This is a genomic window from Streptomyces sp. NPDC057623 (genome assembly GCF_042800355.1).
GTDB lineage: Bacteria > Actinomycetota > Actinomycetes > Streptomycetales > Streptomycetaceae > Streptomyces.
In genome coordinates this window covers 111,819-168,996 of the sequence record NZ_JBHVGZ010000010.1, presented here as the reverse complement: position 1 = coordinate 168,996, position 57,178 = coordinate 111,819, and the positions used below count along the sequence as shown (strand labels likewise).

Annotated in this window: 45 protein-coding genes, 1 pseudogene and 1 riboswitch; of the genes and pseudogenes, 24 read left to right on the top strand and 22 right to left on the bottom strand. The window is 71.6% G+C overall.

The genetic code is table 11. The annotated features are described in order from the left end of the window. Positions 1–9: 9 nt before the first annotated feature. The gene (locus ACFU95_RS13845; RefSeq protein ID WP_383826428.1) at positions 10–195 is read right to left on the bottom strand and encodes a hypothetical protein; all 186 of its coding nucleotides are present in this window, start codon (positions 193–195) and stop codon (positions 10–12) included. A 100-nt stretch (positions 196–295) separates the two neighbouring features. Continuing rightward, a complete protein-coding gene (locus tag ACFU95_RS13840) occupies positions 296–1,456 on the bottom strand; it encodes an ROK family protein (RefSeq protein WP_383826425.1) in 1,161 nt (386 codons plus the stop codon). Positions 1,457–1,625: 169 nt separating this feature from the next. Between ACFU95_RS13840 and ACFU95_RS13835 the strand changes: the two genes are divergently transcribed. The 4 genes from ACFU95_RS13835 to ACFU95_RS13820 are packed head-to-tail and all read left to right on the top strand — an operon-like array spanning position 1,626 to position 6,104. Continuing rightward, positions 1,626–2,591 carry a carbohydrate ABC transporter permease gene (locus tag ACFU95_RS13835; protein ID WP_383826422.1) on the top strand — a complete coding sequence of 322 codons (966 nt, stop codon included), beginning with the start codon at positions 1,626–1,628 and terminating at the stop codon, positions 2,589–2,591. Between the two features lie 18 nt (positions 2,592–2,609). Further along, positions 2,610–3,527 (top strand): carbohydrate ABC transporter permease, encoded by a 918-nt coding sequence (locus ACFU95_RS13830; RefSeq protein WP_383826419.1) that lies wholly within the window; start codon positions 2,610–2,612, stop codon positions 3,525–3,527. A 10-nt stretch (positions 3,528–3,537) separates the two neighbouring features. Beyond that, entirely contained in the window at positions 3,538–4,887 is a 1,350-nt protein-coding gene (locus ACFU95_RS13825; RefSeq protein WP_383826417.1) for an ABC transporter substrate-binding protein, read from the top strand. Positions 4,888–4,901: 14 nt separating this feature from the next. Then, on the top strand, positions 4,902–6,104 hold the full coding sequence (locus tag ACFU95_RS13820; protein ID WP_383826560.1) for a Gfo/Idh/MocA family protein: 1,203 nt from the start codon (positions 4,902–4,904) through the stop codon (positions 6,102–6,104). 43 nt (positions 6,105–6,147) lie between these two features. Here the strand turns inward: ACFU95_RS13820 and ACFU95_RS13815 are convergent, their stop codons facing one another. From ACFU95_RS13815 to ACFU95_RS13785, 7 genes are all read right to left on the bottom strand, one after another. Then, a complete protein-coding gene (locus ACFU95_RS13815; RefSeq protein WP_383826414.1) occupies positions 6,148–6,849 on the bottom strand; it encodes a L,D-transpeptidase family protein in 702 nt (233 codons plus the stop codon). Between the two features lie 117 nt (positions 6,850–6,966). Next, complete coding sequence (locus ACFU95_RS13810; RefSeq protein ID WP_383826412.1) at positions 6,967–7,764, bottom strand: SDR family NAD(P)-dependent oxidoreductase; 798 nt, start codon at positions 7,762–7,764, stop codon at positions 6,967–6,969. Between the two features lie 122 nt (positions 7,765–7,886). After that, positions 7,887–8,801 (bottom strand): SDR family oxidoreductase, encoded by a 915-nt coding sequence (locus tag ACFU95_RS13805; protein WP_383826409.1) that lies wholly within the window; start codon positions 8,799–8,801, stop codon positions 7,887–7,889. 105 nt (positions 8,802–8,906) lie between these two features. After that, the gene (locus ACFU95_RS13800) at positions 8,907–9,281 is read right to left on the bottom strand and encodes a DUF4180 domain-containing protein (protein ID WP_383826406.1); all 375 of its coding nucleotides are present in this window, start codon (positions 9,279–9,281) and stop codon (positions 8,907–8,909) included. Between the two features lie 93 nt (positions 9,282–9,374). Further along, the gene (locus ACFU95_RS13795) at positions 9,375–10,004 is read right to left on the bottom strand and encodes an MBL fold metallo-hydrolase (RefSeq protein WP_383826403.1); all 630 of its coding nucleotides are present in this window, start codon (positions 10,002–10,004) and stop codon (positions 9,375–9,377) included. Beyond that, positions 10,004–11,092, bottom strand: a complete 1,089-nt coding sequence (locus ACFU95_RS13790; protein ID WP_383826399.1) for an S-(hydroxymethyl)mycothiol dehydrogenase — start codon at positions 11,090–11,092, stop codon at positions 10,004–10,006. Before ACFU95_RS13790 ends, ACFU95_RS13795 begins: the two co-directional genes overlap by 1 nt. A 128-nt stretch (positions 11,093–11,220) precedes the next feature. Continuing rightward, positions 11,221–11,817: a transketolase gene (locus tag ACFU95_RS13785; protein WP_383826396.1), complete on the bottom strand. Its 597-nt coding sequence runs from the start codon at positions 11,815–11,817 to the stop codon at positions 11,221–11,223. Positions 11,818–12,075: 258 nt separating this feature from the next. On the opposite strand from ACFU95_RS13785, the gene ACFU95_RS13780 reads away from it, so the two are divergent. From ACFU95_RS13780 to ACFU95_RS13765, 4 genes are read left to right on the top strand one after another with little or no spacing between them, the layout of a single operon-like run. Continuing rightward, positions 12,076–12,846 carry an isopentenyl transferase family protein gene (locus ACFU95_RS13780; protein WP_383826393.1) on the top strand — a complete coding sequence of 257 codons (771 nt, stop codon included), beginning with the start codon at positions 12,076–12,078 and terminating at the stop codon, positions 12,844–12,846. Then, complete coding sequence (locus ACFU95_RS13775) at positions 12,843–14,156, top strand: FAD-binding protein (RefSeq protein ID WP_383826390.1); 1,314 nt, start codon at positions 12,843–12,845, stop codon at positions 14,154–14,156. The genes ACFU95_RS13780 and ACFU95_RS13775 overlap by 4 nt, the downstream gene beginning before the upstream one ends. After that, the gene (locus ACFU95_RS13770) at positions 14,153–15,676 is read left to right on the top strand and encodes a TIGR00730 family Rossman fold protein (protein WP_383826388.1); all 1,524 of its coding nucleotides are present in this window, start codon (positions 14,153–14,155) and stop codon (positions 15,674–15,676) included. The genes ACFU95_RS13775 and ACFU95_RS13770 overlap by 4 nt, the downstream gene beginning before the upstream one ends. A 28-nt stretch (positions 15,677–15,704) precedes the next feature. Further along, positions 15,705–17,459 carry an ABC transporter ATP-binding protein gene (locus tag ACFU95_RS13765; RefSeq protein WP_383826386.1) on the top strand — a complete coding sequence of 585 codons (1,755 nt, stop codon included), beginning with the start codon at positions 15,705–15,707 and terminating at the stop codon, positions 17,457–17,459. Between the two features lie 25 nt (positions 17,460–17,484). On the opposite strand, the gene ACFU95_RS13760 is transcribed toward ACFU95_RS13765, so the two are convergent. Further along, positions 17,485–18,330: a (2Fe-2S)-binding protein gene (locus ACFU95_RS13760; RefSeq protein ID WP_383826383.1), complete on the bottom strand. Its 846-nt coding sequence runs from the start codon at positions 18,328–18,330 to the stop codon at positions 17,485–17,487. 205 nt (positions 18,331–18,535) lie between these two features. Between ACFU95_RS13760 and ACFU95_RS13755 the strand changes: the two genes are divergently transcribed. The 9 genes from ACFU95_RS13755 to ACFU95_RS13715 all read left to right on the top strand — a co-directional run bounded on the left by ACFU95_RS13755 (position 18,536) and on the right by ACFU95_RS13715 (position 29,677). Next, positions 18,536–19,528, top strand: a complete 993-nt coding sequence (locus ACFU95_RS13755) for a FecCD family ABC transporter permease (RefSeq protein ID WP_383826557.1) — start codon at positions 18,536–18,538, stop codon at positions 19,526–19,528. Beyond that, positions 19,525–20,574 (top strand): FecCD family ABC transporter permease, encoded by a 1,050-nt coding sequence (locus ACFU95_RS13750; RefSeq protein WP_383826380.1) that lies wholly within the window; start codon positions 19,525–19,527, stop codon positions 20,572–20,574. The genes ACFU95_RS13755 and ACFU95_RS13750 overlap by 4 nt, the downstream gene beginning before the upstream one ends. 184 nt (positions 20,575–20,758) lie before the next feature. Beyond that, on the top strand, positions 20,759–21,580 hold the full coding sequence (locus tag ACFU95_RS13745) for an ABC transporter ATP-binding protein (protein WP_383826377.1): 822 nt from the start codon (positions 20,759–20,761) through the stop codon (positions 21,578–21,580). A gap of 28 nt (positions 21,581–21,608) precedes the next feature. Beyond that, entirely contained in the window at positions 21,609–22,631 is a 1,023-nt protein-coding gene (locus ACFU95_RS13740) for an ABC transporter substrate-binding protein (RefSeq protein WP_383826374.1), read from the top strand. Positions 22,632–22,721: 90 nt separating this feature from the next. After that, entirely contained in the window at positions 22,722–23,897 is a 1,176-nt protein-coding gene (locus tag ACFU95_RS13735) for an acetyl-CoA carboxylase biotin carboxylase subunit family protein (RefSeq protein WP_383826372.1), read from the top strand. After that, the gene (locus tag ACFU95_RS13730) at positions 23,894–25,546 is read left to right on the top strand and encodes an IucA/IucC family protein (protein ID WP_383826369.1); all 1,653 of its coding nucleotides are present in this window, start codon (positions 23,894–23,896) and stop codon (positions 25,544–25,546) included. Before ACFU95_RS13735 ends, ACFU95_RS13730 begins: the two co-directional genes overlap by 4 nt. Beyond that, positions 25,543–26,736: an MFS transporter gene (locus ACFU95_RS13725; protein ID WP_383826366.1), complete on the top strand. Its 1,194-nt coding sequence runs from the start codon at positions 25,543–25,545 to the stop codon at positions 26,734–26,736. The genes ACFU95_RS13730 and ACFU95_RS13725 overlap by 4 nt, the downstream gene beginning before the upstream one ends. After that, the gene (locus ACFU95_RS13720) at positions 26,736–28,481 is read left to right on the top strand and encodes an IucA/IucC family protein (protein ID WP_383826364.1); all 1,746 of its coding nucleotides are present in this window, start codon (positions 26,736–26,738) and stop codon (positions 28,479–28,481) included. The genes ACFU95_RS13725 and ACFU95_RS13720 overlap by 1 nt, the downstream gene beginning before the upstream one ends. Then, positions 28,478–29,677: a type III PLP-dependent enzyme gene (locus tag ACFU95_RS13715; protein ID WP_383826362.1), complete on the top strand. Its 1,200-nt coding sequence runs from the start codon at positions 28,478–28,480 to the stop codon at positions 29,675–29,677. The genes ACFU95_RS13720 and ACFU95_RS13715 overlap by 4 nt, the downstream gene beginning before the upstream one ends. Before the next feature lie 89 nt (positions 29,678–29,766). Here ACFU95_RS13715 and ACFU95_RS13710 read toward each other — a convergent pair whose 3' ends face one another. After that, positions 29,767–30,009: a hypothetical protein gene (locus tag ACFU95_RS13710; protein WP_383826359.1), complete on the bottom strand. Its 243-nt coding sequence runs from the start codon at positions 30,007–30,009 to the stop codon at positions 29,767–29,769. A gap of 168 nt (positions 30,010–30,177) precedes the next feature. On the opposite strand from ACFU95_RS13710, the gene ACFU95_RS13705 reads away from it, so the two are divergent. Further along, positions 30,178–30,543 carry a nuclear transport factor 2 family protein gene (locus tag ACFU95_RS13705; protein WP_383826357.1) on the top strand — a complete coding sequence of 122 codons (366 nt, stop codon included), beginning with the start codon at positions 30,178–30,180 and terminating at the stop codon, positions 30,541–30,543. 70 nt (positions 30,544–30,613) lie between these two features. On the opposite strand, the gene ACFU95_RS13700 is transcribed toward ACFU95_RS13705, so the two are convergent. Next, positions 30,614–31,786 carry an alanine--tRNA ligase-related protein gene (locus ACFU95_RS13700; RefSeq protein WP_383826354.1) on the bottom strand — a complete coding sequence of 391 codons (1,173 nt, stop codon included), beginning with the start codon at positions 31,784–31,786 and terminating at the stop codon, positions 30,614–30,616. Positions 31,787–32,086: 300 nt separating this feature from the next. Here ACFU95_RS13700 and ACFU95_RS13695 point away from each other — a divergent pair, with 300 nt between their 5' ends. Both ACFU95_RS13695 and ACFU95_RS13690 read left to right on the top strand, forming a co-directional pair. Then, positions 32,087–33,130, top strand: a complete 1,044-nt coding sequence (locus tag ACFU95_RS13695; RefSeq protein WP_383826352.1) for a YihY/virulence factor BrkB family protein — start codon at positions 32,087–32,089, stop codon at positions 33,128–33,130. A 53-nt stretch (positions 33,131–33,183) separates the two neighbouring features. Beyond that, positions 33,184–33,280: riboswitch (ZMP/ZTP riboswitch) on the top strand. 28 nt (positions 33,281–33,308) lie between these two features. Continuing rightward, entirely contained in the window at positions 33,309–34,157 is an 849-nt protein-coding gene (locus ACFU95_RS13690; RefSeq protein WP_383826349.1) for a bifunctional 5,10-methylenetetrahydrofolate dehydrogenase/5,10-methenyltetrahydrofolate cyclohydrolase, read from the top strand. 12 nt (positions 34,158–34,169) lie between these two features. Here ACFU95_RS13690 and ACFU95_RS13685 read toward each other — a convergent pair whose 3' ends face one another. Further along, complete coding sequence (locus ACFU95_RS13685) at positions 34,170–35,144, bottom strand: CU044_5270 family protein (protein WP_383826346.1); 975 nt, start codon at positions 35,142–35,144, stop codon at positions 34,170–34,172. Next, positions 35,137–35,670 (bottom strand): RNA polymerase sigma factor, encoded by a 534-nt coding sequence (locus ACFU95_RS13680; RefSeq protein WP_383826344.1) that lies wholly within the window; start codon positions 35,668–35,670, stop codon positions 35,137–35,139. Before ACFU95_RS13680 ends, ACFU95_RS13685 begins: the two co-directional genes overlap by 8 nt. 81 nt (positions 35,671–35,751) lie before the next feature. Between ACFU95_RS13680 and ctaD the strand changes: the two genes are divergently transcribed. Continuing rightward, entirely contained in the window at positions 35,752–37,404 is a 1,653-nt protein-coding gene (ctaD, locus tag ACFU95_RS13675) for a cytochrome c oxidase subunit I (protein WP_383826554.1), read from the top strand. Beyond that, positions 37,401–37,733, top strand: a complete 333-nt coding sequence (locus ACFU95_RS13670) for a hypothetical protein (protein ID WP_383826341.1) — start codon at positions 37,401–37,403, stop codon at positions 37,731–37,733. Before ctaD ends, ACFU95_RS13670 begins: the two co-directional genes overlap by 4 nt. Here ACFU95_RS13670 and ACFU95_RS13665 read toward each other — a convergent pair. Beyond that, positions 37,730–39,691 (bottom strand): ricin-type beta-trefoil lectin domain protein, encoded by a 1,962-nt coding sequence (locus tag ACFU95_RS13665; RefSeq protein ID WP_383826338.1) that lies wholly within the window; start codon positions 39,689–39,691, stop codon positions 37,730–37,732. The genes ACFU95_RS13670 and ACFU95_RS13665 overlap by 4 nt on opposite strands. Before the next feature lie 202 nt (positions 39,692–39,893). Here ACFU95_RS13665 and ACFU95_RS13660 point away from each other — a divergent pair, with 202 nt between their 5' ends. Continuing rightward, positions 39,894–41,105, top strand: a complete 1,212-nt coding sequence (locus tag ACFU95_RS13660; RefSeq protein ID WP_383826551.1) for a glycosyltransferase — start codon at positions 39,894–39,896, stop codon at positions 41,103–41,105. A 33-nt stretch (positions 41,106–41,138) separates the two neighbouring features. Here ACFU95_RS13660 and ACFU95_RS13655 read toward each other — a convergent pair whose 3' ends face one another. Further along, positions 41,139–41,801, bottom strand: coding sequence for a TetR/AcrR family transcriptional regulator (locus tag ACFU95_RS13655; protein WP_383826336.1), 663 nt, complete (start codon positions 41,799–41,801; stop codon positions 41,139–41,141). A 156-nt stretch (positions 41,802–41,957) separates the two neighbouring features. Here ACFU95_RS13655 and ACFU95_RS13650 point away from each other — a divergent pair, with 156 nt between their 5' ends. Beyond that, positions 41,958–43,211 carry a YncE family protein gene (locus tag ACFU95_RS13650; RefSeq protein WP_383826333.1) on the top strand — a complete coding sequence of 418 codons (1,254 nt, stop codon included), beginning with the start codon at positions 41,958–41,960 and terminating at the stop codon, positions 43,209–43,211. 14 nt (positions 43,212–43,225) lie between these two features. On the opposite strand, the pseudogene ACFU95_RS13645 reads toward ACFU95_RS13650, so the two are convergent. The 6 genes and pseudogenes from ACFU95_RS13645 to ACFU95_RS13620 all read right to left on the bottom strand — a co-directional run. Beyond that, a pseudogene (locus tag ACFU95_RS13645) lies at positions 43,226–43,330 on the bottom strand (MerR family transcriptional regulator); the annotation flags it as partial. 96 nt (positions 43,331–43,426) lie between these two features. Further along, the gene (locus ACFU95_RS13640; RefSeq protein WP_383826331.1) at positions 43,427–45,286 is read right to left on the bottom strand and encodes a cellulase family glycosylhydrolase; all 1,860 of its coding nucleotides are present in this window, start codon (positions 45,284–45,286) and stop codon (positions 43,427–43,429) included. A gap of 81 nt (positions 45,287–45,367) precedes the next feature. Further along, positions 45,368–46,027: a tetratricopeptide repeat protein gene (locus tag ACFU95_RS13635; RefSeq protein ID WP_383826328.1), complete on the bottom strand. Its 660-nt coding sequence runs from the start codon at positions 46,025–46,027 to the stop codon at positions 45,368–45,370. 44 nt (positions 46,028–46,071) lie between these two features. Continuing rightward, entirely contained in the window at positions 46,072–48,081 is a 2,010-nt protein-coding gene (locus tag ACFU95_RS13630) for a GTP-binding protein (protein ID WP_383826326.1), read from the bottom strand. Positions 48,082–48,235: 154 nt separating this feature from the next. Then, positions 48,236–56,359: an SDR family NAD(P)-dependent oxidoreductase gene (locus ACFU95_RS13625; protein WP_383826323.1), complete on the bottom strand. Its 8,124-nt coding sequence runs from the start codon at positions 56,357–56,359 to the stop codon at positions 48,236–48,238. A gap of 86 nt (positions 56,360–56,445) precedes the next feature. Further along, positions 56,446–57,057: a nucleoside deaminase gene (locus ACFU95_RS13620; protein WP_383826320.1), complete on the bottom strand. Its 612-nt coding sequence runs from the start codon at positions 57,055–57,057 to the stop codon at positions 56,446–56,448. Positions 57,058–57,178 lie beyond the last annotated feature (121 nt).

The window sequence follows — 57,178 nt, the reverse complement described above, 5'->3', positions numbered from 1 at the left end:
GGCGCGTACTCAGGCCGCCTTCACCGGCTGGGGGGCCGCGGCGGCCCACTCCAGGACCAGGCGCTGGTATTCCTCGCGCTGCTCGCCGCTCAGTGTCCCGCCCGCCCGGCGCCACAGCGCCCGGATCTCCTCGTTGACCTCGTCAGCCGATCGCTCGGAGGCGAATTCAACAGTGATGGACATGCTGTGAAGCATACGGCTCCGAAGGTGAAGGCCACGTGAGTAAGCACGAATAATACGGACATATCGGACCGTGTTGCTGATCACGTCCATCTGGCGGAAGGGACCGCGGAGTTCAGGCGTCCGCCGCCCCCAGGACCAGCACCTGGATCGCGAGAACGGCGGCGCCACGTGCCCAGTCGTGAAAGTCGGACACCTTGGTCTCGAGATCGATCGGGGCGGCCAGCGGATGCCGCAGGGCGCCGATGGTGTCCGCCACGGTCCGGCCGGCGATGCCCATGAGGCCCACTCCCTCACCGGCGAGCAGGATCTTCTGCGGCAGCACGAAGTTGGCGATCTGGGCGACCAGGGTGCCCAGGGCCCGGGCCGCCTCCCCGATGACACGGGCGGGCATCGACTCGCCCGCCGCGGCGAGCTCCAGGATCTCCTCGTACGTCCGGTCATGGCCGGTGGCCGCCTGGACCTGGTAGCGGATGTTGGGGATGGTCAGCAGCGAGACGGCGCTGCCGCGTTCCCCGTCGGGGGTGAGCGGACCGTTGGGGTCGATGATCCAGTGGCGGCCGAAGCCGCGGTCCTCCTCGGCATAGGGCACCCGCCTGCCGCCCAGGACCAGCCCGTAGCCGATGCCGGCGCCGATGGTGAGGACGACGAAGCGGTCGAGGCCGCGGCCGGCGCCGAACCAGGTCTCCGCCTCGACGAGGGCGGCGACGTCGTTCTCCACGACGACCGGCAGCCCCGTGCGCTCCTCGACCAGTTCGGCGAGCGGGACGTCACGCCAGTTCAGGAACGGTGACTCCCCGACCACGGCCCGGTCCTCGACGAGGCCGCCGACGCCGATGCCGATGCCCGCGAGCCGGGGATGGCCGACGGTGAGCGCGTCGGTCATCTTTCCCAGCACCTCCACCACTTCGGCGGGTTCGCGACTGGTGAGCGGATGGTCGTAGCGGGCGACGATCTCGCTTCTGAGGGTGGTCACGACGCCGTAGACCATGTCATCGGTGATCTTGAAGCCGACGAAGGAGCGGGATTCGGCGACCACGTCCAGCGGCTGCGACGGGCGACCCTGCCGCACCTCCGCCGTGGCCCCGGCCTCGGGGACCTCGACGAGGAGGCCCGACTCGATCAGCGGCTTGGTCAGCCGGGTGAGGCTGCCCGCGGACAGGTCGAGCCGCCGGGCGAGTTCGGTGCGGGACAGGGGGCCACCGAGGAGCACCTCGATCGCCACCGAGCGCTCACCGGGGCTGAGTGGAAGCCAGCTGGCGGCTACTGGGGTCATGGTCGTCAGACTCCCACATGATTTTTTTCTCCATGAAACCAACACCACCATCATAGAGCCCTCAGGTCGGCTTGAAGAAGGTTTCGGCCCACCCCTTGACGGCTGGATTCTTCCACGACAAAAGTAAGTGGCGCCGAGGACGAGCAGCCGCAGACGAGGGAGTCTCCTGATGACCATCGCCTCCAGCAGCCCTCCGTCGCGTCTGCCCCTGGGCGGCGCGCAGGGGGCGGGGACCAAGTCGAGGACACGGCGGGCACGCTCCCGCGAGAACCAGGGGGACGGGCGGCTCGCCGCGGTGTTCATCGCTCCGGCGCTGCTGGGCTTCCTGGTCTTCCTGCTCTGGCCGACGCTGCGGGGCGTCTATCTGAGCTTCACCCGGTTCAACCTGCTCACGCCGCCGGAGTGGGTCGGGCTGGACAACTACGTGCGGATGGTCAACGACCCGATCTTCTGGGACTCGCTCTCGGTCACCGTCGAGTACGTCTTCATCAACATCGGCGTCCAGACGGTGGCGGCGCTCGCCGTCGCCGTACTGCTGCAGCGGCTGACCCAGTCCGCGGTGCTGCGCGGGATCGTGCTCACGCCCTATCTCATGTCGAACGTCGTCGCGGGCATCGTCTGGCTCTGGATCCTGGACACCCAGCTCGGCATAGGCAACGAGATCATCGCGGGGATCGGCGCGGACCGCGTCCCGTTCCTGGCGGACGAGACCTGGGCGGTCCCGACGATCGCTCTGATCAATGTGTGGCGCCACGTCGGATACACCGCACTGCTGCTGTTCGCCGGCCTGATGGCGATACCGAACGACATGTACGAGGCCGCGAAGGTGGACGGCGCGAGCGAGTGGCGGATGTTCTGGCGGATCACGATGCCGCTGCTCCGGCCGGTCCTGGCGGTCGTTCTGATCATGACGGTGATCGGTTCGTTCCAGGTGTTCGACACGGTCGCCGTCACGACCGCCGGCGGACCGGCGAACGCCACGAACGTCCTTCAGTACTACATCTACGGCGCAGCCTTCGGCCGCTTCCAGTTCGGGTACGCCTCGGCGATGTCGGTGGCCCTGCTGGTCGTGCTGAGCGCGATCACCGTCCTGCAGTACCGGCTCACCCGGGCCGGCCAGAGCGACCTCGGCTGAGGGAAGGGAGACACCGACATGGCTGCCGTGGCAGACACCGCGACCGTACGGCGCGTCAGGCGCAGGCCCTCCTTCGGGCGGGTCACCGCCTGGGCGGTGATGACCGTCATCGTGCTCATCACGCTGCTGCCGTTCTACTGGATCCTGCGCACCGCGCTGTCCACCAACACCGCCCTCGCCGCACACCCCGGCGATCCGCTGCCGGTGGATCTGACGACCGGAGGCTTCGAGCGGGCTCTCGGCCTTCAGTCGGCCGAGGAGGCGATCGCTCAGGGCGGCTCGGGCGGCGGGCTCAAGTTCTGGCGCTATCTGATCAATTCGGTGATCGTCTCGACCCTGATCACCTTCTGCCAGGTGTTCTTCTCCGCGATGGCCGCCTATGCCTTCGCCCGGCTTCGGTGGCGCGGCCGGGAGAAGGTGTTCGGGTTGTTCCTGGCCGGGCTGATGGTGCCGACGATCTTCACGCTGCTGCCCAACTTCGTGCTGATCAAGGAACTCGGCCTGGTGGACAACCTGTTGGGCGTGGCGCTGCCGACGATGTTCATGACGCCGTTCGCGGTGTTCTTCCTGCGGCAGTTCTTCATGAACGTGCCGCGGGAGGTCGAGGAGGCCGCCCTGCTGGACGGGGCCGGGAAGGTCCGGATCTTCTTCCGGGTGCTGCTGCCCATGGCGTCGCAGCCGATCCTCACGCTGGGGCTGCTGACGTACATCACCGCCTGGAACGACTACTTCTGGCCGTTGATGGTGTCCTACAGCGACAGCTCGCGCGTGCTCACCGTGGCGCTGGCCATCTTCCGGGCACAGACCCCGCAGAGCGGCTACGACTGGTCCGGACTCATGGCGGCCACCCTCATCGCCGCGCTCCCGATGCTCGTGCTCTTCGGCTTCTTCGCACGCCGCATCGTCAGTTCCATCAGCTTCACCGGGATCAAGTAAGGGGACAGGGATGCGATTTCGTATGCGTACGGTCCTGGCGTTGACCGGGGCGCTGACGCTGTCCCTGGCCACCGGGTGCGCTCAGGGCGGCACCGCCGGGGCGAGCGGGAACACGGTGACGTACTGGCTGTGGGACGCCAACCAGCTGCCTGCGTACCAGGCCTGTGCGAAGGGATTCGAGAAGCAGAACCCGGGCCTGAAGGTGAAGATCACCCAGATGGGCTGGGCCGACTACTGGACCAAGCTCACCGCGAGCTTCATCGCGGGCACCGAGCCGGACGTCTTCACCGACCACATCCAGAGGTTCGGGCAGTTCGCCGACCTCGACGTGCTCGAACCGCTGGACGACCTGGGAATCGACGACTCCGCCTACCAGCAGGGCCTCGGCGCCAACTGGACGGGCCAGGACGGCCACCGCTACGGCGCGCCCAAGGACTGGGACACCGTCGCCCTCTTCTACAACCAGAAGATGGTCAAGGAGGCCGGGCTCACCGCCGACGGGCTCGACCACCTCTCCTGGAACCCGAAGGACGGCGGCACCTTCGAGAAGACCATCGCGCATCTGACCGTCGACAAGAACGGCAGGCGTGGCGACGAGAAGGGCTTCGACAGGAACAACGTCAAGGTGTACGGGATGGCGACGGGCGGTGCCGGCGACTCCGACGGCCAGACCACCTGGAGCCCGTTCACCGGCTCGGCGGGCTGGAACTACACGGACAAGGCGCGCTGGGGCACCGAGTACCAGTACGACAGCAAGACGTTCCAGTCGGTGGTCGACTGGTACTTCGGCCTGGCGAAGAAGGGCTACCTCGCGCCCTTCACCGACTACACCGACGGCGCCAACCCGGCCAGCGCCCAGATCGCCTCGGGCAGGGCCGCGACCGCCTTCGACGGTGCGTGGATGATCTCCACCTACTACGGCACCAAGGGCCTGAAGGTCGGCACCGCACCCACGCCGACCGGCCCGACGGGCAAGCGGGCCACCATGATGAACGGCCTCGCCGACTCGATCACCAAGAGCGCCCACAACAAGGAGGGCGCGAAGAAATGGGTGCGGTACCTGGCCTCGGACGAGTGCCAGAAGACCGTCGGCGGCTACGGCATCGTCCTCCCCGCGACTCCGGACGGCACGCGGGCGGCGGTGGCGGCGTACGGGAAGAAGGGCATCGACGTGTCCGCCTTCACCGAACCGGTCACCGACAGGAAGAACTCCACCACCTTCTCCTTCCCCGTCACCGACTACGCGGCGGACGTGTACTCCCTGATGCGCCCCGCTATGCAGGACGTCTTCGCCAACGGCGCCCCGGTGAGCGGACTGACCAAGACCAACGACCAGATCAACCTCATCCTCGGCCAGTGAAAGGCACCCACTCCATGACGTTCTCCCTCGGCATCGTCGGCGCCGGCCAGTTCTCCGGCCAGTTCGCCACGCTGTTCCAGGCCCACCCCGGTGTCAGCGACGTGTACGTCACCGATCTGCTGCCCGAGCGGGCCGAGCAGCTCGCCGACGCGCAGGGACTGGCCGGCACCTTCCCCTCGTACGAAGCGATGCTGGAGTCGAAGGCCGTCGACGCGGTGGCCGTCTTCACCCAGCGCTGGACCCACGGCCCACTGGTGCTCCAGGGTCTGAACGCCGGCAAGCACGTCTACTCCGCGGTCCCCATGGCGATCACCGCGGAGGAGATCGCGGCGATCATCGACGCCGTCAAGGCGACCGGTCTGACCTACATGATGGGCGAGACCAGCGAGTACAACCCGGCGACGGTGCACGCCCGCAACCAGATCGCGGAGGGCGCCTTCGGGCGGCTCTTCTACGCCGAGGGCGACTACGTCCACGACATGGACCTGGGGTTCTACGAGGCGTACCAGTACAGCGGCGGCGAGAACTGGAAGGCGACGGCCAGCTATCCCCCGCTGCTGTACCCGACGCACGCGGTGGGCGGTGTGCTGGGGGCCTGGCGGACGCACGCGGTGAGCGTGTCGGCGATCGGGGTCGTGGACGACCGCGGGGACGGCGTGTTCGACAAGTCCGTCAGCCAGTTCGGCAACGACGTCTCCAACGCGACCGCGCTGTTCGAGGTCGCGGGCGGCGGCTCGTTCCGCACCAACGAGTTCCGGCGGGTCGGCTATCCGTCCCACATACGGGAGTCGCGTTTCCGGTTCTTCGGCACCGAGGCGAGCATGGAGCAGCTCGCCACCGTGGCGCTGTGGCAGGACAAGAAGGGCGTCAAGGACATCAGTGAGTTCCTGGAGCCCAAGCCCACCATGGCTCCTGACGACCCGTCACTCCAGCACATCGCGCCGGAGCTGCGGGCGGCCTTCACCTCGGGTTCGGCTCCGGTGCACGACCGGGCCCGGCTGCCGAGGGAGTTCGACAACCTGCACAACGGCCACGAGGGCAGCCACCACTTCCTGGTGGACGACTTCGTGACCGCCGTCAACAACCGCACCCTGCCGTCCGTGAACGCGTGGGTGGCGGCCCGCTACACCCTGCCGGGCATCGTCGCGCACGAGTCCGCGCGGCAGGGCGGGGTCAGGCTGGAGATCCCGGACTTCGGGGACGCGCCCGAGGCGTGACGCTTCCCCGTCATCGGCTCGCGAGCCGGGTGCCTGTCCTGACTCAGGTGCCCGGCTTGCGGCCGTACACGTAGACATCGTCGCCGTTCTTCAGCAGCGACCAGTACTTCTTCGCGGTGGTCTTGGTCATGTTCACGCAGCCGTGCGAGCCCGGCGGGTTCCACATGCTGACGCCGACCGAGTGGAAGGCCTGGCCGCCGTCGAAGAACTGGGAGTAGGGCATCGGCACGTCGTAGATGCTCGACACGTGGTCGATGTCGCGCCAGTAGATCTTCTTCAGGCCGGTGCGGGTCTCGTAGCCGTCGCGGCCGGTGCGGACCGGCACCGGGCCGTAGACCAGCTTCCGTCCGTCCTGGATCCAGCTCAGCTGGAGGGTGAGGTTCACACAGGCGATGCGGCCCTTGTTGACGGGGCACTTGCCGTCCTTGTTGGGGTTGCTGCCGACGGCCTTCTGCTTGTTCATGAGATCCATCACGCCCCAGGTGACGGAACCCGCGTAGCCCGCGTTCGGGGTGATGCCGTGCTTGGTCTGGAAGGCCTGGATGGCCTTGCAGTCGGCGCTGGACTGCTTGCCGTCGACGGGCCGGCCGAGGAACTTCTCCACCTTCTTCTGATACGGCCCGGTCTGGGTCGTGCAGCTCGGGGCCGCCTGCGCCGGTGCGGCGGCGAGCGTCAGCCCGAGCGGTGCGACGAGTCCTGCGGTGATACCGAGTGCGACGGCGCGCCGTCTGCGTATGTCCCCCATGCCCGGGCCTCTCCCTTGCGTGTTCCTGTGGACTTCTGCCTGGTAGACCGGTATGCGGGGGTCTCGGTTGTGGCCCGGGACGGGCTGTGACCAAACAGTGAAGTTACGCCGGTGGTGTCATGCGTCGCCCGAGCGTCGCACCGCTGCCCGGAAGCCGGTGCTGACCGCGGTGAGGCCGCCGTCGACGGTGAGGGTGGTGCCGGTGATCCAGGCGGCGTCGCGGGACGCCAGGAAGGCGACCGCGGCGGCGATGTCCTCGGGTTCTCCCACCCGGCCCAGGGGGTACAGCGGGCGGACCGCTGCGAGGTCCGCGTCCCGCCCCTCCCACGCCGAGGTCCGGACCGTGCCCGGCGTCACCAGGTTCACCCGGACCCCGCGGGCGGCGGCGTGCCCGGCGAGGGTGCGGGTGAGGGAGCCGAGGCCGGCCTTGGCGGCGCTGTAGGCGTGGTTGCCGAAGTCCTGGAGGGCGTTCACGGAGCCGATGTTCACGATGGCGCCGTGGCCGCCGGCGGCCAGGTGCGGGAGGGCGGCACGGCAGCAGCGGTACGTCCCGGTGAGGGTGACGTCGAGGTCACGGGCCCACGCGTCGTCCGGCCCGTCCTCGAAGAGGGGGGTGTCGGGCGTGCAGGAGGCGGCGCTGTTGACCAGGACGTCGAGCGATCCGAACGCCTCGACGGCACCGGCGACGGCGGCCTCGACGGCGGCGGGGTCGGTGACGTCGCAGGCCGAAGCCCGCGCCACGAGTCCCCGTCCCCGCAGCTCCGCCGCCGTCCTCTCGGCCTCGGGGCCGTCCCGGTCGGTCACGAGGACACGCGCTCCCTCCTCGGCGAAGCGGCGTGCGGTGGCCGCGCCGATGCCGCGCGCCGCGCCGGTGATCAGGACTGCGTACCCCGCGAAGCGCGTTGTGTCCGTCATGAACGGCAACCGTAGTGCCGGGACGATCATCCGGGCAGATAGCGTGCGGGTATGTCCGTGTTCATTCACGGTGGTGGAGATGGAGCGGTTCCTGCGCTTCCGGCCGGGGGCCCTGCCTCACCTCAGCGGTAGCCCGTCGTGTCCGCCGGCTTCCCCGCGTCCTGGACCTCGACGAGGTAGCGCCAGGCGTCGGGGCGGCTGCCGTCGAGGTCCGTGAACCCGTAGACCGGTGCGAGCTGCCCGCTGGAGAGGGACTCGCCGTTCCAGCGGGCCACGTCGGGGTCGGCGGCCAGGGCGGCGACGGCACGGCCCACATAGCGCGGGGTCTCGGAGATGGCGAAGTGCGGGACGCGTACGAGGGCGTCGCGCCAGTTGTCCTCGCGCACCTCGAAGGCGTCGAGCATCATCTCCGAGCGCAGCCAGCCCGGGGTCAGCGCGACGGCGGTGGCGCCGCGTGGTCCCAGTTCATGGCCGAGGGAGAAGGCCATGCGCAGGACGGATGCCTTGGCGAGGTCGTAGAAGAAGGAGTTCCGGTAGTTCTCGCGGTTGTAGTCCGCCGTGCCGTCGGTCATCTCGACCACCAGTCCGCCCGGCCGGCGCAGGAGCAGGGGCAGGGCGTGGTGGCTGGTGATCGCGTGGGTCTCGACGGCGAGCCGGAGCAGCCGCAGGCCCTTGTCGAGGTCGTGCTCCCAGACGGGGCTGTCCCAGGCGAAGAGCTTCTCGCCGCCCCAGACGTCGTTGACGAGGACGTCCAGGCGGCCCTGTTCGTCGGCGACGCGGTCGACGAGGGTGCGGACCTGGGCCGGGTCGAGATGGTCGGTGGGTACGGCGATGCCGTGCCCGCCCGCCTCGGTGACCAGGTCGGCGGTGTCCTCGATGGTCTCGGGGCGGTCGTACTCCGAGCGCCGGGCGCGTGTGCTGCGTCCCGTCACGTAGACCGTGGCACCGGCCGCGCCGAGCTCCACGGCGATGCCGCGTCCGGCCCCCCGTGTCGCCCCGGCGACCAGTGCGACCTTGTCCTTGAGCGGCTGTGACATGTCCGGCCTCCCGACCCTTCGCAAGCGCTGTCGCTTCGAGGGTGCCGGGTAAGCCGGACATCTTCTGTCGTCTTTTACGGGCGAGTGCGGCCTGTCACGGGCGGGTCACCCGGCCGGGCGCAGCTTCGCGTCGAGCGCGTCGTAGGTCGGCAGGAACCAGATGTGGCCGCCGTTGTTGGTCTCGTGGACGAAGTCGCGCAGGGCCGTGCTCCCGGCGATGTGGTGGGAGACGTCGCCGACCACGGCGAGGCGCACTCGGTAGTTGACGAACTTCTGCACGACCGCGCCCGCGACGCCCGACCGCAGCCGGAAGAACTCGTCGTCGATCCGCTCGACGGGCACCGCGACCAGCTCGGCCTCCTGCCCGAAGGCGTCACCGAGGAGATCGAGCGCCGCGCTCTCGCCGTCCAGGAGGGGGCCGTCGGGAGCGCAGCGCAGGACGCGCACGTCATGCAGGGTCACGAGCGTGTTGGTGGTCATGGGGCGTGATCGTACGGTCGCCTCTCGCCCCCGACCATGGGTTTTCCCGCCCGCCGACCATGCTTTCCGGCCTGCTGGGCATGGCCTTGGGCCTCAGTGGCCGCGGTCGAGCCACTCCTGGAGGTGGGGTGCCTCCGCGCCGATGGTGGTCGCGTCGCCGTGGCCGGTGAGGACCCTGGTCCCGGGCGGGAGGGCGAGCAGGCGGGTGCGGATCGAGTCGATGATCGTCGGGAAGTGGGAGTAGGAGCGGCCGGTGGCGCCGGGGCCGCCCTGGAAGAGGGTGTCACCGGTGAAGACGACGCCCAGTCCGGGGTCGTGCAGGCACACCGCGCCCGGTGCGTGGCCCGGGGTGTGCAGCACGGTCAGGTCGGCGCCCGCGGCCTCGATGATCTGCCCGTCCACCAGATGGGCGTCGGGGTCGCGGTTCGGGTGGGTCTGCTTCCACAGCGGCAGGTCGTCCGGGTGGAGCCAGATCGTGGCGCCGGTGCGGTCGGCCAGGGCGGGCGCGGCGTCGATGTGGTCGTTGTGGGCGTGGGTGCACACGATCGCGGTGAGACGCCGGTCGCCGACGGCCTCGGCGATGGCGTCGGCGTCATGGGCGGCGTCGATGACGACCACCTCGTGGTCGTCGCCGACGAGCCACACGTTGTTCTCGACGTCCCAGGTGCCGCCGTCGAGCGTGAACTGACCGGAGGTGACGAGGTGTTCGACGCGGGGGGCCATCAGAGCATCACCACCGAGCGCAGGACGTCGCCGTGGTGCATGCGCTCGAACGCCTTCTCCACGTCGTCGAGTTGGATGGTCTCGGTGACGAACGCCGCCAGGTCCAGGCGGCCCTGCACATGCAGGTCGATCAGCATCGGGAAGTCGCGGGAGGGCAGGCAGTCGCCGTACCAGGACGACTTCAGCGCGCCGCCGCGGCCGAAGACGTCCAGCAGCGGCAGTTCCAGCTTCATCTCCGGGGTGGGCACGCCGACGAGGACGACCGTGCCGGCCAGGTCGCGGGCGTAGAACGCCTGCCGGTACGTCTCCGGGCGGCCCACCGCCTCGATCACGACGTCGGCGCCGTGGCCGCCGGTGAGCTCGCGGATCGCCTCGACCGGGTCGGTGTCACGGGAGTTGACGGTGTGCGTGGCGCCCATCGAGCGGGCCTTCTCCAGCTTCCGGTCGTCGATGTCCACGGCGATGATCTTCGCCGCGCCCGCCAGGTTCGACCCGGCGATCGCCGCGTCGCCGACCCCGCCGCAGCCGATGACGGCGACCGAGTCACCGCGGCCCACGTTCCCGGTGTTGATGGCGGCGCCGATGCCGGCCATCACCCCGCAGCCCAGCAGTCCGGCCACCGCCGGTGCGACCGAGGGGTCGACCTTGGTGCACTGTCCCGCCGCGACGAGCGTCTTCTCGGCGAAGGCGCCGATACCGAGCGCCGGGGAGAGCTCCTGGCCGGTTGCGGCGAGGGTCATCCTCTGGGTGGCGTTGTGCGTGTCGAAGCAGTACCAGGGGCGGCCGCGCAGACAGGCGCGACAGTTCCCGCACACCGCACGCCAGTTGAGGATGACGAAGTCACCGGGTGCGACGTCCGTGACGCCGTCACCGACCGCCTCGACCACACCGGCCGCCTCGTGCCCCAGCAGGAAGGGGAAGTCGTCACTGATGCCGCCCTGCTTGTAGTGCAGGTCGGTGTGACAGACCCCGCAGGCCTGGATCCGTACGACGGCCTCGCCCGGCCCCGGATCGGGCACGACGATCGTCTCCACCCGCACCGGCTCGTCCTTGCCCGGTGCGATCACGCCGCGTACTTCCTGCGCCATGGTGCTTCACCTTTCCCTCGGCGGCTCTGCGTCCACCTCCGACCCTAGTTGTGACTGATCGGTAAAGGCACGGAACCAGGCCCTCGAAGCGGCCCCGGCCGCCCCGGCACGGCGCGGGCAGGCGCCGGTCACCTGAGGAAGTCCCGGACGGCCCGGGCGATGACGTCCTCGTCCAGGCCGTCCGCGCCGCCCAGGGGCAGCAGCCGGTGCGGTACGTGGACCAGGGTCTCGGCGACGTGCCGGGCCGACAGGCCGGGCAGCCCGGGCTCGACGAGCACGACGTCCGCGTGTTCGGCGGCCAGTACGGCGGTGCGCAGGCCGACCTCGTCGAAGGGCCGGACGGTGGCCGCGTAGAGCACGGCCAGGTCGAGGCCGGCCGTGGCGCGCAGCACCGGGTCGAGGGTGGCGCCGACCGCGAGGACGACTCCGTCGAGGCCTTCGCGGACGAGTTCGAAGCCCTCGCCCGTCAGGCCGTGCGGTTCGGTGTTGGACTCACCCGAGAGGTGCACGAACGCCCGCTCACCGCGCCCCACCGCGGACCGGATCACGCGGCACACCTCGTCCGGATGGCCGGGGACGTGGACGGTCCAGCGCGGGTCGGTGGCGAAGCGCGCCAGTTCCTCCACCGCGCCGTAGCCGACGAGGACGGTGCCGTGCTCCGTGGGCCCGTCGGCGCGGGCGGCGGGCAGCGACTCGGTGACGGCCCGGAGCATGTCGGGGTGCATGGCAAATCCTCCTCGGGACGGGTTCCCGTGACACGTCATGAATTGGTTGAGAAACAATTCGACGGTCACTCATATGGTCCTGGATTCCCCGGAGTCAGCGCCCCCCAGCGGACCGTGAGTGAATCTTTAACAATCCCACAGGAACGTAGCCGTCTCTTTGCCCGGTCCGGGAATTCCAAAGGGTGTTCCCGCTCGCCGTGCTGCGTAACTTTGGCAGTGCTCTTTCCCGTATCCCACAGCGGAAGGGAACATCCCGCCATGGTCGAGAACGAAACGTCTCCCGCGATCCGCCCGTTCGTCCATCTGATCGCGGGCCCGACCGGCGTCGGGAAGAGCGCGGCGGCCACCGAACTGGCCCGGGCGACCGGCGCCCCGATCGTCGTCGCCGACCGTTTGCAGTGCTTCACCGACCTCGCCACCACGAGCGCCCGCGCCGGGGCGGACGTGCCGGGGGTGCGCCGCCACTGGCTCGGGGACCGGACGTTCGCCGACGGCGATCTGTCCGCGACGGAGGCCGCGGACGCGCTCGTCGAACTCGTCGAACGACTCGCGGTCCACCACGAGTTGGTCATCATCGAGGGTGGCTCGATCTCGCTGCTGCGGGTGCTGTGCACGCGCCGGGAGCAGCTCGGCTGGCGGCTGACGGTCCGCCTTCTCCCGCTTCCCGCCTACGACACGTATGTCGCGGCCCTCACCGGCCGGGCCCACGCGATGCTCACGCCGGGCGCCTGCGGGCCGGGGCTGCTCCAGGAGCTGGCCGCGCTCTGGCGCGATCCGCGGCGGCGACGGCTGGCCGCGTCCGTCAACGGCTTCGAGGCGGTGCTCGAATGCTGCGCGAAATACTCAATCGATGCAGGGGCCATCGACGAACAGGAAATTCCCGCACACGTCCTGCACCGGATCGCCGCCCTCATCGCCCTGCGCCATGCCGAGCACGGCATTCTCCAGCAGCGCGTGTTCACCGAAATCTTCAAGAACGGGACAACGGTCCCCGCATTCGACTCCGGCATGCTGGAGCGTGTGGCATGACGGTCGTATCGGGGGTGAAGGAGGCATCCACGGATTTCGGTCATATCGTCGGCTCCTCCCCGCTCGGCGTGGTCACCGCCCGCTCCGCGGCCGACGTACAGGAACTCGTCGCCTTCGCCGGGCCGCACGGCCTGCCGGTCTCCGCGCGCGGCGCCGGACAGGCCCTCTACGGGCAGGGACAGGCGCACGGCGGCTACGTCGTCGACATGGCCGCCCTCGACGACGTGCGCTGCGCACCGGGCGAGCGGACGCTGACCGCCGGGGCCGGTGCGCTGTGGCGCGACGTCGTCCGGGCCGCGCTCGCCGAGGGACTCACACCCCCGGTACTGCCCGACCACCTCGGCGGCAGCGTCGGCGGGCTGCTGAGCACGGGTGGCTTCGGCGGCTCCAGTCATCGGTACGGTCCGGTGGCGGACCGGGTGCGGGAGCTGGAGGTCGTCACCGGCACCGGTGAACGGCTGGTCTGCGCCCCCGACCGGCACCCCGGCCTCTTCCACGCGGTCCTGGCGGGTCTCGGCCAGTGCGCCCTGATCGTCCGCGCCACCCTCGCCCTGGTGCCCGCTCCGACGCATGTGCGCCGCTACCGCCTCTATCACGACGCCCCGGGCACGTATCTCACCGATCAGCGGCGTCTGGCCCGCGACAGCCGCTTCAGCCACGTCGCGGGCCAGGCGCGGCCCGCGCTCGGCGGGGGCTGGCGCTACATGATCGAGGCGGTCGTACCGCACGAGGGCGGGCCGCCCGCCGACGACGGGCTGCTGATCGGCGATCTGGACCACGACCGGGACACCGAGGAGATCGCGGACCTGTCGTTCGCCGAGTACGCGTACCGCCTGGACCGCGACGAGCGTCTGCTGCGCGCCACGGGCGAGTGGGAGCGCCCCCACCCCTGGCTCACCCTGCTGCTGCCTGAGGAGGTTGCGGGCTCCTTCGTCCCGGCCGTGCTGGCCGACGAGGCCCAGCAGTGCCTGCGCTACTGCGGGACGGTCCAGCTCCGTCCGCTGACCGGCCACGTGCTGCACGCCCCGCTGCTGCGCAGGCCCCCGGGTGAACTCCTGTGCCTGCTCGCCCTGATGCGCACCGCCCCGCCGGCCGCGCCGGACGTCGTACGGCACATGGTCGCCGCCAACCGGGCCCTGTACGAGCGGGCCAGGGCCGTCGGCGGTGTCCTGCACCCGGTCGGCGCGCTGCCGATGTCACCCGGCGACTGGCGCACCCACTTCGGCCCCCTCTGGCCCGAACTGGTCCGCGCCAAGGACGCTTACGACCCGCATCACGTCCTGACCAGGGGGTACGGCCTGTGGACGTGACCGCCGCCGCTGCCGTGACCGTCTTCTGCGGTGCCTCCCCCGGCCACCGGCCCGGCCATCTGCGCACCGCCGCCGACCTCGGCCGCGCCCTGGCCGGAGCGGGCCTGCGGCTGGTCTACGGCGGTGCGCGCACCGGTCTCATGGGGGCCGTCGCGGACGGCGCGCTGGCCTGCGGCGGGGCGGTGACCGGGGTGGTGCCGCGGGCCATGCTGCCGTACGAGATCACCCACACGGGGCTCACCGAGCTGGTCGTGGTCGGTGACATGCACGAGCGCAAGGCGCGGATGGCCGCGCAGGGCGATGCCTTCGTGGCGCTGCCGGGCGGACTGGGCACGGCGGAGGAGCTGCTGGAGGTGCTGTCCTGGGCGCAGCTGCACATCCACCGCAAGCCGTGTCTGCTCCTCGATCCGTCCGGTTTCTATCGCCCGTTGCTGTCCTTTCTGGAACACGCGCGGGACGAGGGGTTTCTGCGTCCGGGGGATCTGGAACGGATCGTGGTGTGTGCCTCGGTCGAGGAGGTGATGGCCCGGCTGGCGCAGGCGCGGGGCGCGGACGGGTCGGCGGCGGCCCCGGTGCGGGTGCCGCCTGGGAGGGTCGCGTTCCTGTTCTCGGCGGCCGGGTCGCAGCAGCCGGGCATGGGGCGCGAGCTCCACGGCTCCTCCCCGGTGTTCGCCGAGGCCCTCGACGAGGTGTGCGGGCTGCTCGATCCGTATGTCGACGTGCCGTTGCGGGACGTGATGTTCGCCGAGGCCGGGACGCCCACCGCCGCCCTCCTCGACCGGATCGCGTTCGGGTATCCGGCGATCTTCGCCCTCCAGATCGCGCAGTACCGGCTGCTGGAGAGCCAAGGGGTCCGCCCGGACGTGCTGTTCGGGTACTCGGCGGGCCACCTGGCGGCCGCGCACACGGCGGGGGTGCTCTCCCTGCCGGACGCCTGCCGGGCCGTCGGCGCGCTGGCCCGGCTCGCGGACGCGCTGCCCAAGACGGGCTGCATGGCGGCCGTGGAGGCGTCCCCCGGGGAACTGAGCCCCGGGCCGGGTGCGGTGATCGCGGCGGTCAACGGCCCACGGTCGGTGGTCGTGTCCGGGGACCGCGCCGCGGTGCGGCGGATCTGCGAGGAATGGGAGGCCCGCGGCCGCCGTACCCATGTGCTCCGCCTGGACGTGGCACCCCACTCCCCTCATTTCGACGCCCTGCTGGACGACTACCGCCGCGCCCTGGAGCCGCTCGACCTGCGTGCCCCGCGGCTGCCGCTGCTGTCCGACACGACCGGCGAACCGGTCGGGGAAGAGGCGGCCACGCCCGGCTTCTGGGTGCGGGCGATGCGCGCACCGATCCGCTTCCCGGACGCCGTCGGCCGGATGCACCGCGACGGAGTGACGGTCTGTGTGGAGCTCGGACCGTCCGACGTCCTGGCCGGCCTGCTGGACGACTGTCTGCCGGACGGCGCCGGACGGCCCCTGGTGCTCGCCGTGGCACGGAACTGGCAGGCCGCGCGGGAGGAGGCCGACGTAGCCTGAAGGCTCCGTACCCCTCCGGAGGAGCCCTGTGAGCATCGCAGCGACCGAACCCGCCCCGCCCGCCTGGCGGCTGCTCCTGGGCTATGTGCGCCCGCACCGGTGGACCCTGCTGGCGGGGGCCGTGCTCTCCCTGGTCACGGGCGCCACCGGGCTGCTGCTGCCGCTGGTGGCACGGGAGTTGATCGACGACCTGTCCCACGACCGGGCCATCACCGGGGCCCTGCTCATCATGTCCGGGCTGGTCGTGGCCAACGCGGCGCTCGGCGCGCTGGGTTCGTACGTGCTGCGGCGCACCGCCGAGTCGGTGGTGCTCGGCGCGCGGCGCGCCCTGTCGTCGTATCTGCTGCGGCTGCGCATCACCGCCGTGGACCGCAGCGAGCCGGGCGATCTGATGGCCCGCATCACCTCGGACACCACGCTGCTGCGCGAGGTCACCACCGACTCGCTCGTGGGCCTCGGCACCGGAGGGCTGACCCTCGTGGCGACGGTGGCCATGATGGGCCTGGTGGACCCGGTGCTGCTGCTGGTCACCCTCGGCGTGATCCTGGCCGCCGGCACGATCCTCGGCGTGATCGTGCCCCGCATCAACCGGGCCAGCCGGCAGGCGCAGGACGCGGTCGGGGTGATGGGGGCCTCGCTGGAGCGGATCCTCGGCGCGCTGCGCACCGTGAAGGCGTCGGGCGCGGAGCACCGGGAGGAGCGGACGCTGCACGAGGCCGCGGAGGAGTCGTGGCGGCAGAGCGTACGGGCGGCCAAGTGGTCGGCCGCGGCGGGCAACACGGCCGGACTCGCCATGCAGATCGCGTTCATCACGGTGCTCGCGGTGGGCGGGGCGCGGGTGGCGACCGGGGCGATCGACGTGGGCACGCTGGTCGCGTTCCTGCTGTACGTCTTCTATCTGATGTCGCCGATCCAGCAGGTCGTCGGCGCGATCACGCAGTACCAGACCGGCTCGGCGGCGCTTGCGAGGATCCAGGAGGCGCTGCGGCTGCCCGCCGAACCGGCGGCCGCGCCCGCGCCGTTGCCCGCGACCGGCGCGGAGCCGGCCGCGCTGGCGTTCGAGGATGTGCGCTTCCGGTACGCCGACGATCTGCCGTACGTCCACCACGGGGTGACGTTCGCCGTGCCCGCGCAGGGCATGACCGCGTTCGTCGGCCCCTCGGGCGCCGGCAAGACCACGGTCTTCTCCCTCATCGAGCGGTTCTACGACCCCGAGGCCGGGACCATCACGCTCGACGGGCGGGATCTGACGGACTGGGAGCTGCCGCGGCTGCGGTCCGCGATCGGCTATGTGGAGCAGGACGCCCCGGTCCTGTCGGGTTCGCTGCGGGACAACCTGCTGCTCGGCAACCCCGACGCGGACGACGCCGCCCTCACCCGCGTGCTGAAGACGACCCGCCTCGACGGCCTGGTGGCGCGGCTGCCCGGCGGTGTGGACACGCTCGTCGGGCATCGCGGGACCAAGCTGTCCGGCGGCGAACGCCAGCGTGTCGCGATCGCCCGCGCACTGCTGCGCCGACCCCGGCTGCTGCTCCTCGACGAGGCCACCTCGCAGTTGGACGCGGTGAACGAGGCGGCGCTGCGCGACACCGTCGCCGACGTCGCCCGTACGACCACGGTTCTGGTCGTCGCGCACCGGCTGTCGACGGTGACGATGGCCGACCGGATCGTGGTGATGGACGCGGGCCGGGTGCGTGCGGTGGGCACGCATCGCGAACTCGTGGCGTCCGACCCGCTCTACGCGGAGCTGGCGGCGACTCAGTTCCTGGCGACGGCGGAGTGATCCGTCAGCCGTGGGGCGCGGGCGCTCAGCCCTGGAGCCTGCGCAGCCGCTCCGCGTCGCAGGTGCGGGGGCAGGTGGAGCACGCCTCGGCCGGGCGGATCGTGTAGTACATGCAGCACCCGGCGCGGGTGCGGGTCGGGTGCCGCCGCCCGTCGTCGGTCGTCAGGTGCCGGAAGTCGGCGCCGCCCGGGTACGGGGTCACGGCGGTGGGCAGCAGCCGGGTGGCCGCCGCGACGGCGTCGTCCTCGCGGCCGAGCGTGCGGCCGAGGTACCAGATGCCGGAGACCAGGTCGTCGCAGACCATGCCCCACAGGGCGCGTGAGCGGCGTCGCGTGAGGGGGCCGATCGCGTCCAGGAGCGGACCCATGTGATCGGCGACCGCGGCGCGCAACTCGGCGCGCAGGGCCTCTTCGTGAGGGACCGTCAACACGCCGGGGAGCGTGGCCGCCGGGTCGTCGTCCAGACAGGCGAGGTCACTGCCGGGGGTGAGGGTGAACTCGGCCGAGGCGAGGTCCAGGCGCAGGTCTTCGGGCCGGATCCGGGGCACCCGGCGTGCCAGGTACCAGGTTCCGCTCATGAGGAGCGAGACCGACCAGGCGTAGTCGTGCAGCGCGCGGGAGGCGGCGACGTCGCGGCGCGGAACGACCCCGTAGCGATCGCGAATCCGGGCCGCCTCCGCCGCCACGAAGGCGTCGAGCACGGCCTCGTCCTTCACCAGTTCCGCGGCCGACACTCCCGCCGGGGTCTCGTCGGCACCGGGCAGGGCGACCCGCACGCTCAGGACTTCGCACAGATCGGTCAGCCGCGCGAAGTCGTGACGGAGCGTACGCGCGACGGCGCCGGGCGGCGGGATCGTCGGGGCCACGGACATCGGCGCTCCAGTGGGGGATTCAGTGCAAGTCGGCCAGGTAAGGCTTACCTTACACTCGCGATCACATGGAAAACGCCAGGTGAACTCGCCGCAAGTGATCGACTATCGCGCACATCACAGTGATCCCACAGCAGTTGAAACATAAAGGAAGCCTAACCTAAGCTCACGGCTTGTGACTGCGACCCAACGGGGCGCACCGGTCGGTGTGCCCTTCCGTGCCTACAGGCACATTCCGCTCTTCCTCGCCGGCCTCGCCGCCCTGACCCTCTGCACCGCACTGAGCCTCGCCCTCGGCGCCCGCTCCGTCCCCCTGGGCACGGTGGCCGACGCGCTGCTCGGCGATGTTCACGGACGCGAGGCACTGGTGGTGACCGGACTGCGCCTCCCGCGCACCGTCATCGGACTCGCGGTCGGCGCCGCACTCGGGGTCGCCGGGGCCGTCGCACAGGGCATCACCCGCAATCCCCTCGCCTCACCGACCACGCTCGGCATCAACGCGGGCGCCGGTTTCGCGGTCGTCGTCGCCATCTTCGCGCTCGGGCTCAACAGCCCCGCCCAGTACGTGTGGTTCGCGTTCGCCGGCGCCGCCGCGGCCGCCCTGTTCGCGCAGGCGCTGGCCCGTCGCGCCGGGGACATCGACCCCGTACGACTGGCGCTGGGCGGCACCGTGCTCCAACTGGTGCTGCTGTCCTGGACGTCGGCCGTCATGCTGATGAACCAGCGCACCCTGGACGAGGCCCGTTTCTGGCTGGCGGGATCACTGTCCGGTCGCACCCTGGACGTCCTGTGGCCGGTCCTGCCGACCCTGCTGCTCGGCCTGGTCGTCGCGCTGGCCGTCTCCCCCGCGCTCAACGCCCTTGCCATGGGCGACGATTCCGCCCAGGCACTCGGCGTGCCGGTGGCCCGGATCCGGCTGGCGGGCGGCATCGCGGTCGTCCTGCTCGCCGGGTCGGCGGTCGCGGTGGCCGGTCCGGTCGCCTTCATCGGACTCGCCGCGCCCCATCTCGTACGGCCCCTCCTCGGCGGCGACCACCGGCTGCTGGTCCCCGGCTGCCTGATCGCCGGTCCCCTGCTGCTGCTCTCGGCGGACGTACTCGGCCGGATGGTGATCCGGCCCTCGGAGCTGGAGGTCGGCATCGTCACCGCGTTCCTGGGCGCCCCGCTGCTGGCGCTGCTGGCCCGGAGGGTGGCCCGATGAGCGCCGCCGTACTGTCCGTGCGGGCGAAGTCCACGGCCCGTACCCGCGTCCGGCGCCGCGTCCTGCTGTTCGCCGCGACCGCTCTGGCCCTGCTGTTCGTGCTGCTCACCGTGTCCCTGACGACGGGTGAGATGCCGATGCCCGCGTCGACGGCGCTGCGCGCGCTGGTCGGGCTCGGGGATCCGGGGGACGTGCTGGTCGTGCAGCAGTTCCGGGCGCCGCGCTCGGTCGCGGCGATCGTCGCCGGTGCCGGGCTCGGCGCGGCGGGATGCGTGCTGCAACGCCTGTTCCGCAACCCCCTGGCCTCCCCCGACGTCATGGGCATCACCGGCGGGGCTTCGCTGGGCGCGGTCGCGCTCATCGCGGCCGGTGCCTCGCAGGCGCTGATCCCCGTCGGAGCCCTGGGCGGCGGGCTGCTCTCGGCCCTGCTGCTGGGCGTGTTCGCCTGGCGCTCGGGACTCGCGGTCACCCGGCTCGTACTCACCGGGCTCGCCGTGCAGGCGGGCCTGGCGGCCGGCGTGAACCTCATGATCGTGCGGTTTCCCGCGGAACTCGCCGGGTCGGCGTTGCAGTGGACCACGGGCTCCGTGTACGGGCGGACGTGGACCGAGGTGTGGGGTGCCGGCGGTGCCATGGTGGTCGCGCTCGCCGCCGCGCTCGTCATGCACCGGCGACTCGCCGTGCTCGACCTCGGGGACGACTCGGCGGGGGCGCTGGGGCTGCGCACGTCCTCGGCGCGGCTCCAACTGCTCTTCGTCGCCGTCGTGTTGGCCTCGCTGGCCGCGGCGCTCGCCGGGCCGGTGACCTTCGTGGCGCTTGCCGTGCCGCATGTCGTGCGGTTCGTCACCGGGCCGCCGACCGCCGCGTCGCTGGGGTTGGCCGGGCTCACCGGGGCGGTGCTGTTGCTCTCCTCCGACCTGGTGGTGCAGCACCTGCTGCCGATCGAGGGGCTGCCGGTCGGGGCGGTCACGGCCACGCTGGGTGCGCCCTGGCTGTTGGTGTTGATGCTGCGGCAGAGCTCTCCTGTTCAGAGGAGTCGCGGATGACGAATCGTTCCGCCGGGGGTGCCGCGATGTGTCGTGCGGCGAGTGCGGCGCCGTCATGGCCTGTCGCGCCCGCGCGGCGGAAGCCGCACGTTCAACGCGGCCCCGCGCCCCTTCAGGGCGCTGCCGAACGCCCGACCTGCCTCGCACCCCGCACAAAGACTCCACCGGCCGTCAGGAGCCGCACATGACCGCGACCGCCAACCAGCTCTCCACCCAGGGCCTCGACCTGCGCTACGGCGACCGCCTCGTGGTCGGCGGCCTCGACCTGACGCTCCCCGGCGGCGCCGTCACCGCGATCGTCGGCCCCAACGCCTGCGGGAAGTCCACCCTGTTGCGGGGGCTGAGCCGGCTGCTCGCACCGGCCGCCGGCCACGTCACCCTCGACGGCGCCGACATCCACCGCATGTCCGCCCGGGCGCTGGCCCTGCGGATGGGTCTGCTGCCGCAGCAGCCCGTGACACCGGAGGCGATCACCGTCGAGGCGCTGGTCCGCCTGGGCCGGTATCCGCACCAGCGGCTGCTGAGCCCCTGGTCGGCCGCCGACCAGAAGGCCGTCGACGAGGCCCTGGAGCGCACCGGCACCGCCGCCCTGCGCGACCAGCCCGTCGACCAGCTCTCCGGCGGTCAACGCCAACGCGCCTGGATCGCGCTGGCGTTGGCACAGGACACCGAGCTGCTGCTGCTCGACGAGCCCACCACCTTCCTCGATCTGCGACACCAGCTCGACGTGCTCGACCTGGTCGCCGCCCTGCACGCCGAGGCGGGCCGCACCGTGGTGATGGTGCTGCACGACCTCGGACAGGCCGCCCGCTACGCGGACCACATGGTCGTCCTCAAGGACGGCTCTCTCGCCGCCGCCGGCACCCCGGCCGACGTCCTCGACGCGGAGCTGGTCAAGTCCGTGTTCGACGTGGACTGCCGGGTGATCCCCGACCCCGAGACCGGCACCCCGCTGGTCGTCCCCAGGAGCAGCGCGGTCCGGCGGCCCTCCGCCGCCACCGCCTGATCAGTCCCCACTCACAGAAAGACCCCTCATGTTCAACCGATCTCCCCTGCGCGGAATCGGCCGGCTGATCGCCGTGCTGCTCGCCGTCGTACTCGGTACGGCCGTCCTGGCCGCCTGCGGCAGTGAGGACTCCTCCTCCAACGAGAGCGACACCGCCCAGCACGCGGGCGACAGCTCCGCCTTCCCGCGCACGCTGAAGACCGTGATGGGCGACGTGAAGATCCCGTCCCAGCCGAAGCGGGTCGTCGTGCTCGACACCGGTGAGCTGGACGACGTCACCCTGCTCGGCATCGACCCGGTCGGCGCGGTCGCCCCGCACTTCAAGACCTCGGGCGGCTTCCCGACGTACCTGGACGGCGAGTTGAAGGACACCGCCGACGTCGGCCCGCTCCTGGAGCCGAACCTGGAGAAGATCGCCTCCCTCAAGCCCGATCTGATCCTGTCCTCCAAGGTCCGGCACGAGAAGGTCTACGACAAGCTCAGCGCCATCGCCCCGACCGTCTTCACCGAGACCACCGGCGGTGTCTGGAAGGAGAACCTCAAGGTCCACGCCGAGGCGCTGGGTCTGGAGAAGGAGGCCACGGCCAAGCTCAAGGAGTACGAGACGCAGGCCGCGGCGCTCGGTGCGGCCATCAAGAAGAAGGACGGCGGCACGATGCCGACCGTGTCCGTGGTGCGCTTCATCGCCGGTCCGACCCGCCTGTACCAGACCAACTCCTACAGCGGTGTCGTCCTGAACGACATCGGCTTCCAGCGGCCGAAGTCGCAGATCTCGGACGACCCCGAGGTCACCATGAAGGACGTCAGCCCGGAGGAGATCGACCAGGCCGACGCCGACCTGATCTTCGTCACCGCCGCCGACGCCGAGGACAAGACCCAGAAGAAGCAGGTCGTCTCCAACCCGGTGTGGAAGGACCTCCCGGCCGTGAAGGACGGCAAGGTCTTCGAGGTCCCGGACGAGACGTGGATGTCCGGCATCGGCGTCCAGGCCGCCGAGGAGATGCTCAAGGACGTGGCCAAGGCCACCGGCGTGGAGCTCCCGGCGAAGTAGCAGCCGCCGCACCTTCGAGGGCGGGCCGTGCCCGACCGGCCCGGCCCGCCCCTCAACCCCCCACCCGCTAGCGGAAGTTGCTCATCCGGCATGCGCCTGTACCTGCTCGCCCTCAACCCGACCGACGCCGTCACCGAGGGCTTCCTGCCCGCCGCGGCCCGGCTGGGCCTGGACGTCACCCTCCTCACCGACCAGCCCGACGCCCACCACGGCGTGTACCCGGACGTCGAGATCCTGGAGTGCGACGTCCGTGACTTCCGGGCCGTGATCACCCGTGTCTCGACCCACCACGCGCCCGACGCCGTCTTCACCAACAGCGACCACCTGCAGACCCAGGCCGCCCTGGCCGCCGCCTACTTCGGCCTCCCCGGCAAGGACTGGCGGGCCACCCTGCGCTGCAAGGACAAGGCCGAGATGCGCCGCCGGCTCGCCGCGGCCGGCGTGGACACCGTGTGGTCGGCCGAGCTGACCGAACCGGTCGCGCCCGGCGACGCGCCGTACCCCTGTGTCGTCAAACCGCGCGAGGGCGTGGCCAGCGAGGACGTCGTCCTCGTCCACGGCCCGGAAGAGCTGGTGACCCACACCAAGGAGATCCTGGACCGCCGCCCGGGCACCGTCCTGGTCGTCGAGGAGTACCTGCCCGGCGACCTGTTCACCCTGGAGACCCTCGGCGACGGGCAGGTCCGCCATGTCCTGGGCGGCTTCCACACCGAGCTGTCGCCGCCCCCGTACTTCATCGAGGAACGCCTCACCTTCGTCGCCGCCCACCCCGAGCCGGTCGTCGCGCAGGTCCTGGAGCAACTGGACGCGCTGGGCGTCGGGTTCGGCGCCTGCCACACCGAGTTCGTGGTGCACGACGGGCGGGCCCGGATCATCGAGGTCAACTACCGTGCCATCGGCGACCAGTGCGACCTGCTGCTGGCCCGGCTCCTTCGGATACCGCTCTTCGAGCACATCCTGCGCACCCACCTCGGCGAGCCGCTCCCGGCCGACCCGGGCGCCCGCAAGGACGGCGCGGCCCGCCTGGAGTACCCGTGCGCCGAGCGGGCCGGCACGCTCGTGGGCGCCCCCGAGGCCACCGACCTCGACGTCGACGGTGTGCATCTGACGTACCGTCCGCTGCGCGCGGTGGGTGAGCGGCACGAGCTGTACCGCACCAACCGTGACTACCTCGGCGTCCTGCGGGCCACCGGCACCGACCAGCCGACCGTGGACCGCGTGGTGGCCGACTTCCTGGCCGAACGGCACTGGGAGATCCAGCCGTGAGCGCGCCGGACGGCTCCGAGGCGGAACTCCTCACCCGTGTGCTGAGCGCCCTCCTGCGCGAGGACGTGGTCGGTCTGCGCACCCGGAGCACGACGGTCCACCAGCAGGACGGCAGCTGGCTGCGGCTCCCCACCGGAGGGGACGCCCTGCTGCTGCCGGTCACCGAGGACGGCTTCCAGTGCGTGTACGCCGCCCGGCGGCCCGTCCTCGTACGCGAGTCGGACGGCGCGGAGCTGACCTCGTACGAGAGCGTGCTCGGCGCACTGCGCGAGCTCGCCGATCCCGAGGACCGGGGCGGCTTCGACGCGTTCACCGAGGAGTGCCGTCAGACACTGGCGACCATGCGGCTGCACGCGGCGACCCGGGCGGAGGTGATGGCCCGGCTCACGGACGAGCCCGGCCTCGGCGGCAGCCTGGCGTACGACACGCTCGCCGCCCGCCACGACCACCCCGTCTACCCGACGGCACGCGGCCGCTCGGGGCTGACGGAAGAGCAACTGCGCGCGTACGCCCCGGAGTTCGGCCCACGGTTCGCACTGCGCTGGATCGCCGTGCCCCGTGCCGAGGTCACCCTTGCGGGCAAGCTGCCGGAGTTCTGGCCGACACCCGACACGCTGGGCCTGCCCGGCCTGCGGGACACGCATGTGACGCTGCCCGTGCATCCGCTCACCGTCGGCGCCCTGCCCGCCGGCACCGTGCCGGCCGACCGCGCCTGCCTGGACGTCGTACCGACTCTGTCCATGCGGACCGTGGCCACGGTCGCCGACCCTTCCGTGCACCTCAAACTCCCACTGGCCACCGCGACGTTGGGGCTGCGCAACAAGCGGACCATCAAGCCCGGCACGCTGGTCGACGGAGCGGTGGGCCAGCGACTGCTGGAAGCGGTGATCGCCCGCGAGCCCCAGTTCCGGGACACGGTCCTGCACGCCGACGAGACGACGTACGCCCACGCCGGGCACGAGCTGCTGGCCGTGCTGTGCCGCCGCTACCCGGCCGGGCTCGACGACTGCACGGTGGTGCCGCTGGCAGCGCTGCTGGCCGAGGCGCCGGACGGACGTCTGGTGATCGACCAGCTCGCGGACCGCTACTACGGCGGTGACCCGCTCGCCCTGCTGGACGCGGCCCTCACCCTGCTGTTCGACTGGCAGACCACCCTGTTCGGCTATGGCATCGCCCTGGAGTCGCACCAGCAGAACGTGTCGCTGGTACTCGGGCCGGGCGGCCTGCGGCTGCTGTTCAAGGACAACGACGGACCGCGCGTCAACGTTGGACGGCTGGACGCAGTGCTGCCGGGGCCGTGGGACTTCGACGACGCGCGGATCCTCGGTACGGACGACGGTCCGGTCGCCGACGTGTTCGCGACGATCACCCTGCATCTGTGCGCGGCCTCGTACGCGTTCGGGCTCCCCCGGTACCGCCACGCCCTGCTGGACCTCGTCCGGGTCCGGCTGACGCAGTCCCTCGACCGGCTCGGCGGCGACGCGGCGGACGTGCTGCGTGCCCGCCTGCTGGACGCGCCGGAGCTGCCGGTGAAGGCGATGGTGTCGGCCGGGACGCTGCTGTCCAAGGAGCGCTCGGGTGCGGCCGACATCAACAAGCACTACACGACCGGACCCAACTACCTCCTGCGTAACGGGAGTTCGGCATGAGCACGGAGGCATTGCGGGTGCCCAGGTCGGAGTTCGGGCGCGGGCATGTGCAGGCGGTGGCGGGCTGCTACTTCGTGGCGTCGTTCGCCGCGCTGGGGCTGCCGCCCTATCTCACGCAGATCCTGCCGGAGCTGGGCGACCAGGGTGCGCGCTGGGCCGGGGTGCTCTACATCGTGCCGACGGTGTTCGGTGCGCTCGGGGCGCCCCTGTGGGGGCGACTCGCGGACCGCTTCGGCCGTAAACGTCTGCTGCTGCGCGCCCAGTTGGGGCTCGCCGTGTCGTTCCTGCTCGCGGGCTGGGCGGACTCCCTGGCCACCTTCACGCTGGCACTGGTGCTCCAGGGCATCCTGGGCGGCACGTTCGCCGCGTCCAACGGCTATCTCGGTACGGCCCTGGAGGGTCCGGCCCTGTCCAAGGCGCTCACCCTGATGCAGGGCAGCGCACGGGCCGCGCTGGTCGCCGCACCGATCGTGGTCGGCTCCCTGTCGGGCTGGCTGTCCCCGCACCGGCAGTACGCCCTGCTCGCCGTACTGCCACTGACGGCGGCCCTGCTGCTGGCGGCGCTGCCGGAACCGGCCCCGGCCCAGAAGCCGCAGCGCGGACCGGAGACAGAGGTGACCGAGGCGCCCTCCGCGATGTCGCTGAGGACCCTGTTCGCCCTGGAGTTCGCCTTCGTGTTCTCCACCGTCATCTCCTTCCCCTATCTCATCCAGCTCGTCGACGACCGGCTCCCCGGCACCTCGCCGGCGCTGACCGGCGTCCTGTTCGCCCTGCCCCACCTGTGCTACCTGGTGTCCGCGCTGGCGGTGCACGCCGCCTTCCGGGACCGTCCACGGGCCGGGCTCGCGCTGGGCTTCGCCTGTATCGCACTCGGTCTCGCCGGACACGGCATCGCCGACTCGCTGCCCACGCTGATCGCCGTACGACTGCTGCTCGGCGCGGGGCTCACCCTCGGCCTGGTCTGCCTGTCGGTGCTGGCCGCCGACTGCGCCAAGGGCCGGGCACCGGGCCGGATGTTCGGTTCGCTGGAGTTCTTCTCCAAGGCCGGCGCGGTCGCCGCCGGGGTGACCGCGGCCGCGGGCACCGCCCGCTACGGACCGGCCGCTCCCGTGCTGATCGGCGGTGCGGCCGCCGCCGTCACAGCCGCCCTTCTCCCCACACTGCACCTGCGCACCCGCTGGAGCCACTGATGCCCTCCCTGACCGACTCGCTCCCCGAGCAGGGCCGTCTCCCCGTCGCCCGCGCCGGCCTGCCCACCGCCGACGACGCGGTGGCCCACACCCTCCTCAACTGTCTGCTGCGCGAGGTGTCGGCACCCGAGCACCAGTCCGTCGTCGCGGACGGCCATCTGCTGCTGCGGCTGCCCCGCCGCGGAGTCCTGCTGCGGGTCGCCCTGCGCCGCACGTCGCTGCTCGGCGCGCACCGCTTCACCGGGCCGGTGAGCGAGCAGCGGGGCGAGGCGTGGGCCGAGGTGGACTGGCGTCGCCTCGCCGAGTACACCCACGACGAACTGTCGCTGCGGACGGGCGTGCGCAACGAGGAGTTCCTGGAGCAGATCGTCTCCAGCCACGAGGCCGTCGGGACGGCGCTCGCCGGCACGCGCGCGGCCCGCCCCGCCGAGGACCGGCTCTCCACCTATGTGCGGTCCGAGCAGTCCCTCCTCTTCGGCCATCGCTTCCACCCCACGCCGAAGGCCCGCACCGGCGACCCGCGCGCCTGGTCGGCGTACGCGCCCGAGGCCGGCGCCTCCTTCCCGCTGCGGCACCTCGCCGTCCGCGCCGAACTGGTCGCCGAGGAGCACGCCGATCCGTCGGCCGCCGCCGCGCTGGACCGGCAGCGCACGGACGTCCCGGACGGCTACCGTCTGCTGCCCGCCCACCCCTGGCAGTACGAGACGCTGCGCGAGCATCCCCTGCTGCGGGCCGCCCTCGACCGCGGGGACGTCATCGACCTCGGCCCGGGCGGTCAGCCGTTCGCCGCCACCGCGTCGGTGCGCACGCTGTACGACGGGGAGACGTTCCTGAAGTTCAGCCTGAACGTGCGGATCACCAACTGCCTGCGCAAGAACAGCAGTTACGAGCTGTCGGGGGCGGTCGCCCTCACCCGAGTCCTGGCCCCGGCGCTCGCCGATCTGGCCGAGCGCTTCCCCGGCAGCGACGTGCTGCGCGAGCCCGCCTATCGCACACTGGCCCTGCCCGGCCCCGACGGCACCCCGGACCGCGCGCTGTTCGAAGGCTTCGGCGTCATCGTCCGCGAGGGCCTGCCCCCGCGGCTGGCGCCGGGCACCACTCCCCTGCTGGCGGCGGCCGTCGCCGACGAGTACCCGACCGGCCCCGCGCACATCTCGCACCTCCTCGCCGGAGCGGACGAACAGACGGCTCTCGACTGGTGGTCGACCTACCTCGACCTTCTCCTGCCGCCCGTCCTGGCCGCCTACTTCGACCACGGGCTGGTCCTGGAACCCCACCTCCAGAACGTCCTGATCTGCGTCGACGGTGACGGCCGGCCCGCCCAGGTCCTCTTCCGCGACCTGGAGGGCACCAAGCTGGTCCCCGACCACCACGAGGACACCCTCGCCGCGCTGCCGCCCGAGGTCGCGGCGCCCATGTCGTACGACGCACAGCGCGGCTGGGACCGCGTCGTGTACTGCCTGCTGGTCAACCACGTCGCCGAGCTGCTGGCCGCCCTCGCCGATCTGCACCCGCGGGCGGAGGCCGCGCTGTGGGGCCGGGTGCGCGACACACTCCGGGCGTACTCCGACCGGTTCGGCTGCCCGCCCCGGCTGGCCGCCCTCCTCGCCGGGGTGCCCCTGCCGGCCAAGGCCAATCTCCTCACCCGCTGGGAACGCAAGGCCGACCGGGAGGCGGGCTACGTCCGGCTGCCGTCGCCGCTCGCCGAGGACGTCCTGCGTGACACGACCGGAGGTGTCCGATGACCTCACCGACCCCCGCGGTCCGCGACCGGATCCTGTCCCTCGCGTCCACCGAACTGCCCGCGTACGTCTATGACTTGGCGGCTCTGCGTGCTCACGCGTCTGCCGTCCGGGACGCCCTGCCCGAACGGGTCGAGCTGTACTACGCGGCCAAGGCCAACCCGGAGCCGGAGATCCTCGCCGCGCTCGGCCCGCACGTCGACGGCTACGAAGTCTCCTCGGGCGGCGAACTCGCCCATGTGGCCAAGGCGGTACCGGGACGCCCGCTCGCGTTCGGCGGTCCGGGCAAGACGCCGGACGAGGTGACGGCCGCGCTGGAGGCGGGGGCCGAGCGCTTTCACGTCGAGAGCGCGTACGAGCTGAGGATGCTGGCCGAGCTGGCGCGGCGGGTGGCACCGGGGCGTCGGGTGGCGGTGCTGCCGCGCGTCAACCTGCCGGTGGCCGACGGGTCGTTGGCGGGCAGCTCGCTCGCGATGGGCGGCCGGCCGACCCCGTTCGGCATGGATCCCGGGCAGGCCGGGTCGGTGATCGGGGCGCTCGCGGACGGCACCTACCCGCAGCTCGAACTGCGCGGTGTGCACGCCCACCTGGCGAGCGGGCTGGAGGCCGCCGAGCAGCTGTCGGTGGCGGAGACCGTCGTGGCCTGGGCGACGGGCCTCGGGGCCCGGCTCAGCGAGGTGAACGTCGGCGGCGGCATGCACGTCGACTACGCGGATCCGGAGCGCCGCTTCGACTGGGCGGCCTACGGCCAGGGGCTCGCGCGCCTCACCGAGAGACACCCGGGGCTGACCCTGCGCATCGAGCCGGGCCGGGCGCTCACCGCGTACTGCGGCTGGTACGCCACCGAGGTGCTGGACGTGAAGCACAGCCACGGCGAGGAGTTCGCCGTCGTCCGGGGCGGCACCCACCATCTGCGGACCCCGGCGACCAAGGGGCACGACCAGCCGTGTTCCGTCCTGCCGGTGGACGCCTGGCCACACCCCTGGCCACGGCCCGCCGCGGAGAGTGACCGGCTCACCCTGGCCGGACAGCTGTGCACCCCGAAGGACGTCCTGGCCCGCCGGGTGCCGGCGACCGGACTGCGGGCCGCGGACCGGGTGGCGTTCGCGCTGGCGGGGGCGTACGCGTGGAACATCTCGCACCACGACTTCCTCATGCACCCCCGCCCCGGCTTCCACTTCCTGGACAGCGCCGGGTAGCAGGCGCGTCACTCTCGGCACACGAGCGAGGGCCGCCGGATCGATCCGGCGGCCCTCGAGGGGAAGGGGAAGCGACCCGGGCGGTCGACCTAGCCGAGCCGGCCCAGGCTCTTGACCTGGTCGAGGTGGTTCAGGTGCTGGGAGACCGGGGGGACCCGGTGCTTGTGCCGCTCGGGAATGCCGGTCGCGGCGAGCGAGTCGAGCGTGGTGACCGGATCGAGCCGGCCGGCGATCGGGGTATCACCGCCGGACGCGTCCGCCGTGGGCGCGGTGAGTGCGGTGAGGCCTGCTGCCAGTCCAACGGCCGCGACGATACGTCGTGTTGAGATCATGTCCTCAGCAACGCGGGCGTCCGCCACGGGACACGGCTGGGCGGCGGCGCTCACCCGCCAGGCCCAGCGCGCCGCTGCGCTTGCCGGGCGGGGCGAGGCGGAGGAGTCTCGGAGGTGAGGCCCTCGCGGCCGCCTCTCTCCCTGCCGCGGGCCTCGGAGGAGGTCACCATGGGCACTGCCGCACGCCCTTCGTTCGACACCGACACACTGCGCCGGGCCGTGGAAGGACGCACCCCGCAGACGCTTCTGTCGCTGTACACCGACGACGCGGAGATCCGTGTCGTGAACCGCAACGCCCAGCCCAGCCACCCGAAGGTGCTGCACGGCCGGGGCGAGATCGCCGACATGCTCACCGATGTCTACAGCCGCGACATGACGCACAAGCTGGAGGGATGCGTGATCCAGGGTGACCGCGCGGCCTACAGCGAGTCCTGCGAGTACGCGGACGGGGTGCGGGTCCTGTCCGAGTCGATGATCACGCTGCGCGACGGCAAGATCTCCCGGCAGATCATCATCGAGGCGTGGGACGAGTAGAGGAGCGGAAACGAGTGGGCGGCCGGGCCGGCTCGTGGCCGACCCGGCCTCTCCCGGATCCTCCCGGCCGTCAGGACGTGCGGAGCGTGGTGACGAGATCGCGCGGCAGTCCGTGGGTGTCGTGGAGGTAGCGGTAGTCCTCACCGGTCAGCGGGCCCTCGAACCGAGGCCGGTCCAGCACGCGGCGCCCCCGCTCCAGGAGACTGCCGAAGCGCCGTTCCTCGTCCACCAGCACCTCGCGCACCCGGCCTGGGTCATCGGGTTGCCGGAAGTGGTCCAGGGTGTGCCCGAGGAGTTCGGCCGGCAGGTCGGACAGGGTGCGTGAGGGGTCGTCGCGCCAGAGGGTGGTCAGGACGCGGCGGATCAGCCGGCGCAGGACATAGCCGCGTCCGGTGTGGGACGGCCGTACGCCGTCGCCGGTCACGGCGACGGCGGAACGCAGGTGGTCGCAGACCAGGCGCGTCGACGGCTCGTCCATAGCCCACAGCGGCGGCAGGAGCCTCGTCCAGGGTTCGAAGAGGTCGCTGTCGTAGACGCAGTCGTGGCCCTGGAGGACCGTGGCCAGGCGTTCGAGTCCCATGCCCGTGTCGACGTTGGGCTGTGGGAGGGGTCGGAGGCTGCCGTCCTCACCCCGGCGGTAGCGCATGCTCACGTGGTTCCAGACCTCCACCCACCGTGGATCGGTGGTCGGGCCGCCCTGGGGCGGGGTGCCGGGCCCGCCGGTCCAGACGAAGATCTCCGAGTCGGGGCCGCACAGGCCGACGGGGCCGTGGGACCACCAGTTCTCGTCGCTGGTCAGCTCCACGGGAAGGCCCAACTCCCGCCAGGTGGCGAGGGACTCGTCGTCGGGGCCCACCTCTTCGTCGCCGCCGAAGACGGTGACGTACATCCGCTCCGGCGGGATGCCGAATCCGTCCCGCAGCAGCTCGTACCCCCAACGCAGGCTCTGTGAATGGCCGTAGTCGCCCAGGGACCACGAGCCGAGCATCTCGAACACCGTCAGATGGGTGCGGTCGCCGACCTCGTCGAGGTCGGTCGTGCGCAGACAGCGTTGAACGCTGGTCAGGCGTCGTCCCTGTGGATGCGGGCTGCCCTCCAGACAGGGCGTGAGCGGGTGCATGCCGGAGGTGGTGAACAGCACCGGGTCGGACGGCGGTGGCAGGAGGGTGCCTCCGGTGACGAGCTCGTGTCCGTGCTCGCGGAAGTAGTCGGTGAAGGTGCGGATGATCCGGTCGGTGTCCATCGGGGTTCCTTCGGTCGTGGGGACCGGAACGAGCCACGGAACAGGGTGCGACCGGGAAAGGGGAAGGCACACATACACCGGCGGTCCGTTTCCGGCCGCCGCAAGGGGTGGGATCAGGCGTCGGCAGCCGTCGAGCGGGGCGCTCGCGCGGCTGCGGTGTCGGTGTGCCTGATGACCTTCATGGGAACGACGGTAACAGTCCGCATCTCAGGCGTCGCGGGATTTTCGCCGCCTGGTGGGGCCGCCGGATAGCGCGTTCGGATCGCGCTTGAGCTGGGCAGGGCCGGATACCCGGGGGCCATGACCCGACTACTCAGGTCCAGGCACAAGGATCACGGGGAGCGGCAGGAGCCGTCCCCGGGCGCGGGACCGGATCCGCAGGTGGAACGGCAGGAGCCCGACACGCCGGCCGAGCTGCCCCGGCGTTCGTGGTGGGCGGCGCTGAAGGGCACCCTGCGGGAGTTCAAGGACGACGAGCTGACCGACCGCGCTGCGGCCCTGACCTACTACAGCGTGCTGTCGCTGTTCCCGGCGCTGCTGGTGCTGGTGTCCCTGCTGGGGCTGGTCGGCAGGTCGGCCACCGACAAGGTCCTGGAGAACATCAACGAGCTGGCGCCCGGCTCGGCCCGGGACATCCTCACGCGGGCGGTCGAGCAGCTCCAGGGCAACGGCGGTCTCGGCTCCGTCATGGCCGTCGTCGGCCTCGTTCTCGCACTGTGGTCGGCCTCCGGCTATGTCGCGGCCTTCATCCGCACCTCGAACGCGGTCTACGACATGCCCGAGGGGCGCCCGGTGTGGAAGATCCTCCCGATCCGGCTCGGAGTGACGGTCGCCCTCATGGTGCTGGCCCTGCTCAGCGCGCTGATCGTCGTCTTCACCGGCTCCCTGGCCCGGCAGGTCGGCTCCACGCTGGGCATCGGCGACACGGCTCTGACGGTCTGGGGCATCGCCAAGTGGCCCGTCCTGGCCGTCCTCGTGACCACCATGATCGCCATCCTGTACTGGGCGGCCCCCAACGCCAAGGTGCGCGGCTTCCGGTGGATCACCCCGGGCAGTTTCCTCGCCCTGCTGATCTGGCTGGTCGCCTCCGCCGGGTTCGCGTTCTACGTGGCCAACTTCGCCTCCTACAACAAGACCTACGGCACCATGGCCGGCGTGATCGTCTTCCTGATCTGGCTGTGGGTGGGCAACCTGGCCATCCTGCTCGGCCTGGAGTTCGACGCGGAGGCCCTGCGACAGCGCGCGATCGCAGGCGGCCACCCGCCCGACGAGGAGCCCTACACGGAGCCGCGCGACACCCGTGCCTGGGACGAACAGGACCGCAGGCGCCTCCGAGGTCCCTGACGGCCCGCGTCCGGACACGCTGTCCGGTCCCCGCGCCGCCTCCGTTAGGGTGGGCCGCGGGCCGTGACTGGCGCTGAGGTGGAGTACCACCGGGGAGCGGCCCCTGGACAGATCGACGCGGAGTCGATGCCGTGCGCCTGGGCGAACCGGAACCGGACCACCAGCCCAGGAGTAGATCATGTCCCAGGCCCGTATCCTGGACGGCGCCGCGCTCGCCCGGCGGATCGTCGAGGAGACCGCGAAGAAGGCGGCCGACCTCACCGAGCGCACCGGCACCGCGCCCTGTCTCGCGACCGTGCTGGTCGGCGAGGATCCCGCGTCCGTGACGTACGTCCGGATGAAGCGGAACCGCTGCCGCAGGGCCGGCGTCACCTCACGCCATGTACCGCTGCCCGCCGGCACCACCACGGAACAGCTCGTCGGCACCCTGCGCGAGCTGTCGGCCGACCCCGGCGTGCACGGCATCCTGCTCCAGCACCCGATGGGCGCGCACATCGACGAGCGGGCCGCGTTCGAGGCGATCGCGCCGGAGAAGGACGTCGACGGTGTCACCTTCGCCTCGTTCGCGACGATGAGCTTCGGGCTGCCGGGGTTCGTGTCGTGCACACCGGGCGGGATCATGCGGCTGCTCGACGAGTACGGCGTCGACCCCGCCGGCAGGCGGGCCGTGGTCGTCGGCCGCAGCGCGATCCTCGGCAAGCCGGCCGGCATGCTGCTGCTGGCCCGCGACGCGACGGTGACGTACTGCCACTCCCGTACGGCGGATCTGTCCGCGGCCGTGCGGGAGGCGGACATCGTCGTCGCCGCCGTGGGCCGGCCGCGGCTGATCCGGGGGCAGGACATCAAGCCCGGCGCCGTCGTGATCGACGCCGGCTACAGCGCGGGGAACGTCGGCGACGTCGACTTCGACTCCGCCGTCGAGCGGGCCTCGCTCATCACCCCGGTGCCGGGCGGCGTCGGGCCGATGACGATCGCCACGCTGCTGGAACAGACGGTGGACGCGGCCGCACGGCAGCTCGGGGTGTGATGCCGCTCCGGCTCAGCGCATCCAGGCGCTGTACGACATCACGTCGCCGGCCCTGACGCCGTACTCCGGTTCCGCCTTGGTGAAGGTGGTCTCCAGCCCGAGTACGGCGCCGGTGGCCGGGTCCATGATCAGCATCCTGCGGGTACCGGACCCGTCGTACACGTACGCCTGTCCGCGCCGCCCGAGCCGGTCCGTCACCTGCCCGAGCGGCCTGATCCCCTCGGTGTCCGCGAGGAGCCGCGCGAGCGCCGCCGACTCGCGGGCGCCGAGGGTCCAGGTGCCGAGCACGGACGCCACGGCGTCGAGGAGCTCGCCGGTGTTCAGCGGGGTCTTGCTGTACGCGGCCTCCTGGAGGTAGGCCCGCAGGCGTGCGACGTTTGTCGGGGGCGGCGACTGCGGCGGGGCGTCGCTCCAACTGGGCGGGTAGGTCTGCCTGCTGAGGACATGACCGTCCTCGACCGGACGCGGCTCGCCGTCCTCGTCGGTCAGGACCGGCCGCCCGGGGTGGCGCGGGTCGGTCGCCATGACGATCTCCGTGTGGCTGTCGTCGGCGTTCCACCGCACGATGCGCTCCTGCGGCAGGGTGATCGGCGGCTCGCTGTCGCTCATGGCCAGGCTCCACGCCTGCACGTGCGTGCCCTTGCGGAGCTTCGGCGCACCGTCGGCCACGGCCGCCCCTGCCCGCTCGGCGAGGGTGGTCAGGGGTACGGGGGTGGAGTCGGCCTGCACGAGCAGCGGGCGGGGTGCCGCGACCGCCGGGGCCGTCGTCTGGCCGGTGAACAGCAGGGCCGACACGAGTGCGGCGACGACGGCCGTGGCCGCGAGCCCCCAGGCCAGCCGGGTCCGGCGGCGGAGCGGGGCAGGGCGTTCACGCAGCAGCCGGTCGAGGTGCCGTTCGGCGTGGTGGTCGAGGGGGCCGTCGCCGAAGTGGGGGCCGTCGACCGGTACCGGGTTGGCTCGGCGCAGCAGTTCGAGTTCGTCAGCCATGGCTTCGTTCCTTGGACACGGTCGGCGGGGACATACGGTCTATCTCGGCTCTCAGCCGGCGCCGGGCCCGGTGCAGCCGCATGGCCGCGGCCCGGCTGCCGCAGCCGAGGGCCACGGCGACCTCCTCGACCGCCAGTTCCTCCCACACCGTCAGCCGCAGCACTTCCTGGTCGGCCGGGGACAGCCGGTTCAGGGCGTCGTGCACCCAGGCGCCCGGCGCCTCCGTGTCCGGGCTGTCCACGGTCTGCCGGCCGTGCGCGGTCTCGTCGTTGCCGAGGCGGTCGACCAGTCGCCGGCGTCGCCCGTAGCCGCGTACCGCGTTCGCCAGGCAGTTGCGTGCCACGCCGTACAGCCAGGGCAGCGGGGCGGCCGGCAGGTCCGCCCGGCGTCGCCAGGCGACGGTGAAGACCTCCGCCACCACTTCCTCGACCTCACTCGTGCGCCCGTCCAGTCGCCGCGCGACATAGCGGCTGACCGCCCAGTAGTGCTCGCGATAGGCAGCGGCGAAGATCTCGTCGTTGCTCATGTTCCGTTCGTGTCCGGCACCCGCCGGATCGTCACACCGGCTTCCGTGATTCTTGTCGCGTGCGTCGAGTGTGACGCGCGGGTGGGGCGCGGACACAGGCGGGGCGTGAAGAGGATCAGAGACATCAGGAGCGTCCGAGCCGTGCAGTGGCTGACCACCACGGATCACAAGACGATCGGAACGCTCTACTTGGTCACGTCGTTCGCGTTCTTCGTGATCGGTGGCGTGATGGCACTGTTCATGCGCGCCGAGCTGGCCCGGCCGGGCCTTCAGATCATGTCGAACGAGCAGTTCAACCAGGCGTTCACGATGCACGGCACGATCATGCTGCTGATGTTCGCGACGCCGCTGTTCGCCGGCTTCGCCAACTGGATCATGCCGCTCCAGATCGGCGCGCCGGACGTGGCCTTCCCCCGGCTGAACATGTTCGCCTACTGGCTGTACCTGTTCGGCTCGACGATCGCGGTCGGCGGCTTCCTCACCCCGCAGGGTGCCGCCGACTTCGGCTGGTTCGCCTACGCGCCGCTGTCCGACGCCGTCCGCAGTCCCGGTGTGGGCGCCGACATGTGGATCATGGGCTTGGCGCTCTCCGGCTTCGGCACCATCCTCGGCTCGGTCAACTTCATCACCACGATCATCTGCCTGCGCGCGCCCGGCATGACGATGTTCCGCATGCCGATCTTCACCTGGAACGTGCTGCTGACCGGTGTGCTGGTGCTGCTGGCCTTCCCGGTCCTCGCGGCGGCGCTGTTCGCGCTGGAGGCGGACCGCGAGTTCGGGGCGCACGTCTTCGACGCGGCGAACGGCGGAGCGCTGCTGTGGCAGCACCTCTTCTGGTTCTTCGGGCACCCGGAGGTGTACATCATCGCGCTGCCGTTCTTCGGCATCATCAGCGAGGTCATCCCGGTCTTCTCCCGCAAGCCGATGTTCGGCTACATGGGTCTGATCGCGGCGACCGTCGCGATCGCGGGTCTGTCCGTGACGGTGTGGGCGCACCACATGTACGTCACCGGCGGTGTGCTGTTGCCGTTCTTCTCCTTCATGACGTTCCTCATCGCCGTACCGACCGGCGTGAAGTTCTTCAACTGGATCGGCACGATGTGGAACGGCTCCCTGAGCTTCGAGACACCGATGCTCTGGGCTCTGGGATTCCTCGTCACCTTCGTCTTCGGCGGCCTCACGGGAGTCATGCTCGCCTCGCCGCCGCTGGACTTCCCGACCTCCGACACCTATTTCGTCGTGGCCCATTTCCACTACGTCATCTTCGGCACCGTGGTGTTCGCGATGTTCTCCGGATTCCACTTCTGGTGGCCGAAGTTCACGGGCAGGATGCTCGACGAACGCCTCGGCAAGATGACGTTCTGGACGCTGTTCATCGGCTTCCACGGCACGTTCCTGGTCCAGCACTGGCTGGGGGTGAACGGAATGCAACGCCGTATCCCCGACTATCTGGCGGTGGAGGGGCTGACGACGCTCAACTCCCTGTCGACCGTCTTCTCGTTCGTGCTGGGAGCGTCGCTGCTGCCGTTCTTCTACAACGTCTGGAAGACCGCGAAGTACGGCGAGAAGATCGAGGCCGACGACCCGTGGGGGTACGGCCGCTCGCTGGAATGGGCGACTTCCTGCCCGCCGCCGCGCCACAACTTCCTGACGCTGCCGCGGATCCGGTCCGAATCCCCCGCCTTCGACCTGCGCCACGATCCCACGCCGGAGAAGGAGCTGACGTCTCTGTGAGCATCACGGACAGGTTCCTGAACGACGTCGAGGGCCATCTGCTGCTCGCCGCGGCGCGCGAGGAAGGCCGTACGGCCGCCGCGCGGTTCAGCGCGCCCCTGCACTGGCTGACGGAGGGTCAGCGGGGCGAGGTGGAGCGGCGGTTCGAGGCGGAGTACCTCGCACTCGCCCGCGCCTCCTGGCAGCACACGGCGGTGCGTGCCGGAGGACTGCGGGACGAGTACGAGGCGAGATACCGCGGCCTGCGGCGCCGGCTGCTGGCCGGCTGGTCACTGACCGGCGCCCTGGCACTCGGTGTCCTTCTCGTGTGTCTCGCCCGGGGGCTCTAGCTCACCGTCCACTTCTGGTTGTTCTGGCCGTTGCAGGTCCAGAGCACCAGTTTGGTGCCGTTGGCCGTGGCCGCGCCGTACGCGTCGAGGCAGAGCCCGGCGTTGACGTTGGTGAGGGTGCCGTCGGTGCCCAGGGTCCACTGCTGGTTGCTCTGGCCGTTGCAGTCCCAGATGACGACCCGGGTGCCGTTGGTGGTGCCGCGGTTGTAGGCGTCGAGGCACTTGTTGCCGTAGACCACGAGTTCCTTGCGGGTGCTGTGGTACTGCCAGACCTGGTTCTGGCCGCCGGTGCAGTCCCAGAGCTGGGCGTCGGTGCCGTTGGCGATGGTGTTGTCGTTGATGTCCGCGCACCGGCCGGAACCGCTGCCCGTGATCAGCGTGCCGTTCCTGCCGGGCAGCGGCCGTACGACGATGCCGTCGAGGGTGGGGGCGCCGGAGAAGGAGAGGGTGTTGGCGCTGCCCTTGGTGAGGGAGACCTGGACGGAGATGTTGCCCGCGCTGGAGCCGGTCGGCGGGAAGGAGACCTTGGTGGGGGTCTGGCCGTTGACGGTGAGCGTCGCCGTGCGGGCGGCGGTCGTGTTGTTGGTGTAGGAGACCTCGACGGTCTTCAGACCGGCGCTGCCGGCGACGACGCCGGAGTAGCTCGACGTGCCGCTGTAGGTGCTCGCGGACTGCTCGGTGCCGCCGGTGACCGTGAGCATCACGGAACCGCCTGCCGGGACGTTGGTGCTGTAGCCGGTGCCGGTGGTGGCGACGTTCTGGCGGGCCCACAGGTCGCGGACGGTCGCGGAGGCGTTCGTGAGGCCGAGGTCGGACCAGCGGACGGTCATGTTCTGCGTGGTCGAGGTGCGGTTGAGGAGGACGACGGCACGATTGCCGCTGCCGGAGAGGACCTTGCCGTAGACCTGGAGGCCGGTGGCGTCCTCGGCGACCTCGACGCCCTGGAGGCCGCGCGGATCCTGGTCGACGGCGATGACCTCGGGGTTGGTGAGGATGTTCGTCGCCTCGGTGGTGAGGGTGGTGAGGTCGAGGCCGGCGAGCAGCGGGGCGCCGGAGATCGCCCACAGGTTCATGTGGGAACGGCTCTGGGCGGCGGTCAGGCCGTTCATCCCGACGACCATCATGTCGGGGTCGTTGTAGTAGCCGGTGTGCTGGGCCGTGGGGTGGATGTTGCGGTCGAAGGCGGTCAGGACGTTGGCGTAGGACGGTGTGCCGCCGTGGAAGAAGATGTCCGTGTTGGTCCGCCACATCGGGCCCATGCCCGGGGCCCAGTTCCAGGGGTTGGAGTAGCCCCAGTTGCACAGGGAGAGGGCGAGCGGGCGGCCGGTGGTGGCCGTCGCCTTCGCCACGGCGTCGCTGATCGCCTGGTAGGTCGTCTTCGGGTCGAGTTTCTCGGCGTCACCGCCGCACCAGTCGACCTTGACGAAGTCGAAGCCCCACTTCGAGAACTGCGTCATGTCCTGCTCGTAGTGGCCCTCGCTGCCCGAGCCTGGCGCGGCGGGCCGGCCGGTCGGGAAGTAGTAGCCGCAGCCGTCCTTGCCGGCGTCGGTGTAGATGCCGGCCTTGAGTCCCTTGCTGTGGATGTAGTCGGCGATGGCCTTCATGCCGCCCGGCCACTCCGTCTCGTCGACGGTGATGTTGCCGGCGCTGTCCCGGGTGCCCTGCCACCAGCCCTCGTCGATGTTGATGTACTCGTAGCCGGCCTCGGGCAGACCCGCCGCCACGAACGCGTCGACCTGCCGCTTGATGACGTTGTAGTCGACCTTCGCGGCGAACGCGTTCCAGGAGGCCCAGCCCATGGGTGCACCGGGCACGGGTATCTGACGGGCCGTCGCCGCCTCGGCGGGGGCGGGGGCCGCGAACAGCAGGGCGGCGGTCGCGGTGAGCGCCAGGGCGAGGGCGCGCGCCACGGCGGATCTGCAGCGGCGGACGGGATTCGTTGGGGGCGGGGGGTACATGCGGCTCCTTCAGGCGGGAGAAACACTCAGCACATTCGATATTTCGAACATGATTCGGAACGTCGAACATGTGGCGCCGAAATTAGGGCCACGGGAGGGGGAAGTCAACGGCTCAGGCGGACCTGAAGTCGTCCTTTCGCATGCACGGTTGGCCCCGACGGCAGCCCGCACCGCCATACTGGCCGATGTGCGCGTAGCGATCATGACGGCGGGCTCCCGGGGCGATGTCGCCCCCTACACCGGACTCGGGCACGCCCTGTCCCGGGCCGGACACGAGGTCACCCTGGTCACGCACGGCTGCTTCGAGCGGCTGGTCGCCGGAACCGGGGTGCGTTTCCACCCGATGCCGCTCGACCCACGGGCGGAACTGGAGTCCCCGCGCGGCCGGAACCTGCACCGCAGTGCGACCGGCCTGGGCAAGCTGGTCCGCGTGATGGGGATGGCGCGGGCGCTGGCCGGGCACCTGACGGACGACATGCTGGCCGCGGCGCGCAGCAGTGACGTCCTGCTCCTGGCGGGCGCCACCACGCCCCTGGGGCACTCCATCGCCGAGGGTCTGTCGCTGCCGAGCATCGACGTCCCTCTGCAACCCCTCACCCCTACCCGGGAGTTCGGGCCGCCGATGCTCGGGGGCGGCTCCTGGGGTCCCGTCGGGAACCGGGTCGCCGGACATGGTGTGAGCCTCGCCATCAACCGCGTTTTCTCGGCGGCCGTCCCGGACGTACGCACCCGCCTCGGACTGCCCCGCGGCAAGCCCCGCACCACACGCGAGGGCCGCGCTCTGCACGGCTACAGCCCCCTGGTGGTGCCCAGGCCGAGCGACTGGCCGCCGCACCTGGAGGTGACGGGCTACTGGTGGCCGTACGACGGTGAGGCCCAACTCCCCGCCGAGTTGCGGGAGTTCCTGGACGCGGGCCCGCCGCCGGTCTTCGTGGGGCTGGGCAGCGCGACCGTGCCCGATCCCGCGCGGCTGAGCGCCGAGGTCGTGCGCGCCCTGCGCCGGGCCGGGCTCCGCACGGTGATCCAGCGGGGCTGGGGCCGGCTGGAGGCCGCCGGGGACGACGTACTGACCATCGGCGAGGTGCCGCACTCCGCGCTGTTCCCGCGGATGGCCGCCGTGATCCACCACTGCGGCGCGGGCACCACGGCGGCCGGGCTGCGCGCCGGGGTGCCCGCCGTGCCCGTCCCGATCCAGTTCGACGAGGGCTTCTGGGCCGGCCGCCTGGTCGCGCTCGGCGTGGCGCCCCGGGCCCTGCCGCTGCGCAGGCTCACGGCGGAGGCACTGGCGGACGCCGTACGGCGGGCGACCACCGACCCGTCCTTCGGCCGGCGCGCCCGCGACATCGCCGACCGGCTGCGGGCCGAGGACGGCTTCGCGCCCGTCCTCGACGCGGTGAACCGGCTCGACGGCTGAACCGCACGAGCCGACGGCGTCACCGGTCCCGGTTCAGGACCCGGCGAGCCGTGCGTCCGTCGGCTGGAGGATGCCGAGCAGGATGCGGACCAGTTCGTCGACGACCTCGTCGAGGGTCGCGTCCACCCACCCCGCGCTCCAGTCGTGCAGCAGCCCGTTGACGCTGCCGATGAACGCGGTCACGGCGAGGCGGTAGTCGCGCGGTGCCGCCTCGCCGCGGGCGACGGCGGACGCCACCTCGGCGCAGACCAGCTCGACCCAGCGGGCGCGGCGCGCGAGGCGCTGTTCCTCCAGGCGGGGGCTGACGCCGATGATCTCGACGAAGGTGATGCGGATGCGGCGCGGGTCGGCGGTGACGTTCGCCGCGTACGCGCGGAAGATCGCGGTGGCGCGCTCGGCCAGCGGCAGGTGTTCCGCCTGGGCCACCGCCGTCAGGGCGGCCTCTTCCGCCCACGCGTTGACCTGGAGGTGGAGGGTGGCCAGGACATCTTCAAGGGTGCGGAACTCCTCGTAGAACTGACGGGTCGACAGGCCCGCGGCCTCGCTCAGCGCGGCGACCGTCGTGGCCCGGTAGCCGGGGCTGCCGCCGAACAGCTGAAGCGCGGCGTCCAGGAAGCGTCGCCGCCGCTCGGCCTGTCGCTCCTCGGCCGACTTGCCGCCGTAGCGGCCGGTGGGCGCCTTGATCCTGCCCGTCACGCTGTCCTCCCACGGCCTCGCCGACCCGACGGCCAATTTTGTCGTGTACGCAGTCTTGTGGAGAAGGGCACCCCCTCCTTACTTTTCAGTAAGTTGATTCTGAAAGCACATGTGTTCAGATTCGCCCCCCTCCCGCCTCAGAGGAAGAGAGCAGTCATGCCTGCCTTCAGACCCAGGCACCTGTGCTCCGTAGCCGCCGCCCTCGCCCTGACCGTCGCCGCCCCCGCGACCACCGCCACCGCAGCCGACTCCTCCGCCGCGGCCCTGCGCGAGGTGATGTTCGTCGGCAACAACTGGGACGGCACCGCCGACGTCATCAAGTCCGCCGGGGACTTCGGGAAGATCGGCCGTATCGACGTCATCCCCGACATGGACGAGCGGATGGCGGAGATCAACGCCGATCCCATCAAGTGGATCTACTTCATGGCGATCCGCAACAGCGTGGGTGAGGGCCACGACCAGTTCGTCGACGACATGTACTCGACGCCCGACGGCAGGTCCGTGGTCGTCTCGCGCCCCAGCTTCGCCGACGTGGTGTCCCTCGACCTGGCCACGGGGGACGTCAACTGGCGCTTCCCCGTGTCCGGTTACCGCGCCGACCACATGGCGGTCTCCCCCGACGGCGAGCGGGTGGCCGTGTCCGCCTCGACCTCCAACACCGTGCACGTCCTGGACATCGAGAACGGCAAGGAACTGGGCAGGTTCGCCACCGGCGACAAGCCGCACGAGAACATCTTCACCCAGGACGGCAAGTACCTCTACAACATGGCGATCGGCGACGTGAACACGCAGAGCGACGCCCCCTGGCTGGACTGGACGAAGGGCGACCGGCGCATCACCGTCGTCGACGCCACCACGTACCAGCAGGTCAAGGTCATCGACATGCGCCCCAAGCTCGACACGATCGGCCTGACGGACTACTCCGACGCGGTCCGGCCCGCGGTGTTCTCGCCGGACGAGTCGAAGCTGTACTTCCAGGTGTCGTTCTTCAACGGCTTCTTCGAGTACGACCTGGCCACCGACAGGATCACCCGCACGAAGACCCTGCCGAAGAACCCGGCGACCAGCGACGACCGCACCACCTTCGTCAACGACTCACGCCACCACGGCATCTCGATGAGCCCCGACGGCAGCAAGCTCTGCGTCGCGGGCACGATGGACGACTACGCGGTCGTCGTCAACCGCACCACCCTCCAGGAGGGGCCGCTCGTGACCGCCTCCAAGCCCTACTGGGCCACGGTCAGCGGTGACGGCAAGTCCTGTGTGGTCTCCGAGAGCGGCACCGACCAGGTCACGGCCATCGACTTCGCCACCGGGCAGAAGCAGGTGTCCGTCCCGGTCGGCGACCACCCGCAGCGGGTCCGGCTGGGCCATGTGGAGGCCGGCTGGACCGGCCCGACGGCCGGCTGATCAGCCCAGCGCCTTCGCCGCCGCGAGGGCGGTACGACGAGGGCGAAGGCGCGTGGATCGGCGGCGAGGTCCGTGGCCCGCTCGCCGTCGCCGGGATCGCCGTCGTCGAAGGCCGCGACCTGCCCCACGGGGTAGCTCGTTCACCTGCCCTTTCGTCGGGTCCAGCGTGCGACCTGACGTAAGGGCAGGGTCAAACGAGGTTTCCGGTCCGGCTCCTAGCCGACGGTCCGCGCGGCCCACGCGGAGAGCTCGGACCGTGCGGCGTTCAGCAGGGCCGCCGAGGGAGCGCTCGCCCCGTTCGTCACCAGCGCGTAGTGCAGGACGCCGGAGTCGGAGTCGGTGAGCAGCAGGCGGCGGCTTCCCGTGCCGCCCGGTTCCGCTGCCACGCCGACCGGGGTGGCCGAGGTGTACGACGGCGGGGCGTACGCCGTGCCCAGGTCGGAGACCACCGTGGTGGACCCGGTCGGGAAGGACGCCGGAAGGTGCAGTTCGGTGGGTGCGGTGCCGCTGTTCGAGCGCCACACCTGGAGCCCGTACTGCCCCGATCCCACCAGCTGCGCCACGTTCGGCAGCGAGCTGGGCACCGGGTTCCAGGTCAGGGTCGTGTCGCCGTCCCGTGAGCGGTCCTCGTAGGTGAAGGCGAGCGTCGTACCGGACGTGGCGCTCGGGTAGATCCGGTCCAGCAGCCGGGCGTCCTGCCGCAGCACCGGCGTTCCCGAGTCGTCGAGGCGTACGGCGGACAGGTCCTCGTCGTTCCAGGCGTCAGCGGCGGTGAGGACCTTGTCGGGGTTGCCGTTCATCAGCTCCTGGTGACGTCCGTTGTAGATGTCCCACTGCCACTGCGAACCGGAGAGCACCGGGCCGGAGCCGGCCGGGTTCGACCACCAGCTCCGGCCCGGGACACGGGAGTCGAGTGCCTGGTACATCGCCTTGAGCACGGTCGGCGCCTTGTCGGAGACCGACCCGGCCAGCGGGTGGCCGAACTCGCTGATGATCGCGGGCGTGTTCGTGGCCGAGGCGCGGTCGCGGACGGTGCCGAAATCGCCGGCGTACTGGCCGTCCTCCGCCTTGCCCCACATGAAGACGCCCGAGATGGCCTTCTGGTCGTAGAAGTGGGTGTTGAAGACGTACCGCGGTCCGAGGGTGCCCGCGTCGAGCAGTCCGCCCTCCTGCTTCTGGAAGTCGATGTTGGCGTTCCAGAAGAGGTTCGGCTCGGCGAAGAGCGGCTTGTCCTGCCAGCCGGCCGCGTCCATGCGGGACCGGAACTTCTCGTAGAAGGGCCACAGGATGTCGCGTTCCCAGGTGCGGCTGGTCTGGCCGGAGTCGTAGGAGCCGGCGTGCGGTTCGTTGTAGGGGTCGAAGCCGACGACGCCCGCGAACTCGGCGGCGGAGACGTTCTGCCGGACGTACGCCATGGACTTCTGGGCGGTGGCCAGGAAGGCGTCCTGGAGGCCGTACTCGTTGTGCCAGAAGTCGTGCGACGCCTGCTTCACGGCCTCGTTCTGGGTGATGTTCTGGCCCCAGAAGAGGCAGATCCCGCAGTTCTCGTCGGGGTAGTTCCCGAGGTCCACGGCCCACTTGGGCGCGCCGTCGCCGGTGTACCAGCTGTCGGGGTCGAACAGGTACCGGGAGTAGAGGTCCTGGTGGAAGTCGGGGTACACGCGGATGCCCGCGTCGAGGAAGGCGCGCATCTGGGCGGTGGCGGCGGCCAGATACGTGGTGTCGACCTGGCCCCGAACGGGTTCCGCGTAGGCCCAGGACAGCAGGAAGCGGATCGAGTTGCCGCCGCCGAGGGCGCGCAGCGCGGTCGCGGACTTCTTCGCGTCGGCGACCGAGGCGAAGGGCAGGCCGCCGTTCTCGTCCAGTTTGGTCTCGCCGGAGACGTTGTATCCGCGCAGGACGACCTCGCGGCCGTTTCCGTCGGTGAACCGGCCGTTTTGGACGGTGAGGGGCGTTTCGTCGAACCAGAGGGAGCCGGGAAGGGGGGCGGCGGTGGCGGGAGAGGGGCCCGCCACCGTCAGTGATCCGAAGAGGACGACCAGGACAACGAGCAGACGGGTCCGGAAGTTCAGCATTCCACTACAGTCCGGTGAGATCAGGAGACCGTCAACACCCCTGACTCTGGAGTAAGTTCCGTCTCGGCCATCACGCCCTTCTCATCCCTCGCCGGACAGGCCGAGTTCCCCACGAGCCTCCGCCACCCACCGCAGGACGCCTTCCGCCCCGGCCTTCCCGGCCGATTCCCCCGCTTCCCGGAGGAGTTCCGCGGCCTCCTCCCGCCGGTCCTGCTGGGCCGCGACATGGGCGAGCCCGATCAGGTTGGCGGCCACCCCCGCCAGGAATCCGAGCTCGCGGCGCAGACGGGTGGACTCCTCGAAGAGGTCGCGCGCCGCATCGAGCCGTCCGGCCATGTGCTCCGCGAAACCGAGGTGCCGAAGGGCGTACGACATGGTCAGCCGGTCGTCGGCCCGGGTGGCGAGGTCGAGGGCGCGGGTGAGGGCGGGCAGGGCTTCCCCGGTGTCGTCGCGGACCACCTGGTGGAAGGTGCCGACCCAGAACAGCGCCTCCCCCTCGCCCCGCACATCGCCGAGCGCGCGGTACAGCCGTACCGCGCGCTCGAAGAGCTCCAGCTCCCGCGCGTCCTCGACCCGCTCCTCCAGGAACCGGGCGTGGACGACCTTGCCCCGGGCCAGGGCGAGATCGGCCTCGACCGCGTCGAGCTCATGCCCGGCAGCCGTCAGTGCGCCGCTGTCACCTCCGAACACCGCGCGCTCGTAGAGGAGTTGGGCCTGCTCGATTCGTGTGTCCGCTGTCATGCGGCGATCGTACGAAAGCCGTCCCGCGCCCTCCCGACGACTTTTCAGCCGCCGACCCTGCGTGTCAGGTGCAACAGGTACTCCTTGCGGTTCAGCGGGTTGAGGTCGGTGCGCCGGCGCTCCGGGACCGTGCCGCCCCGTGCCATGGGCGCGTAGTGGTCGAAGGCGCTCTCCAGCTCGCCCTCGCCGCGCGTCAGCCCCGGCAGGTGCTGCTCCAGCTCGTGCACATGGGCAGCGGGCACCTCCCCCTCCAGCACGCAGGAGGCGCCGCGGGTCTGTGTGGTCCGCGGCACCGCGCGCAGACGGGCCAGCACCGGCAGCAGCGCGGCCAGGGTGTCGGTCGGGGCCTCGACGCGGAAGCGGTGCATCGGCTCGTGCACCTGGGTGCCCGCCCGGCGCAGGGCCTCGACCAGCACCAGCGGGGTGAGGCCGCGGAAGTCGTACCCCGTGCTGGACATGCTCTTGTCGAAGCCCTGGTGGGCGTGGCTCTGCCGGGGCGAGTAGCCGGAGTGGGTCATGGTGACGGTGCAGTCGGGGATCTGCCAGCCGTGCAGGCCCTGTCCGAGGGTCTCGCGGACGGTCTCCTCGACGGCCTTGAAGAAGGCGTACGGCATGGAGCCGAGCTCCACCTCCAGCCGGAAGGCCACGCCGGAACCGACCGGCGCCGGGTCGACGCGCAGGCCGACGGTCGCGAGGAAGGGGTTGCCGTCCTTCTTGTTGAACTCGACCGCCGTACCCGAGCCGACCGGCCGCTCGACGCACAGCGGTGTGGTCTCGCGGAAGGTGACGTCGAGGCCGAACTCGTCGGCGAGCGTGGCCTGAATGACCTCCTTCTGCACCTCGCCGTAGAGGGAGACAAAGGTCTCCTGCCGTACCTCGTCGTGGCGCAGGTCGATCAGCGGGTCCTGTTCGGCGAGCAGGGTGAGCGCCCGGTGCAGGTCCCGCCGGTCCGCGCCGTCGGCCGCGACGACGACCGTTTCCAGGGTGGGCGGAGCGAAGAAGTGCCCGCACTCCTTGCGGGGTTCGCCGAAAGCGTCGCCGATCCTGATGTCGGCCAGGCCCCACAGTTTGGCGATCCGGCCCGCCGCCACCAGGTCGTCCCGGACGTCCGCGCCCCGGTCGAAGACGCTGATCGCGGTGATCCGGCCCTCGGTGCGGGTGTCGTCCAGATCGCCCGCGTCGCTCGATGCGCCGGCCGCGCCGAAGCGGATCCGGTCGCGGGTGCGCACGGTGCCGGAGAACATCCGCGCGTACGCGACCTTCTCCCCCGCCGGTCCCCGCTCGACCTTGAAGACCGAGCCCGAGACCGGCCCTCGCGGGTCGCCGTCAGCCGCGGGCAGCAGTCGCCTGATGCCCTCGACGAGTGCGCCGACGCCGGCGCCCGTGACGGCGGAGCCGAAGTACACGGGGTGGACGAGGGCCTGCCGGGTCTGGGCGGCGAGGGCGGCGCGGAGGCGGTCGTACGAGACCGTGTCCTCGACGTACGCCGTCAGCAGCTCCTCGTCGTGGTCGGCGAGGACGTCGAGCGCCGAGAAGGGGAGGCCGGGGACGAAGCGCGCGTCACGCGTGCCCAGGCCGTCGGCCGTCCCCATCGGCACGACGGACGCGGTCAGCCGTTCGGCGAGGGCCCGCAGGACGGCGTCGTGGTGTGCGCCGCGTCGGTCGATCTTGTTGACGAAGACGAGGGTGGGGATGCGCAGCCGTCGCAGGGTGCGCATCAGGACGCGGGTCTGCGGCTGGACGCCCTCGACGGCGGAGACGACCAGCACGGCGCCGTCGAGGACGCCGAGCACCCGTTCCACTTCGGCGATGAAGTCCGGGTGGCCTGGGGTGTCGATGAGGTTGACCGTCACGTCGTCGAGGGCGAAGGAGACGACGGCGGACTTGATGGTGATGCCGCGCTGCCGCTCCAGCGCGAGGGAATCGGTCCGGGTGTTCCCGGCGTCGACGCTGCCGATCTCGTCGATCACGCCCGCCGTGTACAGCAGGCGTTCGGTCAGGCTGGTCTTACCGGCGTCGACATGGGCGAGGATCCCGAGATTGAGCAAGTGCACGAAGCGTCATGTCCTTGAGTGAGGGGGTCTTTCCTTCCGGGGTGGACATGAACGCAGTGCGCATCGCTGCTCCTCCTTGGGTGCCGACGGGTCCTGTGCAGTGCAGCAGGGCCGGCCCCGCCGAGGCAATGCATTAATGCTCAACAAACCTGGCTCAGATACTCGGCCCCTCGGTCGTCCGCGCGTCGATCCAGGTGCGGATCGCCGACACGGTTGTCTCCGCGTGGTCCTGCAACATCGTCAGGTGGTCGCCGGGGACGTCCACGACGTCGTGCGCCGTCGGCCAGGACGTCCGCCAGGCGTCCCCCTCCGCGGAGGCAGCCATGGCGGGCGTGGGTCGCAGTGCCCGCAGCAGAATCGTGGGTGTGTCGACCGGCTCGGGGACCCAGCCGAGGAAGATCCGGTTGTAGGCGCCCATCGCGGCCAGGGCGGTGTCGTCGTCCCCGGCAAGGATGGCCTGTTCGGTGCGGCCGGTGGCCTGCGGTGCCGGGGCGGCCAGGGACAGCAGCCAGTCCGTACCGCTGTTGTCCGGGGTGATGTGATAGGTGTCCAGCAGCACCAGACCGTTCGGTGCCCGCCCCATGCTTTCCAGGTGGTGGGCCACGAGGTGTGCCACATTGCCGCCCGCCGACCGTCCCACGACCACGAAAGGCCCGTCCCCGACGTGCCGCAGCACGCTCTCGGCCTGCGTACGCGCAAGGGCGCCGCGGTCCTCCGGTACGGCGGCACCGGCACCGATACCCGGGTGCGGGAACTCCAGGACGTCCAGGTCGTTCCTGAACGCGCGGTGGAAGCGGGGGAAATCTCCGCCGTCCGAGGCGAGTGAGGGATGGTAGGCCGGGAAGTAGGCGATCGTCGGCCTCCCGGAGCCGGGGCGACCGTGGGCGCGGCGGATCGGGGGCAGGGCGTGCTCCCGGCCGTGGGCGGCCGTGAAGGTGGGCAGCGCCCAGGACGCGGTGACGAGCAGGTGCATCGCCGCCACCGGCCGACCGGCGGCACCGACCGTCCGGAACAGCGAGGAGAGGCTGTACGAGGGCCGCTGGGCCACACCCGCCTCGGGGGCGGCGGCCCCGGCGGCCGGTTCGCCGTCCAGCAGGCCGAGCAGATGGCGGGCCAGTTCCTCGGCCGTGCGGTACTCGAACACGACCGCCGCCGACAGCCGGAGCCCCAGCCCCGTGCTCAGCCGGTTGCGGATCTGGACGGCGGTCAGGGAGTCGAACCCCAGGTCGGCCAGGGCCCTTCCGGCCGGGAGCGCGTCGGCGTGCGGGTATCCGAGCACCGCGGCCACGTCGGCCCGCAGCAGCGCCACGAGCGCCCCCTCCCGGTCGCCGGAGGGTATGGGGGCCAGCCGCTTCCGCCAGGCTCCCGGCTCCGGCGGCTGCCCGGGCGAACCGGCGGAGCCGAAGCCGGTCGACGCGGCGGCCGGGCGGCTCCGCCGGACGAGTCCGCGCAGGGGTGCCGGCAGGTGCCCCGCGCCGGACCGAAGCACCGCCCGGTCCACGAGGACCGGCGCCAGGACCGGATCCGTCGAGCGCAGCGCGACGTCGAACAGGGCCAGGCCCTGCCGCGTGGACAGCGGCACGAGCACGTCGCGTGACCGCGGACGCTGCCCGGGCTGTCCCGCCGCCATGCCGTCGGCGTGCTCCCACGGACCCCATGCCAGCGAGAGCGCCGGCAGTCCCTCGGCGGAGCGGCGGAGGGCGAGGGCGTCGAGGAACGCGTTCGCGGCCGCGTAGTTGCCCTGGCCCGCCCGGCCCAGCAGACCGGAGACGGAGGAGAACACGACGAACGCCGACAGCCCCATGTCCCGGGTCAGTTCGTGCAGATTCCAGGCCGCGTCGGCCTTCGGCCGCAGCACCGCCGCCATTCGCTCGGGCGTCAGCGAGTCCAGCACGCCGTCGTCGAGAACCCCGGCGGCGTGCACCACGGCGGTCAGCGGTGGCTCGCATCGGCGGATCACGTCGGCCACCGCGGCACGGTCGGCCGCGTCACAGGCGACTATTGCGACCTGCGCGCCCGCCTCCTCCAGTTCGCGGCGCAGTTCCTCGGCGCCGGGTGCCCGCGGCCCGCGGCGTCCGGTCAGCAGCAGATGCCGTACGCCGTGTCCGGCGACCAGGTGCCGCGCCAGTTCCGCGCCCAGCGCGCCGGTGCCTCCGGTGATCAGCACCGTACCGTCCGCGTCGAGGGCGGCCCCCTGCTCGGAGGCGGCATCGGCGGCCGCCAGTCGCGGAACCGTCATCTGTCCGTCCCTCAGGCGGAGTTGGGGCTCTCCGGTGGCGACGGCCGAACGCAGCAGACGCAGCGACTCGGGCCGCCCGTCCACGTCCGCCAGGACGACACGGCCGGGCAGCTCCGACTGCGCCGAACGCACCAGCCCCCAGACCGCGGCACCCGCCGGATCCGGTACCGGCCCGGTGGCGTCCCGCGTCACGACGACCAGCCGTGCGCCCGCCGTGTCCGGATCGCCCTGCCAGTCCTGGAGCGTCGTGAGTACCCTGCCGGTCAACTCGCGTACGTCCGGCAGCGGATCGACATCGCCCGTGGGAGCGACGGCTGTGACGGCGACGAAATCGGGGTTTCCGGCACCGGGCAGGGCGCCCGGCAGGAACTCGACGAGGTTCAGCGCGTCCGGTCCACGTACCGCCCAGACGCCGTCATCGGCGTCGCCGGGAGGGTCGCCGGGAAGTTCGAGGGTGGTCCACTGCGGGCGCAGCAGTGCACGTCGTACGAGGCCGTCCCTCGTGTCGGCCGTCATGTCGGCCGTCATGTCCGCTTGGTCGGCCGGGAGTTCCCTCATGGCCAGTGACTCCACGCGCGCCACGAGCCGGCCCGACGGATCGGCCAGGGTCAGCGAGACCGTGTCCGGGCCCGTCGGCGTCACGCTGACCCGCAGCTCCGTGGCTCCCGAAGCGTGCAGGCTCACCCCGCTCCACGCGAACGGCACCCGCACCGTGCCCGCATCGGTGGGCGCGACCAGCAGCGGCGCGTGCAACGCTGCGTCGAACAGCGCCGGGTGAAGCCCGAAGCGACCCGCATCGGGGGCGTGCGAGGCGGGCAGCCCGACCTCCGCGAAGATGTCGTCGCCACGCCTCCAGACCGCGCCGACGCCCTGGAAGGCCGGCCCGTAGGCGAGCCCGGCGTCGGCGAGGGCGGCGTACGCGTCGGTGAGCTCCAGGGCCTCGCCGTCCCGGGGCGGCCACGGGGCCGGCTCGCCCTGCGCCGTATGTCCGCGGCCCAGTTGACCGGTGACGTTCCGGGTCCACCGCTCGTCCTCGGTGGCTTCCTCCGGCCGGGAGTAGATGTCGACCGGCCGTCGGCCCTTCTCGTCCAGCGCGCCCACCACGACCTGCACCCGCACGGCCGCGGAACCGGGCAGAGGGAGCGGCGACAGCATCACGAGGTCGTCGACCGCGTCGCAGCCGACCTCGTCGCCCGCCCGCACGGCCATCTCCACGAACACCGTCGCCGGCACGATCACCCGCCCGGCGACGACATGGTCCGCCAGCCACGGGTGGGCGGCGAGGGACAGCAGCCCGGTCAGCACGGTCCGTTCGGTGTCCGGCACCAAGAACGCCGGGCTCAGCAGCGCCCGCTCGTCGGCCGCGGCGGGGCCCGGCGCGTCCAGCCAGTACCGCTGCCGCTGGAAGGCGTACGTCGGCAGGTCCACGCGCCGCGTGCCGGAACCCGCGTACACGGCCGCCCAGTCGACGGCGGCCCCTGCCACGTGCAGCCGCGCGACGGCCGACAGGAGCGTCTCCGGTTCGTACGCGCCGCCCCGTGTGGCCACGGCGAGAAGGGCGCCGCTCGTCGCGGTGCCGGACAGCGAGTCCATGGCCGCCGCGGTGAGCGCGGGCCCGGGACCGAGTTCCAGGTAGGCGGAGATCCCGTCGTCGGAGAGCCGGCGCACGGCGTCGGCGAAGCGCACGGGCAGCCGGGCGTGCCGCGCCCAGTACTCGGGCGAGCACAGTTGCGCGGGCTCGGCGGGCCGGCCCGTCACGGTGGAGACGATCGGGATGCGCGGCGGCCGGAACGTCAACTCCCGTGCCACACTCAGGAATTCGTCGAGCATCGGCTCCATCAGGGGTGAGTGGAAGGCGTGGCTGACGCGCAGCGGTACGGCTCTGCGGCCGCGCGCCTCGAAGTCGGCCGCGACCGCGCGCACGGCGTCCCGCGCGCCCGAGATCACCACCGAGCGGGGCCCGTTGACGGCGGCGACGGCCGGCCCCGCCCCGAACCGCGCGAGCGCGGCGACCGCTTCCTCCTCGGTCGCGTCCAGCGCCACCATCGCGCCGCCCTCGGGCAGCTCCCGCATCAGCCGTCCGCGAGCGGCGACGAGCGCGGCCGCGTCCGGCACGTCGAGCACGCCGGCGACATGCGCGGCCGTCAGCTCGCCGACGGAGTGGCCCACGAGCCGGTCGGGCCGCACACCCCACGACTCCAGCAGCCGGAACAGCGCCACCTCGAAGGCGAACAGTGCGGCCTGCGCGAAGTCCGTACGGTCCACGAGGGCCGCTTCCGGTGACCCCGGATCGGCGGACAGCACCGCGCCCAGGGGCCGCGGGAGACGATCGTCCAGGTACCGGCAGACCTCGTCGAAGGCATCGGCGAAGACCGGGAAGGCGGCGCGCAGTTCGGCGCCCATCCGGGGGCGCTGGGCCCCTTGGCCGGTGAACAGGAAGGCCGTCCGGATCTCCGGGTCCGCCAGTCCCCGTACGACTCCGGGTACGTCCCGGCCCTGCGCGAACGCGCTCAGCGCGTCCAGCATCCGCGCCCGCTCACCGACCGGCACGAGCGCGCGATGGGTGAGCGCGGAGCGCGACACGGCGAGGGAGTAGCCGATGTCGGCGGGCGCCAGGCCGGGCCGGTGCGCCGCTGCGGCCGCGAGCCGTCGGGCCTGGGCGCGCAGGGCGGTTTCGTCGGCGGCGGAGAGCAGCCACGGAACGGGCGGCGCGGCGGCCGTCTCCCGGGAGTCCGCCAGGCCCGGAGAGTCCGTGTGCGTGTGCTCCGGAGAGCCCGCCGGGTCCGGGGAGTCCACCGCCCCTTGAGCGTCCGCCCTCTCGCTCCGCGGCGCCTCCTCCAGAATCACATGCGCGTTGGTGCCCCCGATACCGAAGGCCGAGACCCCCGCCCGTCGCGGACGGTCTGTGGCGGCCGGCCACGGCCGGGGCGCGGTCAGCAGTCGCACCCGGCCCGAGGCCCAGTCGACGTGCGGGGTGGGCGAGTCGGCGTACAGGGTGCGGGGCAGTTCGCCGTGCCGCATGGCCTGGACCATCTTGATGACGCCGGCGACTCCGGCCGCGGCCTGCGTGTGCCCGAGGTTGGACTTGACCGACCCGAGCCACAGCGGTTCCTCGCGGCCCTGTCCGTAGGTGGCGAGGAGGGCCTGCGCCTCGATGGGGTCGCCCAGTCGGGTGCCCGTACCGTGGGCCTCCACCGCGTCGACGTCGGCGCCGCGCAGCCCCGCGTCCGCCAGCGCCTGGGTGACCAGACGCTGCTGGGCCGGGCCGTGGGGTGCGGTGAGCCCATTGGACGCGCCGTCGGAGTTGACGGCGGAGCCGCGGAGCACGGCCAGCACCGGATGGCCGTTGCGTCGCGCGTCGGACAACCGCTCCAGCAGGACGAGTCCCACGCCCTCACCCCAGGCCGTGCCGTCGGCCGATGCCGCGAACGACTTGCAGCGCCCGTCCGGCGACAGCCCGCGCTGCCGGCTGAAGACCAGGAACGGGTTGGGTGTCGCCATCACCGTGACGCCGCCCGCCAGCGCCAGCGAGCACTCGCCCGAGCGCAGCGCCCGCGCCGCCCAGTGCAGCGCCACGAGCGAGGACGAACACGCGGTGTCGACCGTGATCGCGGGCCCGCGCAGGCCGTACGCATAGGAGATCCGTCCGGAGGCCACGCTGCCCGTCGAGCCCAGGCCCAGCTGTGCCTCCAGTTCGTGGGGGCCGGTGAGGCGGCCGGCGTAGTCGCCGTACATCACGCCGACGAAGACGCCGGTGTCGCTCTCGCGCAGCGACGCCGGGTCGATCCCGGCCCGTTCCCACACCTCCCAGGACGTCTCCAGGAGCAGCCGCTGCTGCGGATCCGTCGCGAGCGCCTCACGCGGCGAGATCCCGAACAGCCCGGCGTCGAACTCCCCGGCCCGGTGCAGGAATCCGCCATGGCGCGTGTACGACGTGCCGACCCGGTCGGGATCGGGGTCGTACAGGGCCTCCAGGTCCCAGCCGCGGTCGGTGGGGAACTCCGATATGGCGTCCCGGCCCCGCGCCACCAACTCCCAGAGATCTTCGGGTGATTCGACGTCACCTGGATACCGGCAGCCCATGGCCACGATCGCGATGGGATCGTCCTGAAGCGACGCCCGGTTCCGTTCGCCCTGTGCGGGCGACTGTCCCACGGGCTCGCCCTCGAAGAGCGCGGCGCGCAGGTACCGGGCCACCGCGGCCGGCGTCGGGTGGTCGAAGACGAGCGTCGGCGGCAGGCTCAGGCCGGTCAGCGCACCGAGCCGCTCCACCAGCCCGACCACGCCGACGGAGGTCAGACCGACGTCGACGAACGGACTGTCGGCGTCCGGCAGTTCCCCCGGCGCGTGCCGGCAGACCTCGGCCGTCTCGGTGAGCACCGTCTCGCGCAGCGCGCGCTCCTGGTCGTCGCGCGAGAGGGACAGCAGCCGCTCGCGCAGGGCGGTACGGGCCGGTCGGGCGGCATGGGGTGTCGCTGCCGCGACCGGGGCGGCCTGGGCAGGGGCGGCGAGCTGGTGCCGGGCGATCTTGCCGGACGCGGTGCGCGGGACGGCGGCGATCTCGCGGATCTCGGTCGGCACCTTGTGGTCGGCCAGCAGGGTACGGCACTCGGCGAGCACCCGCCGTGCGTCCATCCCGCCCGGACCAGGCACGACGAAGGCGACCGGGACCTCGCCGAGCACGTCGTGCGGCGCCCCCACGACCACCGCGTCCAGCACTCCGGGACACTGCGCGAGAGCCTGCTCGATCTCCGTCGGGTGGATGTTCTCGCCGCCGCGGATGATCAGCTCGCTGACCCGGCCGGTGAGCCGGAGATGGCCGTGCTCGACGCGGCGGCCGAGATCCCCGGTGCGGTACCAGCCGTCCCGCAGCGCGGCGGCCGTCGCCTCGGGCTGCTCGTGGTACCCGGTCATCAGGCCGGGGCCGCGCACCCAGACCTCGCCCTCGGCCCCGTCCGGGACGTCCGCGCCGCTGCCCGGATCGACGAGGCGCAGGTCCACACCCGGCACCGGGAGCCCGCAGGAGCCGTCGACCCGGGGCCCTTCCGGCCGGTTCACCGTGATCATGCCGCAGGTCTCGGTGCTGCCGTACGCGTCGAGCAGCGGCGTCCCCAGGGTGGCCGCCACGGCGGCGCGCAGCGCGGGACCGCTCGGCGCGCCGGCCACGACGCACATCCGCAGCGCCTGCGGGGCCTCGCCGGCCGAGTCGACCAGTTGGTGATACGTCGCGGGCACGCCGGCCAGCATGGTGAAGGGCCCGCCGAGCCCCTCGTGTCCCGTGACCAGTTCCCGCCACAGGCCGCCCGGCGGCAGCAGCTCACCGGCGATCCGGGCGCTCGCGCCCACCGCGGTCACGCCCAGGATCGCCAGGGAGTGGCTGAAGCTGTGGAACAGCGGAAGGGGCCAGAGCAGACGGTCGTCGGGCGAGAGGCCGAGAATCGGGGCGTAGCAGGCGGCCACGGTCCACAGCGCGGCCCGCTGCGTGGACAGCACGCCCTTGGGCCGGTGGGTGGTGCCGGAGGTGTACAGCATCCAGGCCGGGTCGTCGAGCCCGAGCGTGTCGATCTCCGCGGCCCCGTCGCCCTCGGCCGCGCTCTCGAACGGCCGGGCGCCGTCCGGAGCCACCGGTCCGTTCCCGCTGACCAGGACGCCCAAGCGGTCGTACGGCGGTCCCAGGCGCCGCAGTCGGGCGAGGTGCGCGGCGTCGGTGATGACGAAGGCGGCACCGCTGTCCTGGAGGAAGTGGGCCAGCTCGGCGTCGGAGGACCGTGGATTGAGCGGGACGCCGACCATCCCGGCCCGCAGCACGGCCAGGCAACTCTCCACCGTCTCCACGCTGTTGCCGAGGCAGAGCGCGACGCGGTCGCCGCGCCGCAGTCCCGTCCGGATGAGATACGCCCCCAGCGCACGCGTGCGACGCTCCAGCTCGGCGTAGGTGACGCTGCGCGCGGAGTCGGCGTAGGCGATCCGCCGCGGTGCCCGCCCGGCGTGCTCCTTCAACAGGTCCGGCACCGGCCGGATCAGCTCGTCACGCCTCATGTCCCCGCCCTTCAAGTCCCTCGCGCCGCAACGATGTTGAGCCTACGTGGACGTGAACGTGGACATGGACATGGGCATGGAGCGGCTCAGGACGCCTCGGCCCGGGGTGGGTCCGGGAACCTCTCGCGCAGCCGTTGGGCCTCCCGGAAGAGGTGGCTGGTGTGCTCCGCGAGTACGCCGCCCAGGAGGAGCTCCGGTGTGTAGAAGGAGTGCGCGGCGGCGGCCACCTCCCGTGCGGACAGGTCGATCTGGATGATCCCGGTGCCACGGATCTCGTCGATCGAGCTTGCCCAGACGACGCGCCGCAGGTTCGCCCACGCCATCGCGCTCATGCACATCGAGCAGGGTTCACCCGTGGTGTAGAGGGTGGTGTCGGCCCAGCCCCGGTTGCCGTGCCGCCGCACGTAGTCGTTCATGGCGACCACTTCGCCGTGCAGCAGCGGACTGTCCGCCCCGGTGTTGACCCCGCTGCCCAGGACGTCACCGGTGCGCGTGTGGACGATCACCGCGCCGAACGGCCACCGGGGGTTCTGCCGGGCCTGCTCGACGGCCAGCCACATGAACCGGTCGTGAGCGGTGCCGCCGGTCCGCCGGTCCGTCGCGGTGCTCGCACCGGCACCGGCACCGGCGTCGGTGGCCGCGTGACCTTCCGGGAGCCCCTGCCGGGGAACGGCGAACGCCGCCGCGACTCCCGTCATCACGGCGGTGCACCTGCCGAGGAACCGACGCCTGCCCGAGTCCATACGCTTCCCCTCACCGTTCACCGACGACTCCGCAACGAAGTCGAATCGTGACAGATCGTGTCCAACGCGGCACCGG

What these genes read in the sequence shown, in the direction of transcription:
- ACFU95_RS13760 (WP_383826383.1), bottom strand. Translation starts at nt 18,330, where the DNA reads ATGTCCGTGGCCCCGACGATCCCGCCGCCCGGCGCCGTCGCGCGTACG.
- ACFU95_RS13780 (WP_383826393.1), top strand. Translation starts at nt 12,076, where the DNA reads ATGGTCGAGAACGAAACGTCTCCCGCGATCCGCCCGTTCGTCCATCTG.
- ACFU95_RS13815 (WP_383826414.1), bottom strand. Translation starts at nt 6,849, where the DNA reads ATGGGGGACATACGCAGACGGCGCGCCGTCGCACTCGGTATCACCGCA.
- ACFU95_RS13735 (WP_383826372.1), top strand. Translation starts at nt 22,722, where the DNA reads ATGCGCCTGTACCTGCTCGCCCTCAACCCGACCGACGCCGTCACCGAG.
- ACFU95_RS13830 (WP_383826419.1), top strand. Translation starts at nt 2,610, where the DNA reads ATGGCTGCCGTGGCAGACACCGCGACCGTACGGCGCGTCAGGCGCAGG.
- ACFU95_RS13790 (WP_383826399.1), bottom strand. Translation starts at nt 11,092, where the DNA reads ATGGCGCAGGAAGTACGCGGCGTGATCGCACCGGGCAAGGACGAGCCG.
- ACFU95_RS13690 (WP_383826349.1), top strand. Translation starts at nt 33,309, where the DNA reads ATGTCCCAGGCCCGTATCCTGGACGGCGCCGCGCTCGCCCGGCGGATC.
- ACFU95_RS13710 (WP_383826359.1), bottom strand. Translation starts at nt 30,009, where the DNA reads ATGATCTCAACACGACGTATCGTCGCGGCCGTTGGACTGGCAGCAGGC.
- ACFU95_RS13745 (WP_383826377.1), top strand. Translation starts at nt 20,759, where the DNA reads ATGACCGCGACCGCCAACCAGCTCTCCACCCAGGGCCTCGACCTGCGC.
- ACFU95_RS13685 (WP_383826346.1), bottom strand. Translation starts at nt 35,144, where the DNA reads ATGGCTGACGAACTCGAACTGCTGCGCCGAGCCAACCCGGTACCGGTC.
- ACFU95_RS13835 (WP_383826422.1), top strand. Translation starts at nt 1,626, where the DNA reads ATGACCATCGCCTCCAGCAGCCCTCCGTCGCGTCTGCCCCTGGGCGGC.
- ACFU95_RS13810 (WP_383826412.1), bottom strand. Translation starts at nt 7,764, where the DNA reads ATGACGGACACAACGCGCTTCGCGGGGTACGCAGTCCTGATCACCGGC.
- ACFU95_RS13700 (WP_383826354.1), bottom strand. Translation starts at nt 31,786, where the DNA reads ATGGACACCGACCGGATCATCCGCACCTTCACCGACTACTTCCGCGAG.
- ACFU95_RS13785 (WP_383826396.1), bottom strand. Translation starts at nt 11,817, where the DNA reads ATGCACCCCGACATGCTCCGGGCCGTCACCGAGTCGCTGCCCGCCGCC.
- ACFU95_RS13640 (WP_383826331.1), bottom strand. Translation starts at nt 45,286, where the DNA reads ATGCTGAACTTCCGGACCCGTCTGCTCGTTGTCCTGGTCGTCCTCTTC.
- ACFU95_RS13820 (WP_383826560.1), top strand. Translation starts at nt 4,902, where the DNA reads ATGACGTTCTCCCTCGGCATCGTCGGCGCCGGCCAGTTCTCCGGCCAG.
- ACFU95_RS13825 (WP_383826417.1), top strand. Translation starts at nt 3,538, where the DNA reads ATGCGATTTCGTATGCGTACGGTCCTGGCGTTGACCGGGGCGCTGACG.
- ACFU95_RS13840 (WP_383826425.1), bottom strand. Translation starts at nt 1,456, where the DNA reads ATGACCCCAGTAGCCGCCAGCTGGCTTCCACTCAGCCCCGGTGAGCGC.
- ACFU95_RS13725 (WP_383826366.1), top strand. Translation starts at nt 25,543, where the DNA reads ATGAGCACGGAGGCATTGCGGGTGCCCAGGTCGGAGTTCGGGCGCGGG.
- ACFU95_RS13705 (WP_383826357.1), top strand. Translation starts at nt 30,178, where the DNA reads ATGGGCACTGCCGCACGCCCTTCGTTCGACACCGACACACTGCGCCGG.
- ACFU95_RS13795 (WP_383826403.1), bottom strand. Translation starts at nt 10,004, where the DNA reads ATGGCCCCCCGCGTCGAACACCTCGTCACCTCCGGTCAGTTCACGCTC.
- ACFU95_RS13650 (WP_383826333.1), top strand. Translation starts at nt 41,958, where the DNA reads ATGCCTGCCTTCAGACCCAGGCACCTGTGCTCCGTAGCCGCCGCCCTC.
- ACFU95_RS13740 (WP_383826374.1), top strand. Translation starts at nt 21,609, where the DNA reads ATGTTCAACCGATCTCCCCTGCGCGGAATCGGCCGGCTGATCGCCGTG.
- ACFU95_RS13695 (WP_383826352.1), top strand. Translation starts at nt 32,087, where the DNA reads ATGACCCGACTACTCAGGTCCAGGCACAAGGATCACGGGGAGCGGCAG.
- ACFU95_RS13715 (WP_383826362.1), top strand. Translation starts at nt 28,478, where the DNA reads ATGACCTCACCGACCCCCGCGGTCCGCGACCGGATCCTGTCCCTCGCG.
- ACFU95_RS13620 (WP_383826320.1), bottom strand. Translation starts at nt 57,057, where the DNA reads ATGACGGGAGTCGCGGCGGCGTTCGCCGTTCCCCGGCAGGGGCTCCCG.
- ACFU95_RS13680 (WP_383826344.1), bottom strand. Translation starts at nt 35,670, where the DNA reads ATGAGCAACGACGAGATCTTCGCCGCTGCCTATCGCGAGCACTACTGG.
- ACFU95_RS13635 (WP_383826328.1), bottom strand. Translation starts at nt 46,027, where the DNA reads ATGACAGCGGACACACGAATCGAGCAGGCCCAACTCCTCTACGAGCGC.
- ACFU95_RS13775 (WP_383826390.1), top strand. Translation starts at nt 12,843, where the DNA reads ATGACGGTCGTATCGGGGGTGAAGGAGGCATCCACGGATTTCGGTCAT.
- ACFU95_RS13720 (WP_383826364.1), top strand. Translation starts at nt 26,736, where the DNA reads ATGCCCTCCCTGACCGACTCGCTCCCCGAGCAGGGCCGTCTCCCCGTC.
- ACFU95_RS13660 (WP_383826551.1), top strand. Translation starts at nt 39,894, where the DNA reads ATGACGGCGGGCTCCCGGGGCGATGTCGCCCCCTACACCGGACTCGGG.
- ACFU95_RS13805 (WP_383826409.1), bottom strand. Translation starts at nt 8,801, where the DNA reads ATGTCACAGCCGCTCAAGGACAAGGTCGCACTGGTCGCCGGGGCGACA.
- ACFU95_RS13665 (WP_383826338.1), bottom strand. Translation starts at nt 39,691, where the DNA reads ATGTACCCCCCGCCCCCAACGAATCCCGTCCGCCGCTGCAGATCCGCC.
- ACFU95_RS13750 (WP_383826380.1), top strand. Translation starts at nt 19,525, where the DNA reads ATGAGCGCCGCCGTACTGTCCGTGCGGGCGAAGTCCACGGCCCGTACC.
- ACFU95_RS13625 (WP_383826323.1), bottom strand. Translation starts at nt 56,359, where the DNA reads ATGAGGCGTGACGAGCTGATCCGGCCGGTGCCGGACCTGTTGAAGGAG.
- ACFU95_RS13800 (WP_383826406.1), bottom strand. Translation starts at nt 9,281, where the DNA reads ATGACCACCAACACGCTCGTGACCCTGCATGACGTGCGCGTCCTGCGC.
- ACFU95_RS13845 (WP_383826428.1), bottom strand. Translation starts at nt 195, where the DNA reads ATGCTTCACAGCATGTCCATCACTGTTGAATTCGCCTCCGAGCGATCG.